Annotated in this window: 57 protein-coding genes and 2 pseudogenes (1 of these 59 cut by a window edge); 23 read left to right on the plus strand and 36 right to left on the minus strand. The window is 61.6% G+C overall.

The genetic code is table 11. The features are described 5' to 3' along the window. Positions 1–222: 222 nt before the first annotated feature. The 4 genes from RhoBH5_RS16345 to RhoBH5_RS16360 form a co-directional block, all read right to left on the minus strand. Positions 223–651, minus strand: coding sequence for a hypothetical protein (locus tag RhoBH5_RS16345; RefSeq protein ID WP_225320164.1), 429 nt, complete (start codon positions 649–651; stop codon positions 223–225). Between the two features lie 21 nt (positions 652–672). Beyond that, positions 673–1341: a FadR/GntR family transcriptional regulator gene (locus RhoBH5_RS16350; protein ID WP_270008534.1), complete on the minus strand. Its 669-nt coding sequence runs from the start codon at positions 1339–1341 to the stop codon at positions 673–675. A gap of 102 nt (positions 1342–1443) precedes the next feature. Further along, a complete protein-coding gene (locus RhoBH5_RS16355) occupies positions 1444–2649 on the minus strand; it encodes an MFS transporter (RefSeq protein WP_042447245.1) in 1206 nt (401 codons plus the stop codon). A gap of 122 nt (positions 2650–2771) precedes the next feature. Beyond that, complete coding sequence (locus RhoBH5_RS16360; RefSeq protein WP_214927656.1) at positions 2772–3743, minus strand: helix-turn-helix transcriptional regulator; 972 nt, start codon at positions 3741–3743, stop codon at positions 2772–2774. Positions 3744–3845: 102 nt separating this feature from the next. Between RhoBH5_RS16360 and RhoBH5_RS16365 the strand changes: the two genes are divergently transcribed. Continuing rightward, positions 3846–4313: a VOC family protein gene (locus tag RhoBH5_RS16365; RefSeq protein WP_007729793.1), complete on the plus strand. Its 468-nt coding sequence runs from the start codon at positions 3846–3848 to the stop codon at positions 4311–4313. 383 nt (positions 4314–4696) lie between these two features. On the opposite strand, the gene aztD is transcribed toward RhoBH5_RS16365, so the two are convergent. The 10 genes and pseudogenes from aztD to RhoBH5_RS16415 all read right to left on the minus strand — a co-directional run bounded on the left by aztD (position 4697) and on the right by RhoBH5_RS16415 (position 16056). Further along, complete coding sequence (gene aztD, locus RhoBH5_RS16370; protein WP_007729787.1) at positions 4697–5944, minus strand: zinc metallochaperone AztD; 1248 nt, start codon at positions 5942–5944, stop codon at positions 4697–4699. Positions 5945–6006: 62 nt separating this feature from the next. Further along, positions 6007–7251: a benzoate/H(+) symporter BenE family transporter gene (locus RhoBH5_RS16375; RefSeq protein WP_054188474.1), complete on the minus strand. Its 1245-nt coding sequence runs from the start codon at positions 7249–7251 to the stop codon at positions 6007–6009. Between the two features lie 4 nt (positions 7252–7255). Beyond that, positions 7256–8341: pseudogene (locus RhoBH5_RS16380) on the minus strand (response regulator transcription factor); the annotation flags it as partial. Continuing rightward, a pseudogene (locus RhoBH5_RS16385) lies at positions 8301–9259 on the minus strand (MFS transporter); the annotation flags it as partial. The pseudogenes RhoBH5_RS16380 and RhoBH5_RS16385, both read right to left, overlap by 41 nt. Before the next feature lie 44 nt (positions 9260–9303). Then, positions 9304–10086 (minus strand): 1,6-dihydroxycyclohexa-2,4-diene-1-carboxylate dehydrogenase, encoded by a 783-nt coding sequence (locus RhoBH5_RS16390; RefSeq protein ID WP_007729779.1) that lies wholly within the window; start codon positions 10084–10086, stop codon positions 9304–9306. Beyond that, complete coding sequence (benC, locus tag RhoBH5_RS16395; protein ID WP_261255255.1) at positions 10083–11636, minus strand: benzoate 1,2-dioxygenase electron transfer component BenC; 1554 nt, start codon at positions 11634–11636, stop codon at positions 10083–10085. The genes RhoBH5_RS16390 and benC overlap by 4 nt, the downstream gene beginning before the upstream one ends. A gap of 31 nt (positions 11637–11667) precedes the next feature. Continuing rightward, positions 11668–12177: a benzoate 1,2-dioxygenase small subunit gene (gene benB / locus RhoBH5_RS16400; RefSeq protein ID WP_003939939.1), complete on the minus strand. Its 510-nt coding sequence runs from the start codon at positions 12175–12177 to the stop codon at positions 11668–11670. Between the two features lie 11 nt (positions 12178–12188). Continuing rightward, positions 12189–13586, minus strand: coding sequence for a benzoate 1,2-dioxygenase large subunit (gene benA / locus RhoBH5_RS16405; protein WP_042447174.1), 1398 nt, complete (start codon positions 13584–13586; stop codon positions 12189–12191). Between the two features lie 260 nt (positions 13587–13846). Further along, entirely contained in the window at positions 13847–15475 is a 1629-nt protein-coding gene (locus RhoBH5_RS16410; RefSeq protein ID WP_125052177.1) for a 4-hydroxyphenylacetate 3-hydroxylase family protein, read from the minus strand. Positions 15476–15486: 11 nt separating this feature from the next. Next, on the minus strand, positions 15487–16056 hold the full coding sequence (locus tag RhoBH5_RS16415; protein WP_007729773.1) for a flavin reductase family protein: 570 nt from the start codon (positions 16054–16056) through the stop codon (positions 15487–15489). Between the two features lie 273 nt (positions 16057–16329). Here RhoBH5_RS16415 and RhoBH5_RS16420 point away from each other — a divergent pair, with 273 nt between their 5' ends. Further along, on the plus strand, positions 16330–17268 hold the full coding sequence (locus tag RhoBH5_RS16420; RefSeq protein ID WP_007729772.1) for an AraC family transcriptional regulator: 939 nt from the start codon (positions 16330–16332) through the stop codon (positions 17266–17268). Here RhoBH5_RS16420 and RhoBH5_RS16425 read toward each other — a convergent pair. Continuing rightward, positions 17265–18035, minus strand: coding sequence for an IclR family transcriptional regulator (locus RhoBH5_RS16425; RefSeq protein WP_003939932.1), 771 nt, complete (start codon positions 18033–18035; stop codon positions 17265–17267). The genes RhoBH5_RS16420 and RhoBH5_RS16425 overlap by 4 nt on opposite strands. A 199-nt stretch (positions 18036–18234) precedes the next feature. On the opposite strand from RhoBH5_RS16425, the gene catA reads away from it, so the two are divergent. The 6 genes from catA to RhoBH5_RS16455 all read left to right on the plus strand — a co-directional run bounded on the left by catA (position 18235) and on the right by RhoBH5_RS16455 (position 23474). Next, complete coding sequence (catA, locus tag RhoBH5_RS16430) at positions 18235–19074, plus strand: catechol 1,2-dioxygenase (protein WP_003940427.1); 840 nt, start codon at positions 18235–18237, stop codon at positions 19072–19074. A 29-nt stretch (positions 19075–19103) separates the two neighbouring features. Next, complete coding sequence (locus RhoBH5_RS16435; RefSeq protein ID WP_003940572.1) at positions 19104–20225, plus strand: muconate/chloromuconate family cycloisomerase; 1122 nt, start codon at positions 19104–19106, stop codon at positions 20223–20225. Positions 20226–20238: 13 nt separating this feature from the next. Further along, positions 20239–20520, plus strand: a complete 282-nt coding sequence (catC, locus tag RhoBH5_RS16440; RefSeq protein ID WP_003940264.1) for a muconolactone Delta-isomerase — start codon at positions 20239–20241, stop codon at positions 20518–20520. A gap of 6 nt (positions 20521–20526) precedes the next feature. Then, positions 20527–21474, plus strand: a complete 948-nt coding sequence (locus tag RhoBH5_RS16445; RefSeq protein WP_125052175.1) for a helix-turn-helix domain-containing protein — start codon at positions 20527–20529, stop codon at positions 21472–21474. A gap of 153 nt (positions 21475–21627) precedes the next feature. Then, positions 21628–23091, plus strand: coding sequence for a benzaldehyde dehydrogenase (locus RhoBH5_RS16450; protein WP_125052173.1), 1464 nt, complete (start codon positions 21628–21630; stop codon positions 23089–23091). A gap of 17 nt (positions 23092–23108) precedes the next feature. Then, a complete protein-coding gene (locus RhoBH5_RS16455; protein WP_065351503.1) occupies positions 23109–23474 on the plus strand; it encodes a hypothetical protein in 366 nt (121 codons plus the stop codon). A gap of 21 nt (positions 23475–23495) precedes the next feature. Here RhoBH5_RS16455 and RhoBH5_RS16460 read toward each other — a convergent pair whose 3' ends face one another. After that, complete coding sequence (locus RhoBH5_RS16460) at positions 23496–24125, minus strand: response regulator (RefSeq protein ID WP_125052171.1); 630 nt, start codon at positions 24123–24125, stop codon at positions 23496–23498. Continuing rightward, positions 24122–25291 (minus strand): sensor histidine kinase, encoded by a 1170-nt coding sequence (locus RhoBH5_RS16465; RefSeq protein ID WP_030536467.1) that lies wholly within the window; start codon positions 25289–25291, stop codon positions 24122–24124. The genes RhoBH5_RS16460 and RhoBH5_RS16465 overlap by 4 nt, the downstream gene beginning before the upstream one ends. Before the next feature lie 184 nt (positions 25292–25475). Here RhoBH5_RS16465 and RhoBH5_RS16470 point away from each other — a divergent pair, with 184 nt between their 5' ends. Together RhoBH5_RS16470 and RhoBH5_RS16475 are read left to right on the plus strand one after the other, a co-directional pair. Continuing rightward, positions 25476–26066, plus strand: a complete 591-nt coding sequence (locus RhoBH5_RS16470) for a GlcG/HbpS family heme-binding protein (protein WP_003940245.1) — start codon at positions 25476–25478, stop codon at positions 26064–26066. A 173-nt stretch (positions 26067–26239) separates the two neighbouring features. Then, the gene (locus tag RhoBH5_RS16475) at positions 26240–27262 is read left to right on the plus strand and encodes an alpha/beta hydrolase (protein ID WP_442972463.1); all 1023 of its coding nucleotides are present in this window, start codon (positions 26240–26242) and stop codon (positions 27260–27262) included. Between the two features lie 58 nt (positions 27263–27320). Here RhoBH5_RS16475 and RhoBH5_RS16480 read toward each other — a convergent pair whose 3' ends face one another. The 3 genes from RhoBH5_RS16480 to RhoBH5_RS16490 all read right to left on the minus strand — a co-directional run bounded on the left by RhoBH5_RS16480 (position 27321) and on the right by RhoBH5_RS16490 (position 31730). Beyond that, a complete protein-coding gene (locus RhoBH5_RS16480) occupies positions 27321–28436 on the minus strand; it encodes an NDMA-dependent alcohol dehydrogenase (RefSeq protein ID WP_042447159.1) in 1116 nt (371 codons plus the stop codon). Positions 28437–28515: 79 nt separating this feature from the next. Further along, positions 28516–30243, minus strand: a complete 1728-nt coding sequence (locus tag RhoBH5_RS16485; RefSeq protein WP_230793260.1) for a PucR family transcriptional regulator — start codon at positions 30241–30243, stop codon at positions 28516–28518. Between the two features lie 77 nt (positions 30244–30320). Continuing rightward, positions 30321–31730, minus strand: a complete 1410-nt coding sequence (locus RhoBH5_RS16490) for an ABC1 kinase family protein (RefSeq protein ID WP_030536471.1) — start codon at positions 31728–31730, stop codon at positions 30321–30323. A gap of 132 nt (positions 31731–31862) precedes the next feature. On the opposite strand from RhoBH5_RS16490, the gene RhoBH5_RS16495 reads away from it, so the two are divergent. From RhoBH5_RS16495 to RhoBH5_RS16515, 5 genes are read left to right on the plus strand one after another with little or no spacing between them, the layout of a single operon-like run. Next, positions 31863–32282, plus strand: coding sequence for a MerR family transcriptional regulator (locus RhoBH5_RS16495; RefSeq protein ID WP_125052169.1), 420 nt, complete (start codon positions 31863–31865; stop codon positions 32280–32282). Positions 32283–32328: 46 nt separating this feature from the next. After that, complete coding sequence (locus tag RhoBH5_RS16500) at positions 32329–33705, plus strand: MFS transporter (RefSeq protein ID WP_270008535.1); 1377 nt, start codon at positions 32329–32331, stop codon at positions 33703–33705. After that, positions 33702–34721 (plus strand): ABC transporter substrate-binding protein, encoded by a 1020-nt coding sequence (locus tag RhoBH5_RS16505; RefSeq protein ID WP_030536473.1) that lies wholly within the window; start codon positions 33702–33704, stop codon positions 34719–34721. The genes RhoBH5_RS16500 and RhoBH5_RS16505 overlap by 4 nt, the downstream gene beginning before the upstream one ends. 21 nt (positions 34722–34742) lie before the next feature. Further along, on the plus strand, positions 34743–35462 hold the full coding sequence (locus RhoBH5_RS16510) for a 2OG-Fe(II) oxygenase (protein WP_030536474.1): 720 nt from the start codon (positions 34743–34745) through the stop codon (positions 35460–35462). Beyond that, a complete protein-coding gene (locus RhoBH5_RS16515; RefSeq protein ID WP_007729748.1) occupies positions 35452–35745 on the plus strand; it encodes an Ada metal-binding domain-containing protein in 294 nt (97 codons plus the stop codon). The genes RhoBH5_RS16510 and RhoBH5_RS16515 overlap by 11 nt, the downstream gene beginning before the upstream one ends. Here RhoBH5_RS16515 and RhoBH5_RS16520 read toward each other — a convergent pair. The 3 genes from RhoBH5_RS16520 to RhoBH5_RS16530 are packed head-to-tail and all read right to left on the minus strand — an operon-like array spanning position 35708 to position 37006. Then, the gene (locus tag RhoBH5_RS16520; RefSeq protein WP_007729747.1) at positions 35708–36136 is read right to left on the minus strand and encodes a VOC family protein; all 429 of its coding nucleotides are present in this window, start codon (positions 36134–36136) and stop codon (positions 35708–35710) included. The two genes, RhoBH5_RS16515 and RhoBH5_RS16520, sit on opposite strands and share 38 nt — an antisense overlap. A gap of 40 nt (positions 36137–36176) precedes the next feature. Further along, entirely contained in the window at positions 36177–36659 is a 483-nt protein-coding gene (locus RhoBH5_RS16525; protein WP_270008536.1) for an SRPBCC family protein, read from the minus strand. Positions 36660–36661: 2 nt separating this feature from the next. Continuing rightward, positions 36662–37006, minus strand: a complete 345-nt coding sequence (locus RhoBH5_RS16530) for an ArsR/SmtB family transcription factor (protein ID WP_003939956.1) — start codon at positions 37004–37006, stop codon at positions 36662–36664. Between the two features lie 94 nt (positions 37007–37100). Between RhoBH5_RS16530 and RhoBH5_RS16535 the strand changes: the two genes are divergently transcribed. Beyond that, entirely contained in the window at positions 37101–37757 is a 657-nt protein-coding gene (locus RhoBH5_RS16535) for an alpha-ketoglutarate-dependent dioxygenase AlkB family protein (protein ID WP_030536476.1), read from the plus strand. Positions 37758–37974: 217 nt separating this feature from the next. Beyond that, the gene (locus RhoBH5_RS16540; protein WP_003940400.1) at positions 37975–38481 is read left to right on the plus strand and encodes a hypothetical protein; all 507 of its coding nucleotides are present in this window, start codon (positions 37975–37977) and stop codon (positions 38479–38481) included. 216 nt (positions 38482–38697) lie between these two features. On the opposite strand, the gene RhoBH5_RS16545 is transcribed toward RhoBH5_RS16540, so the two are convergent. Beyond that, a complete protein-coding gene (locus RhoBH5_RS16545; protein ID WP_030536480.1) occupies positions 38698–39540 on the minus strand; it encodes an NAD-dependent epimerase/dehydratase family protein in 843 nt (280 codons plus the stop codon). 86 nt (positions 39541–39626) lie between these two features. On the opposite strand from RhoBH5_RS16545, the gene RhoBH5_RS16550 reads away from it, so the two are divergent. Next, positions 39627–40271 (plus strand): ScbR family autoregulator-binding transcription factor, encoded by a 645-nt coding sequence (locus tag RhoBH5_RS16550; protein ID WP_003940238.1) that lies wholly within the window; start codon positions 39627–39629, stop codon positions 40269–40271. A gap of 38 nt (positions 40272–40309) precedes the next feature. Here the strand turns inward: RhoBH5_RS16550 and RhoBH5_RS16555 are convergent, their stop codons facing one another. Then, complete coding sequence (locus RhoBH5_RS16555; RefSeq protein ID WP_099697097.1) at positions 40310–41197, minus strand: ScbA/BarX family gamma-butyrolactone biosynthesis protein; 888 nt, start codon at positions 41195–41197, stop codon at positions 40310–40312. A 168-nt stretch (positions 41198–41365) separates the two neighbouring features. Beyond that, positions 41366–42025, minus strand: coding sequence for a LuxR C-terminal-related transcriptional regulator (locus tag RhoBH5_RS16560; protein WP_003939969.1), 660 nt, complete (start codon positions 42023–42025; stop codon positions 41366–41368). A gap of 517 nt (positions 42026–42542) precedes the next feature. On the opposite strand from RhoBH5_RS16560, the gene RhoBH5_RS16565 reads away from it, so the two are divergent. Then, positions 42543–44042 carry a flavin-containing monooxygenase gene (locus RhoBH5_RS16565; RefSeq protein WP_003940522.1) on the plus strand — a complete coding sequence of 500 codons (1500 nt, stop codon included), beginning with the start codon at positions 42543–42545 and terminating at the stop codon, positions 44040–44042. An 82-nt stretch (positions 44043–44124) separates the two neighbouring features. Here the strand turns inward: RhoBH5_RS16565 and RhoBH5_RS16570 are convergent, their stop codons facing one another. Next, positions 44125–44595 carry a hypothetical protein gene (locus RhoBH5_RS16570; protein WP_054781331.1) on the minus strand — a complete coding sequence of 157 codons (471 nt, stop codon included), beginning with the start codon at positions 44593–44595 and terminating at the stop codon, positions 44125–44127. A gap of 77 nt (positions 44596–44672) precedes the next feature. Between RhoBH5_RS16570 and lexA the strand changes: the two genes are divergently transcribed. Beyond that, on the plus strand, positions 44673–45362 hold the full coding sequence (lexA, locus tag RhoBH5_RS16575; RefSeq protein ID WP_228402303.1) for a transcriptional repressor LexA: 690 nt from the start codon (positions 44673–44675) through the stop codon (positions 45360–45362). A gap of 13 nt (positions 45363–45375) precedes the next feature. On the opposite strand, the gene RhoBH5_RS16580 is transcribed toward lexA, so the two are convergent. The 4 genes from RhoBH5_RS16580 to RhoBH5_RS16595 are packed head-to-tail and all read right to left on the minus strand — an operon-like array spanning position 45376 to position 48732. Next, the gene (locus RhoBH5_RS16580) at positions 45376–45789 is read right to left on the minus strand and encodes a (R)-mandelonitrile lyase (protein WP_007729736.1); all 414 of its coding nucleotides are present in this window, start codon (positions 45787–45789) and stop codon (positions 45376–45378) included. Between the two features lie 29 nt (positions 45790–45818). Then, positions 45819–46205, minus strand: a complete 387-nt coding sequence (locus RhoBH5_RS16585) for a DUF2255 family protein (protein WP_007729735.1) — start codon at positions 46203–46205, stop codon at positions 45819–45821. Further along, positions 46180–47652, minus strand: a complete 1473-nt coding sequence (locus RhoBH5_RS16590; RefSeq protein ID WP_042447232.1) for an MFS transporter — start codon at positions 47650–47652, stop codon at positions 46180–46182. The genes RhoBH5_RS16585 and RhoBH5_RS16590 overlap by 26 nt, the downstream gene beginning before the upstream one ends. A 42-nt stretch (positions 47653–47694) precedes the next feature. Next, positions 47695–48732 (minus strand): zinc-dependent alcohol dehydrogenase family protein, encoded by a 1038-nt coding sequence (locus RhoBH5_RS16595; protein WP_030536486.1) that lies wholly within the window; start codon positions 48730–48732, stop codon positions 47695–47697. A 167-nt stretch (positions 48733–48899) separates the two neighbouring features. Between RhoBH5_RS16595 and RhoBH5_RS16600 the strand changes: the two genes are divergently transcribed. Then, positions 48900–49784, plus strand: coding sequence for a helix-turn-helix transcriptional regulator (locus RhoBH5_RS16600; protein WP_228401403.1), 885 nt, complete (start codon positions 48900–48902; stop codon positions 49782–49784). Between the two features lie 27 nt (positions 49785–49811). Here RhoBH5_RS16600 and RhoBH5_RS16605 read toward each other — a convergent pair whose 3' ends face one another. The 5 genes from RhoBH5_RS16605 to RhoBH5_RS16625 form a co-directional block, all read right to left on the minus strand. Next, the gene (locus tag RhoBH5_RS16605; protein ID WP_007729732.1) at positions 49812–50954 is read right to left on the minus strand and encodes a GGDEF domain-containing protein; all 1143 of its coding nucleotides are present in this window, start codon (positions 50952–50954) and stop codon (positions 49812–49814) included. Between the two features lie 118 nt (positions 50955–51072). Further along, entirely contained in the window at positions 51073–51537 is a 465-nt protein-coding gene (locus RhoBH5_RS16610) for an RrF2 family transcriptional regulator (protein ID WP_039973110.1), read from the minus strand. A 62-nt stretch (positions 51538–51599) separates the two neighbouring features. Beyond that, positions 51600–52349, minus strand: coding sequence for an SDR family oxidoreductase (locus RhoBH5_RS16615; RefSeq protein ID WP_270008537.1), 750 nt, complete (start codon positions 52347–52349; stop codon positions 51600–51602). A 75-nt stretch (positions 52350–52424) separates the two neighbouring features. Continuing rightward, complete coding sequence (locus tag RhoBH5_RS16620; RefSeq protein WP_270008538.1) at positions 52425–53273, minus strand: LLM class F420-dependent oxidoreductase; 849 nt, start codon at positions 53271–53273, stop codon at positions 52425–52427. Between the two features lie 44 nt (positions 53274–53317). After that, the gene (locus RhoBH5_RS16625) at positions 53318–53638 is read right to left on the minus strand and encodes a GYD domain-containing protein (protein WP_007729728.1); all 321 of its coding nucleotides are present in this window, start codon (positions 53636–53638) and stop codon (positions 53318–53320) included. An 81-nt stretch (positions 53639–53719) separates the two neighbouring features. On the opposite strand from RhoBH5_RS16625, the gene RhoBH5_RS16630 reads away from it, so the two are divergent. Continuing rightward, positions 53720–53902, plus strand: coding sequence for a hypothetical protein (locus RhoBH5_RS16630; RefSeq protein ID WP_007729726.1), 183 nt, complete (start codon positions 53720–53722; stop codon positions 53900–53902). A gap of 44 nt (positions 53903–53946) precedes the next feature. Continuing rightward, a protein-coding gene (locus tag RhoBH5_RS16635; RefSeq protein WP_058226655.1) for a DUF72 domain-containing protein crosses the window boundary here: on the plus strand, positions 53947–53986 show its 5' portion. The gene runs 776 nt beyond the window's last position; only the first 40 of its 816 coding nucleotides appear in the window; the start codon lies at positions 53947–53949; its stop codon lies beyond the right edge, outside the window.

Below are 53986 nucleotides of genomic sequence, written 5' to 3' on the forward strand. Positions count from 1 at the left end.
CGCGGACGTCGCTGGGGTGAAGCCGCCACAATCGTCCGCGCACACCCACAGCGGAGTTGTTGACCACGTCGGTGACGGCATCGTCGGTGATGTTGATCGTCATGAGAACCCCCCGTTCCACCTCCCATCATACTCGAACATACTTTCGAGTCAAGGGCTTTTTCGAGAAGGTGAGGTGGGCCCGGCCGTCGTGATTCTATTGTTCGAGAACAGGTTCCGTCGCTACTCGACTCGTTGGAGGAAGGGGCGAGGCCAGGCGCCGAGTGCGAGAACGGCGAGGATCGTCTGGACTAGTCCGGTGGTGAAGAAGATGCCCTGCAGCGGCGACCAGGCGAGAACGATGGCGATCTCGACGAAGATCCAGATCATCATGGTCAGGCCGGCGGCCGCGTGCAGGCCCCACGTCAGACGGAACCTGTTGTGCTGAGCGAAGAGCGCGGCGGCCTGGATGCCTCCGACGACAACGCCGAGGAGGATTCCGGGCCAGAAATATGAAGGGAAGACGGTTCCCTCGATCCACTCAGGAGGCAGGCCCATCCCGCCGCCGATCGTCAGGCCCGCCATTCCTACGAGCGCAGAGAGCAGGTTTAGCCACGCGATGGCGGACAGACCGATCCGGAGACCCCGTGGAGGGAGCGATGTGGACGTCATGCCTGACAACGATAGAGAGGGTCAGTCGAGCCCGTCCATGTTCCTGCGCGTTGCCGCACTGGCAGCGTCGGCATCACCCGCGACGATTGCTTCCACCAGATCTCGGTGGGCAGCGGCTTCGTCGTCGATGGATTGGGGGTTTCGTGCCGTGACGTCGGTGATCACGTCCAGGGCCGAGTTGCGGAGCGTTTCGATGAATGAATCGAACACCATCGACAACACGCTGTTGTGCGCAGCATTCACCACGGCGCGATGTAGTTCCATGTCAGCGTCGACAAATTCTGTTGGTGTCGAAGCATTTTCACGGGCTGCGAGTGCTGCCCGTAACAGGTCGACGTCGGCAGAGGTCCGACGCATGGCAGCCAGGCGGCCCGCTTCCACTTCCAGAAGTCGGCGTACTTCGTAGACTTCGCGGCGGTCCGAGCGTTTGAGTTCTCGCTCGAGTTCTGTGACCGGAGTCGAGGACATGACGTAGGTGCCGGACCCTTGATGCGAGTAGAGCGGGCCCGACGCAATCAGTGCGCGAACTGCCTCTCTGCCGGTCGAACGCCCGACTCCGAGGAGTGTGCTCAGATCCTGCTCGTTCGGGATTTTGGTCCCGACCGGCCACTCGCCGTCGCCGATGAGGCGCGCAAGTTCGTCCGCGGCTTTCTGTACCAGCGACTGCTGCTTGATCTGGCGCACTGCCATGTGACTGCTCCTGACTGACTCGGTGAACCGCAATGGAGCGGCTCACCGAGTAATACTTCATGTCCTCCGATGAATCTTCAGACTACGGGGCCGTCTTTCGGTTTATCGAAGGGCGATGACGTCCAGTTCGCGCTCCGTCTCGTCTTCCGGGTCGAGTCGTCGATCGCGCAAGGTGAATGCGATGACGGCGCCGACGAACAGCACTGCAGTTGTCGCCCCGATCGCCATGCGCGGTCCGAAGTGATCTGCCAGGTAGCCGAACAGCGGAGATGCGATGCCCCCCACGGACATCGCGAGTCCGAGCGTCACCCCACTTGCTGTGCCGGGGCGATTCGGTAGGTAGTCCTGCGCCAATGTCACCTGTGGCGCGAAGGGCAGGAACATAGCAAATCCGAGACAGACGATTCCCAATTCGGCAACTGCGACGTGCGGGGCGGCAGCGAGCAGTGCCAGTGAAGGTACCGCAAGCAGGTAGCCGAGTCGGATGGATGCGCGTCGACCACGACGGTCCGCGAGGACTCCTCCCAGTAGCGTTCCGGCCGCTCCTGCCAATGTGAAGGAGGACAACACGATTGCAGCGCTCGAGGACGATCCGTTCAGTGCGTTGAGCACGAACGGTGAGACCAACGACAGTGTGGTCACGTACGGAATTGACCAACAGACCGTTACCAGCACGAGTCGTGTGAACGAGCGCCAATCGTCTGACACGGGACCGTTCGCTGCCAGTTGCGCACTCAACGACTGGGCTGATTCGGCCGCACCCGTGTTGGCCGATCGCGACTGGGCGACCATCCACCAAATAGCCGCCACCACTGCAGGAACTGCGAGCAGATAGCCGCCGGACAAACCGAGTGAGCCAACCACGAGCGTGACAAACGGTGGCGCCAGCGAGGCGCCCAACGTACCGCCCACGGAGAACACGCTCATGGCTTTCTGTGAATGACCTCCAGCCGCGCGTGCCAAATTTGTGGCGGGAGGATGGTATGCGGCGATGCCGATGCCGGCCACGGCAATTGCCAGCCAAGTGACGATGTAGGTGGTGCTCATCGCTGCCACGACAATGCCTGCTGCGGCCGTCACAAAACCTGTGGGTACCAGCCAGTTTCGGCTCTTTCGATCGACCAGCATGCCGAATGCAGGTTGCACGACACTGGATAGTCCGGTCGCGGCGAGCGTGATTCCGGCGACCGCGGAATAGGAATATCCGCGTTCGAGCATCATGAACGGCAACAGTGCAGGCACAGCCCCCTGGTACAGATCGTTCACGACGTGTGTGCCGGTGAGAAATGCAACTTGCCCCTTCTTCATCTCCTTGGGCATCCCTTCGTTCAGGTCTTCAAGTCCTCAGGTCCTCTGAGGACTTGAAAGCTATCACGAACCCGCGGGCGCACGGTTGCGTTGGAGACCTGGATCTCATTCGAGACGACTGACTAACTCTCAGCAGTCGCGGCGTTGCGGGCGGCGAGTTGCGCGAAAGCGTGGGTAAGTTCTGCCGGGCCGACGACATCGATGTCGGTGTCGAATCGGTTGAAGGAGGCTGCCAGCGCCGTCCAAGACCATGATCCGGCTTCGAGAATGCACTGCTCGGGGCCAAGATCTTCGACGATGCCGTCCCCGACAAAGGGAAGAACATAACTGGCTGGTCGATGGAGAACGACCTTGCCGTGACACGGCCAATTGTTGATATGTTCCGATCCTTTGAAGCGCGCGGACACGTATTCGCTGACGTCGCCGCCGGGGATTTCCTTCGGCGTGAACCGGGGACCGTTCGGGGTGCGTGGGGTGATGCGATCGGCGCGGAAGATTCGCCAGTCGTCTCGCGCGAGATCCCACGCGACGAGATACCAGCGACGCTTGGAGGTCACCAGATGATGCGGCTCCACTCGGCGCGGGGGTGTTATTTCGCTGTTGTTTGAGTGGTCGTTCGAGTAATCGAAGCGGAACACCTCGCGACCGCGGACTGCAGCGGAAATCGCTACGAGCACCTCAGGGGACGCGGAGTCTGCGTCGCCGGAACCGGCCGAAATCGTGGTGAACGTGAGCGCGTCGAGGCGATGGCGCAGACGCGACGGCATCACTTGCCGCACAGTGGTCAACGCTCGAACCGCATCCTCTTCGATACCGACGCCGGTCAGCGTCGCCGCCTGCAGCGCAACTGCCAGTGCGATGACCTGATCGTCGTCGAACAGCAGGGGTGGCAGCTCGCTGCCGGCGTCGAGTCGGTATCCGCCGTCCGGGCCCATGGTCGCCGCAATGCGGTAACCCATCTCCCTGAGCCGGTCGATATCGCGGCGGACCGTGCGATGGCTGATGTCGAGCCGCTCGGCGAGTAGAGCGCCCGGCCAGTCGCGTCTCGTCTGCAAGAGGGACAGCAGATTCAAGAGTCGAGTGGTGGTCGCCATGCGGTGAGACTACGACGAGTCTAGGACGAAAACAGTCCTATACGGCTGTGAGAGTCGACGTTGTCAGGGAAAACCCGAGCGACGTTCGTACCAGGAGCAGACATGAGCATCAAGACAACGACCCACCTCAACTTCCGCGGAGACGCCCGCGCGGCTCTGGAGTTCTACCAGTCCGTCTTCGGTGGCCAGGTCACGATCGCAACCTACGGCGACTTCGGGATGCCCAAGGAGGTGCCCGGCGCTGAGAACGTCGTGTTCGGCCAGGTGGAGACAGAGGACGGCTTCTGTGTGATGGCATACGACATCCCTGGGCAGTCGGGCGGCTCGGCCGGCAACGCAGGCTCGACACACCGCGAGAACGGCACCACGATCACCGACCAACCGTTCTTCGTCTCGGTTCGCGGTGAAACCCTCGAAGAGGTGCAGAACTACTGGGCCAAACTCTCTGCTGGTGCATCGATCATCGAGGGTCTTGCCGCCGCGGCGTGGAGCCCCGGTTTCGGCATGCTCACCGATGCGTTCGGGGTGACGTGGATCCTCGACGTCGCTGCCGGCGAAAACCCAGCCTGATCATTCAGACGACAAAGCCGCTGGCACCGAAAGGTGTCCAGCGGCTCCAGCGCGTCGGTGCCCGTCTTGCGCCTCTCGGCAAGTGGCCACTCGAAGTGGCAATTCTGGGGTGGTACCCGGGGCAAAGAATCGAACACCGACACCATCTCCAACGAACCTCCACACGGAGTTATTCCATGCTGACTTGTGCCGCGGTCAATCGTGGTCCTGCTCATCGCTCAGCTCCAGCAGAGCTGGCGACAACGGCTTCGATTCTCTGAGATGCGCGTCGTAGCACCTCGAGGATTGCCTGGGTATGAGATTCCCTGGTCAGTAGGCGAAGCACGAGAACGGCTCAGGCCCTCATCTCGGTGTGAGATGGGGGCCTGAGGTGAGGATCTGAATCAGCCGGTGACACCGGTCAATTCGTTGGGGGCGTGATCGAGAGTGGTCTCGGTCAGGATGCTGCCGTCCTCGAGGTCGACTGCGATCAGCTTCTTCGACGCTGGGTCGGTGACGTAAGCGGTGTGATCTTCTACGAAGAGCGCGGGCCTGGGCTCTTGCCATTTGGTGGGCTCGGTCCATGCGTCTATGACGGCGATCTTCTTGGTGACGACGCCGGTGTTCGGGTCGATGACGTGGATGGCGCCGTCGGTGCCGAGCACCAGTGCCTCTCCGTGTGGTCCGCGGCCGAGTGAGCGGAAGGTGTAGCTGGTGCCGAGGTCGACGAGCTTAAGTTCGGACGTCGTCGTGTTGGTCAGCGAGACCCGTTGCGGACGTTCGAGTTCGGCGTCCTTGTCGGTCTTGTAATCACCCAGCACGATGTCCGACTCCTCCGAGCCTGCCTGATTTCCGATGCGGCCGTATGCATCCGGACTCTGGACCTTGGTGATCGCTCCGTTCTTGTACACGAGCAACCCGTCCTGGCAGCCCAGCACGATGGCTTCGCCGGCAGCGACTGCTTCGCCGTGGACACCGGGGCACTGTTCGTTGCGCAGGATTTCCTTGCGGTCGGCATCGAGGATGGCAATGCCGTTGCGGGACTCCGAATTTCCGATGGTCGTCAACAGGCTGCCGTCGGCAAGTGCGACCGCAACGCCGTGATGGGGTTCTGGCGTGGTGTACGTCTCGACGCGGGGTTGGCGTTTTGCCAACTGCGCCGGATCGAAGATCTCGACGAGTCCCGAGCCGTCGTTGAAGAGAACGGTTTTTCCGGCATGGCGTACAACGTGTCCGGGTTCGTTGGCTGCGAACTCGACCTCGGACATCGCGGGATCGGCTGTGTAGTAATGAGAATGATCACCGTGAGCCGAAGACCACGTGCCGGTGTCGAGCACCTTGAATGCTTCGCCGGCAGAGATCATGACGTGGCGACCGTCGCCGGCCGGGTTGAGTCGGGTGAAGCCGTCGATCTCGGTCTCGCCGACCACGTCGAGGGAAGTTGCATCCAGCACCAGGACGCCGCCGTCGTACGACACGGCGAGACGTGGTGTTGCCGAGGCCTGTTCGGTTGGTGCGGCCGACGTCGTGGTCGTGGTTTCGGACTGGGCGGAGTCCTTGTTGTCGGACGAGCAACCCGTAACGAGGGCGAGTGAGAGGCCCACTGATGTGGCAAGGGTGAGGCGCCGCGACATGCGGGTGTTGAGGTGCATGGGTATAGATCTACTGCTTAATGTAAATGATTGTCAAAGTCGAGTATGCGAATATTCGCATGTCAGGTGTAGTCGGCTCGTTCGAGCATGCGCGAGGCGATGACCCCGAAGACGAGTCCCCAGAAAGCGGCTCCGATATTGAGTAGTTCGATGTCGGAGATCGTCACGAGGAACGCGATCAAAGCGCCGAAGGTGAATTTCCCGCCGAATGCGGTCACGAAGGCTCCCTGTAAGGCCTTGAGCATGGCCAGACCACCCAGAGTGACGATGAATGCCGTCGGAGTTCCCAACATCATCGCGACGAAAGTCGGGGCGAACAGTCCGAAGACGACGGCGAGTAAGCCGCAGAAGATTCCGGCGGTGTATTGGCGTGTCCGCTCTCCCGACGCCGTGAGCAATGCGTTCGTCGGCCCGGTAAGGCACGTCGAGACACAACCCACCGCCGCGTTCACGAGAGAGAACACACCGCAGGCAACCGTTGCTGCCCCGATCGGCGGTTGATGACCCGCTGCGCGGAGGACTGCGATTCCTTGGCCGTTCTGCACGACGACGACTGTGATCGCCAGCGGTACAACCAGTTCGATCATCGCCTGCCAAGACCAGGTTGGCGTGGTCAGCATCGGATGCGCCAGCCACTCGTGCGCGTCGCCGGCGGAGTTGAATCTTCCGGCCGCGAGTATCACGACCACGCCGACGATCAACGCGCCGAGAACCGGCGGAACGAATCTTCCCAGCTTGGCGAACACGCTCAGAGCGACAAAGGTGGCGATCATCGGCAGAGCGATCACCGCGTCGTGGGCAGGCGCTTCGACCAAATCCGTTCCGAAATGAAGGAAAACGCCTGCCACCATTGCCATTACGATGGGCAAGGGTAATGCGGCCATGATCGGTGTGACCCACCCTGTCAATCCCAACAGCAAGATCAGGGCGCCGGTCGCGAAGAACGCTCCGAGCACTTGCTCCCACGGCAGATGCTCCAACGACGCTCCGACGACAACGGTTCCGGGAATCGTCCAGAAGAAGGCCAGCGGCTGCCGGTACAGCCAGGAAGCCGTGATGGTGAGAATTCCGTTGACGAAGAAGGCACCGAAAAGCCAAGAGGCCAATTGAGCTTGACTCAGTCCACCCGCCAACCCCGCAGCGAGAATGACCGCCACCGGCCCGGTGGCCGAGAAGACGATGCCGATGATTCCGTTGGCAATGGACGTTCCGCCGAAGTCGCGCAAGACCCGCTTCGGGCCGTAGAGCGGTTGGGGGAGTGGCTCGGTGACGACGCGAACGGGCGCGGTCGTCGTAGTGTCCGGCATGTTCTCAGTTCTCCTGATGCGGATCCGAAAGCCCTCGGTCGCGGAACAAAGCCGCGAGTTCGCTCCGTGATCGCAGTCCGAGTTTCGCGTACGCGCGCGTGAGGTGATATTGAATGGTCTTGACGGAGAGGAACAATTCGCCGGCAGCTTCCTTGTTGGACTTGCCCGCTGCGACAAGGTCGGCGACGGCTCGTTCTTGCGGGGTCAGGTCGGTGATTCCCTTCTCCGTCCGCGAGAGGTTCAACCCGCCCGCGCGGAGTTCGCGCTCGCAGCGCTCGACGTAAGTAGCGGCGCCCAACGAGTGATACAGCTCGCGGGCGGCGCGGAGGACGACGTCGGCCTCCGCGCGTTTCCCGGCCCGGCGGAGAGTTTGGCCGTAGGCAAAATTGATTCGGGCTCGGTCGTAGGGGAGCGGCAGCGTCTCGATGCCGAGTAGTGCAGCATCGAAACTTTCTCTTGCCGAGTCGAGTTCGCCCCGTGCGCCGTGGATCCGGCCGCGAACGTAGCCGAGACGTGCCGCAGCTGAGCGGTGCTCCCGACGTCGTGCGGTCTGCTCGTGTGGTTGCAGAAAGGCGTCGGCATCATCAGCTCGCCCGACCATGACCAATGCATTGGCGTAGAGATCGACCCACGGCCAGAAGCCCGGCTCGTCGAGCCATTGTTGCGCCTTGCTCGAGGTGAGCGGAGCCAGCGCCACCAGAACTTCGGCGTAGTCGGCGGCGGCCTCGGCGACCTGGGCCCTGGCGAGAAGTGCAGGAACATACATGATTTCGTAGGCGTGAATGCCGGCGTACGCACGTCGCACATGGTCACGGGCCAGTTCCCAGTTGCCGCGCAGAGCGTGAATCTGTGCTCCCGACCAGTGGACCAACGGCCGGATGATCTCGATCTCGAACCGATCCACCTCGGCACCGGCGCCCTCGACGGTCGAGAGCGCTTCGTCCCAGGCGCCGAGAGCGAATTGAGTGCGGGCGAGCCAGGCCTGTGCCCACAGTGAGATTCTTGCCGAACCACTGGAAAACTCTGTGGACACCGCGCTTTCGAGGTCGCGTCTGGCGGACTCCGGGTGGTCCAACGCAAGCTCGAGCCAGAAGTCCACCGATGATGGCACCGCCGTTGAGTACCAACAGGAACGAGAGCGAACCCTTCGCGTTGTATCCCGCGTTTTCCATGATCTTGGGCAGCCAGGTGTTCAGTCCGTAGGTCAGGAGGAGGCCGGCGAAGCTCATCAGGCCGAGAAGCGCGGTGCCCCAGACATATTGTCTGCTCGCCAACGCTCGGAAGCCGACCTTCTCGGCTACGGCGTCGTTGGGTCGATCTGTACCGACAGGCAATGGAATTCCGGTTTTCGAGGAAATGGCGCGAGCTTCCTCGACGCGTCCGCGAGCAATCAGCCACGCGGGAGACTCGGGCAGTTTGAACCAGGCGAGTGGGAACAGAACACCAATGGCAGGGCGCCGATGAGGAACAGTCCGCGCCATCCGATGGAATCACGGAGAACGATCGCCAGGACGGAAGCCATGACGCCACCGGCCGGGACACCGCTGTAGACGATGGCGTTGAACAGATTGCGGCGTCCCGGCGGCGCGAACTCGGCAATCATGGCTCCGGCGGTGGCGACAAGCCCACCGACACCGATGCCGGTGAAGAACCGCAGCAGACCGAAAGTGGTGATGCTGGTGGCGAACGCTGCCAGTGCCATTCCGACCGAGAACCAGATGATGTTGACCAGCATCATCTTTCGGCGACCGAAGTGATCGCCGATCGCTCCACACGTCAGTGCGCCGACCATCACTCCGACGAGTGCATACGAACCCAACGCGCCGGCCTGAGATGCGGTCAAGGTGCCGATATGGCTGGAGTCGTCCATGAGTACGGGCAGGATCGTGCCGTACACGACCAGGTCGTATCCATCGAACAGAATGGCAATGGCGGCGATGGTGACCACCCACAACACTGACGAGCGATGGCGGGCACTGGCCCAGGAACCACGTTCGATCGAGGACATGGCGAATCTCCGTTCGAGAGATCAGGAATCGGGGGAGGCTGGATTCAGCCGAGGTCGCCACCGGCAACGGGAAGAACCGTTCCGGTGACATACGAAGCCTCTTCGGAGGCAAGGAAAGTGATAGCAGCAGCCTGTTCGTCCAGGGTGCCGTAACGCTTGAGTAGCGACGAGTCGACGGTCTGGTCGACGATCTGCTGGTACCAGGCCTTCTCCTCGTCGGTCTCGGCACCCGGTCCGCGTGCCACGACGCGTGGTGGCGCCTCGGTTCCGCCGGGAGCGGTTGCCACGACGCGTATTCCGTACTGCGCGACTTCCATCGCCAGTGCAGCGGTGATCGCGCTGACCCCGCCCTTGGCCGCCGCGTAAGGAACACGGTTGACACCGCGGGTGGCGACCGAGGAGACGTTGACGATGGTGCCGCTCGCCTGCTCGATCAGATGGGGCAGTACGGCGCGACACGTCCAGAGCGTGGGGAACAGTGATCGTGTGACCTCGGCTTGTATCTGCTGCGGCGTGTAGTGCTCGTAGGGTTTGGCCCAGATGGTCCCACCGACGTTGTTGATCAGGACGTCGATGCGTCCGAAGCGCTCCAATGCGGAATCTATTGCATTCTGGGCACCTTCGAACGTCTCGAGGTCCGCGGTCACCGAATGGGAACGCTCCAGCGGTGTCGCGATGTCGTGAACCAGTTCAGCTCGATCCACAAGCGCGACGGAACCACCTTCTGCGGAAACTCTTTCGGCAACGCTGCGCCCGATCCCCTGAGCCGCTCCGGTGACGACCACGACCCGGTCGTCGAACCGGCCGGCGAAGAATCTCGTGCTCACGACGCCACACTTTCCCGAGCGTCAGTGATGGCGCGGTGCATCGTCGACTTGGCGTGTTCGCTGTGCTGGACGATCAGATCACGGGCCGCGGCGCGATCATTCTGCTCGAATGCACTCACGATACGTGAGTGATCCTCCGCGACATGTTCGTCCACCCAATCGGCGGTGCGGAGCACTCGGTTCATCAGTTGTGTGACCTCGAGACGGTGGTATGCCTGCAGCAGCACTTCGTTTCCGGTGCAGCGGAAGAGGAAGTCGTGGAACAGGGCATTGGTTTCGGTGAATGCCGCTGCGTCCGTGAAGTGATCGCGGTCGATGGAAGCAGCCGAGTTCTCCGCCAGAATGCGGTACTCCGTCAACTGTGCCGGAGTGAGGCGGCCGATCGTGAGTTCCATTGCTCCGAGTTCGAGGGCCATCCGAGCGTCGAACTGTGCGTCCGACTCCGTGACCGGCAGATGTTCTTCACCGATCTCGTACGTGCCGGTAGCTGATTCTTCGGCCGAGGCTGCCGGTGAATCAGCCGGTGCTGCCGCATTGTTGAACTTTTCGAAGTAGAAGTTCGTGGGTGTGATCGATACGTCCTTGAAGTGCAGACGTACGGCTTCGACCATCGGCGGCGGGCCGCACAGGTAGACGTCTACGTTGCCGTCGTCGAGGTGATCGGGCTCGATCAAGCCCGTGACATAGCCCTTGTTCGGTGCTGTGCTGTCGGGATCGGATACGCAGTAGTCGAAGGTGAACTGGGGTAGAGACTCCGCGTAGTCGTGCAGTTTGTCGAGTTCGACGAGATCGGTGTCGGAGCTGACGCCGTAGACCAGATGGACGGGCCGAGTGGAGCTTTCGGTACGCATCTTCTCCAGTATGGAGAGCAGCGGGGCCAAGCCGGTTCCACCGGCAAGCAGTAGGGCTCTCCGTTGACCTGACCGGAGGAAGAAGCTACCCATCGGTCCGGTCAATTCGAGAGTGTCGCCTACCTGCGCACGCTGACTGAGATACTCGGACATCAGACCACCCGGGGTGATCTTGACCAGGAACGACGCCGACGCGACCTCAGGGCCGGAGCTGAACGAGTACGACCGCGTCGCTTCGGTTCCGGGAACGAGGATGTTCACGTACTGACCGGGGAGGAAGACCAGATCTGCGCGGTTGTCGACTGCGACGGTGAAACCCACCGTGGAATCCGAATGGCGAATGATCTCGGTGATGGTGGACGTGTACGAACCGGCAGTGGTCTTGGCGACCGCCGACGTGGTGGGAATCTGCAGCACGAGATCAGATTCCGGCACCATCTGGCACGGAAGGCAGTATCCCTGCTCGGCCTCGTCGTCCGTCAGGGCCTCCTCGATGTAGTCGCCGGCGTCGAAAGTACCTGACTCACAGAGTGATTTGCAGGTGCCACATGCTCCGTCGCGGCAGTCGAGCGGAATGTTGATTCGTGCGCGGTACGACGCGTCCGCGACGGTCTCGTCGGTGTTGCATTCGACGAAGCGGGTGATGCCGTCTTCGAAACTCAGGGCTACTTGAAAGGTCGGCGCAGCTTGAATGCTCATGGGAAACAGCTCGATTCGAAGGGAAGTCGTGTCAGAAGTGGTAGATGTCGACCACGTGATGGATGTAGTCGTTCTTGAGGACTACCTTCTTCTTCATGATCAACGGCTGCTCGCCCGAGAAGTCGATCGTGTAGTGCGAGGTGCCGAAGTAGGTGTCGACTGTGTTGTAGCGGAAGTACAGCGTGAACCAATTGAAGCGGACGTCGACGACGAAGCCGCGTTCTTCGATCACTTCCACGTTGGTGATGTTGTGACCGGTGCGGGGCTCGGGAAGGCTTGTCGCGCTGGAACGGTCAGTCCTGATTCGGAACACGCGGTCCTCGATACCGCCGCGATTCGGGTAGTAGATCAGGGAGATCTCTGCGGCCGGGTCCGTGGTCAGCTCGCCGTCGTCCGCCCATGCGGGCATCCAGTACTCGGAATCGGGGTGGTAGCACTCGATCCACTTCTCGAACTCGCGATCGTCCAGATAGCGAGCCTCACGGTAGAGAAACTGCTGCACTGTTTCGAGGGCGACGGCATTGGTGGTGGTGACAGTCATGGTGATCGTCCTCAGATGGTCCGGTTGGAAGCGGCTTGCTCGGCATCTACGGCCGCAAGCATGGCGTCGCGCCAGTACCCGTGCTGAATGGGATACAAGCCTTCGTCCTCGGTCTTGGCTCCGCTCGAGAGCACACGATTCATGCCGAGATCCTTCGCGACGTCGTTCGGACCGGGAATCTGGTGTGTGACGCCACGGCTGAGGTCGTTCCACGGGGCGCCGGCTGCCTGGTAGGTCTTCTGGCAGGAACGGAACTCTTCGAGATCGTCCGGGGTGGCCATACCGCTGGCATTGAAGAAGTCCTCGTACTGACGGATGCGGTTGCTGCGCGCTTCGGCGCTCTCTCCCTTGGGCGCGATGCAGTAGATGGTGACTTCGGTCTGGTCCACGGAGATCGGACGGAAGTGCCGGATCTGGCTGCTGAACTGATCCATGAGGTAGACGTTCGGATACAGGCAGAGGTTTCTCGACGCACCGACCATGAATTCGGCCTTCTTGGAACCGAACTGAGCCTCCAGTTCTGCTTTGCGTTCGAACAGGGGTCGGTCCTCGGGATTGCCCCACCACATCCAGAGCAGGAGGTGGCCGTAGTCGTAGGAGAAGTATCCACCGCCCTGCTTCCCCCAGGTGCCGGCGTCCATGGCTTTGGTCTCGTTGGACGATTCACCGGCGGTGCGGCGAGCGGTGGTAGCGGCGTAGTTCCAGTGCGTCGAAGACACGTGGTAGCCGTCGGCACCGTTCTCGGTCTGCAACTTCCAGTTGCCGTCGTAGGTGTAGGTGGATGCACCGCGCAGAACTTCGAGTCCGTCAGGTGACTGATCGACGATCATGTCGATGACCTTCGTGGTGTCACCGAGGTGCTCTTCGAGTGGCAGCACGTCGGGGTTGAGGCTGCCGAAGAGGAAGCCGCGATAGTTCTCGAACCGCGCCACCCTGGTCAGGTCGTGTGAGCCGTCTTTGTTGAACTGCTCCGGATAGCCACCGGTGCGAGCGTCCTTGGCCTTGAGGAGTTTTCCGCTGTTGTTGAAGGTCCAGCCGTGGAACGGGCAGGTGAAGGTGGTTCGGTTGTCGGTCTTACGGCGACAGAGCATCGCACCGCGGTGGCTGCATGCGTTGATCAGCGCACCCAATTCGCCGTCCTTGTTGCGGGTGATCACGATGGGCTGACGGCCCATGTAGGTGGTGAAGTAGTCGCCGACGTTCGGGATCTGGCTCTCGTGCGCGAGGTAGATCCAATTGCCTTCGAAGATGTGCGTCATCTCGAGTTCGAACAGTTGCTCGTCCGTGAAGACGCTGCGCCGCACCTGGTAGCGGCCGGTCTCCGGGTCCTCGACGAGCGCGTCGTCGAGGGCGGCGCGGATGTTCGCGAACTGGTCGGTGCCGCGGGCAGCATCCAACATATCCGTCATGGGTGTCCTCCAGATAAGAGTGGGCGCCTACCGAGAAAGCCGAGGGCTGTCGGACCAAATCGGTGGGACCCGCTTTCCGGACGGGGCTGCGTCCGGTACTGAATTCACCTTGACATCGTGTGTCTCGGGTCACACTAGGCAATTGCCTAGTCCTGACCAAGGGTGCAGTGTTCGTCGAATTCTGCTGATGGGCCATGCCTGCTGAAGACGACGAGCAGGGCGGACTCGACATCGCGAGTCCGCCCTACCTGCCGAGGGGATTACCGGTTCTTGAAGAACGAGACGTCGTCGTTGCCGATGAGGTCAGGGACCGTCCAGCCGTCGAGGTCGTATTCACTCAAGCACTGCTCGGCCAGTCCCTTCATGGAACTTGCGTGTCCACGATTCTGGGCTGCGAACAGCAGTTCGGCTTTGACGTTCTCGTGATTGCCGGAGTAGTTGCGCTCGTAGAGTTCGTGTCGGCCGCCGAACTCGGTCCCGATCGAATCCCACAGCGCCTTCATGACTTTCACGCGGTCGACGGCGGTGATGCCGTCGGAACCGCGAACGTACTTGTCGAGGTACGGACGCACGTCCGGGCTCTTGAAGTCGAGTGAACTCGAAGGCAGGTAGATCAAGCCCGACGCGACGTCCTGTTCGATGATCTCCTTGATCCGCGGGTACCCCTGGATCATGAACATTCGATAGGTGAGGCCGTACTCGAGCTTCGGGATCACCGAATCGCCGACCCACTGTTCGGGATCGCGTGCCATCGATTCGGTCAACGACCAGAAGAGGTTTCGCCACCCGATCACCTCACCGACACGGGTCTGGACTCCGCGGAAGCCGCCGGCGCCGGTGGCTTCGAGTGCCTTCATCAACAGTCCGGCGATGAAGTCGAGCTTGACGGCCAGGCGAGTGCAGCCCTGAAAGGTGAAGCGCGGCAGGAAGCCCGATTGAGGGAAGAATGCGTTGATCCGGTCGACGTCGCCGTACATGAAGACGTTTTCCCACGGAACCAACACCTTGTCGAAGACGAAGATGGTGTCGTTCTCGTCCATGCGACTCGACAGCGGATAATCGAACGGACTGCCCATCACCGCAGCATGTTCGGTGTACGAGGTGCGGCAGATCAGCTTCACACCCGGCGCGTCCATCGGTACCGTGCAGATCAGGGCGAACTGCTTCTTCTTGATCGGCAGACCGTAGTGAGCGATGAAGTTGTAGTTCGTGATCGCCGATCCGGTGGCGACCACTTTGGCGCCGCTGACGATCAAACCTGCGTCGGTTTCCTTCTCCACCTTCATGAAGACGTCACCGACCTCGTCCGGTGGAAGTTGGCGATCCACCGGGGGATTGATGATCGCGTGGTTCCAGTACAGAACTTTCTCCTGCGATTCGCGGTACCAGCGTTCGGCGTTGTCCTGGAACGGTGCGTACAACTCCTTGTTGGCGTGGAGGGTGCCCAGGAAACTCGCCTTGTAGTCGGGGGAACGGCCCATCCAGCCGTAGGTCATACGAGCCCACGTCGCTATGGCATCGCGTTCCTTGAGCAGATCGGCCGAGGACGTCGGAGTGCGGAAGAACGGCATGGTGAAACCGCCGTTGCCCGTGTCCGTCGGAACGGTCAAGGCGTCCACGTGCTCGCCCGTATGCAGAGCGTCGTACAGCCTCGCGGTCATGCGGATCGGATTCCGGAACGCGGGGTGTGTCGTGACGTCCTTGACGCGATCACCGTGAAGCCAGATCTCGCGACCGTCCTGCAGGCTCGAGATGTACTCGTCACCGGTCATCGGTCGGGTGGCGAAGTTCTTCGTGCGGTTGGCTTCGCAATCGGCGGCCGGATTGACCTGTGGCGCTCCGGAATCTGCGGGATCGACGCCGGTGGGAGGAATTTCGGTGGTCGTCATGGCAAAGCCTTTCAGATCGTTTGGGGTGCGGGCTGAAGATGAATCGGGGTGAACGAAGTGGTGGCGTCGAACCAGCCGCTGTGGGGGTCGTCCTGACTTCCGTTCCAGACTGTGGTCGACGAGGTAGCGCCTAGATCGTGAAAAGTGCTTCGGTAGAACAGAAGCGGATCCTTGCCACTCGACTGAGCGTCGACGATCTCGCCGATGAAGATGATGTGGTCACCGCCGTCGTACTCCCTCCACGGGACGCACGAGATGGTTGCTGCGGCGCCGTCGAGCAGGGGAGCGGTCGGTCCGTCGATCCACCTCGGTTCGGTGCGCTGCGGTCGGCCGGCAAAATGCATGGCCGTGTCCACTTGGTCGGAGGCAAGGATGTTGACCGCAAACGGCGCGTTGCCGAGGTAGCCGCACGCCTTGGACTTGCGAGTCATCGTGATCTGGCACAGCCGTGGTTCCAGGGAAATGGCCGTGAATGCGGTGACCGTGGCTCCGTGTGGTTGACCGTCGGCATTGGTACAGGTGATGACGGTGACGCCGCTCGCGAATTGACCGAAGATTCCTCGAAGCTGATTTTGTTCCATGACCGGACCTCCTTGTCGGATGGCGGTTGAGTGAGAGTGCCGCGAAGTGCGGGAGGGAAGTAGTGGGCGACTCGCGCCGGGAGTGAAGACGAACGTACGGCGGGCGCAGGCTTCGGTCGATCCGTACAGCGCGGTGGCTATCCGGATTGCGCACCCGATCGCGGCCCGTACCCGTTTTCTCTTGGAAGTGACCGGGGACACAGTGTTCAATGATGTTCAGCGCCCTTGCTCGGCAATGTGGCTGGTCACGGGTTTGGAAGGTGAAGAAGGACGATGGTCGACTCCATGATCGGTACTGCTCCCCGCGACTGGGACGAGGCGTGTCATGCGGTTTCGGACGCCTATTTTCCGCACACGCTGACGCCGTTGTCTCGGCATGCGGCCAGTGGAGTCGGGGTGTGCACCACCGAGTTGGGACCGCTGAGGATCGCTCATATTCGGTGGGGAGCTGACGTCGCCGTCGAATCCGATCATCCCGGTGCCTATGGGGTGAACATCCCGCTCTCGGGCGAGCTCGAGTCGGTGTTCGCGGGCTCGCACGTGCTCTCGACGCAGGGTGTTGCGACGGTATGTCCACCCGACATCACGACAAGAATTACGCGGTGGAGTGCGGACTGCGAGATCGTCGGAGTCCGGATGGACCGTCAGTACCTCGACCGTGAGATGGAAAAGGTTCTCGGTCGACCCGGAATGCACTTGCCTGATCAGGTGGATCTTCGGGGCGACGACGGAGCCAGATGGCTGAAATTTGTTCGCTCACTGTCGGATCAGATACTCGGCCCGGTCGGCGTGCTGCACAACGAACTGGTGGCAGGTCAGCTCTCCGGCGCCGTGGTCACGGCATTCGTCCTTGCCGCAATGCCCGAAAGCGAGGACGCGGTGCGACACGCCAGGCCACGCATCGTCAAGCGGGTGCTCGACGAGATGCACGACGACCCGGCCCGCGTGTGGACCGCAGCCGAGATGGCGGAGGTGGCGGGCGTCAGCGTACGGAGATTGCAGGAGGGATTTCGGCAGTACGTGGGCCGGAGTCCGTCGGAATGCCTGCTCGACATCCGTCTCGAGCGGGTCCATGCAGATCTGGTGGATGCCGACGACTCGACGACGGTCACCGATGTCGCTGTGAGATGGGGTTTCACGCACACCGGACGGTTCGCGTCGTCGTTTCGGCGTAAGTACGGATTGCTGCCTTCCGAGGTGTTGAGGCGCTAGCTTCGGTACCCCATGTCCGCGCTGAGTTGGTTCGCCTTTTCGACGAGGAAAGGCGCGACGTCGGCGCGGAAAGCTTCCGGGGATGTTCGTCCGGCCGAGGTCGAACACGCTGTCACTCCGACGACGCTTCCACCGGCGTCGCGGACGGGAGCAGCGAGGGAAATCAGGCCGTCTTCCAGTTCCTCCGATGTGAGCGCGTATCCCTGTTCGCGCACCACCCGGAGGGCGGTATGGAATGCGCCTTCGTCGGTGATCGTGGTGGGTGTGAGGGCGTCGAACGTGGAGTTCGCGATGACGTTGTCGACGATTTCGGTTGGCGCCCAAGCTAGCAGGGCTCGACCCATGGAGGTGGCATATGCAGGCACTCGGGTGCCGACGCTGACGTTGATGCTCATGATCCGCCGGACGGGTACACGCGCGGCGTAGACCACGTCGACACCGTCGAGCACCCCGAGCGACGCCGACTCGTGGGTGTGTTCTGCGATCTCCAACAGACGAGGGAGCGCCGCCTCCGTCAAGGCATGTGATGCCGAGAAGTGCTGCCCGATGCTCAGAACGCGTGGGGTGAGCGACCACCGACTGTTGTTGCCGGTGACGTATCCGAGCTTCTGCAGCGTGAGGAGGATGCGCCGGACCGCTGGGCGGGAGAGACCTGTTTCGGCGGCAAGATCGGCGAGCGACGGGTTGGGGTTCTTCTCGTCGAAGGCCGTCAGCACAGCAAATCCACGCTCGATGCTCTGGATGTAATCGCGATCGTTCTCGCTCACGGAATGGCCTTTCATCTGCGGGTATGCCCGATCGGCGCCTTCGAAGGTTGACAAACCTTGTGACTGGGCGCACAGTACAAGCGTACGCACAGCGTAACAGATGTACGCAGAGCGTACAATCCAAACTTGGGGAGCCGACGCAGCCCAGCAGTACGGCACCCACCCGGTAACAGCCACATACGGCCCCGAGGAGGACCACATGACCACTTCCGAGAGCCCCACCGCAGTAGGTTCGGGTACTGCCGCCACCGACAAGTTCCTCCAGGAACGAGTCAGCGCGGACACCCCGCCCGAACGCGTCTCGGCCATCGCCAAGGACGTGCTCGAGGCACTCGCAGGCGTCATCGACAAGCACGGCATCACCTACCCCGAGTACCGCGTCCTCAAGCAGTGGCTCATCGACATCGGCCAGTTCGGCGAGTGGCCCCTGTGGCTGGACGTCTTCCTCGAGCATAACGTCGAGGAGGTCGCGTACCGCGGCCAGCACGGCACCAAGGGAAGCATCGAGGGCCCGTACTACGTTGCCGATGCCAAGACGTTGCCTGCCAAGTGTGAACTTCCGATGCGTGACAACGAGGTTGGATCGAAGCTGGTCTTCGAGGGCCAGGTTCGCGATCTCGACGGCAAGGGGTTGGGCGGTGCAACCGTCGAACTCTGGCACGCGGACGACGAGGGCTACTACTCCCATTTCGCGCCGCACATCCCCGACGGCAACCTCCGCGGAACGATCGTCGCCGACGACGAGGGACGCTTCGAGATCACCACGATTCAGCCTGCGCCGTACCAGATCCCGACCGACGGCCCCACCGGCTGGTTCATCGAGAAGGCCGGCTGGCACCCGTGGCGTCCGGCTCACCTGCACCTCATGGTGAAGGCTCCCGGTAAGCGCACCATCACCACCCAGCTCTATTTCAAGGATGGAGAGTGGATCGAGAACGACGTGGCAACGGCGACGAAGCCCGAACTGATTCTCGATCCGAAGCCAGGTGCCGACGGAACCAACCGGGTCACATACGACTTCGTGCTCGATCCGGCCTGATCCACAACTGCTCTGAAGAAAGTGATTTGATGACAGACCTGTCGATCGTCTCCATCGAGACGACCATCCTCGACGTTCCGCTGGTTCGCCCCCACAAGTTCGCCACCACGTCGATGACGGCGCAGCCGTTGTTGCTGGTCGCGATTCGCACCTCCGACGGAGTGATCGGATACGGCGAAGGTGTCGTTCCGGGCGGGCCGTGGTGGGGCGGCGAATCGGTGGAGACGATGCAGGTCATCATCGAGAAGTACATCGCTCCCGTGGTGGTCGGCAGGCGCGTGGATCACATCACCGCGATCATGGCCGACATCGAAAAAGTTGTTGCCAATGCACGATTCGCGAAGGCCGCCGTCGACGTGGCGTTGCACGACGCCTGGGCGCGTAGCCTGGGAGTCCCCGTGCACACGCTCCTCGGCGGGGCTTTCCGCGAGAGTGTCGACGTCACGTGGGCACTGGGTGCTGCGCCGGCGGACGAGATCATCGAGGAAGCTCACGAAAAGCTCGAATCCCGGCTCAATTTCAGCTTCAAACTCAAGATGGGAGCACTCGATCCAGCAGTCGACGTCGCGCGCATCGTCAACATCGCGCAGGCGCTGGACGGCCACGCCGGAGTCCGTGTCGACGTCAACGCACGGTGGGATCGCTTCACTGCCCTGCGGTACTTGCCGCAACTCGCCGAGGGTGGAGTCGAACTGATCGAACAACCCACTCCGGCAGACCAAATCGAGGTCCTCGCCGAACTCAGTAGGCTTCTACCGATTCCGATCATGGCCGACGAGAGTGTGCAGACCCCACACGACGCTCTGGAAATCGCCCGCCGGAGCGCCGCCGATGTCATCGCCCTCAAGACCACCAAATGTGGTGGCCTCCAGCGCAGCCGCGACATCGTCGCGATTGCCAAGGCCGCCGGTATCGCGTGCCACGGTGCGACGTCCATCGAAGGCCCGATCGGCACCGCCGCTTCGTTGCACTTCGCGTGCGCCGAGCCCGGAATCAACTTCGGAACAGAGCTTTTCGGCCCACTGCTCTTCAGTGAAGAGTTGCTTCAGGAACCCCTGAAGTATTCCGAGGGTCAGTTGCACCTCCCCGCCGGACCTGGCCTGGGAGTCGAACTGAACATGGACGCCGTCAAGACCTGGACCAGGAACTAGAGGATAGAAGAACATGGCACTCTTTCACGTTCGGATGGACGTCGATATTCCGCGCGACCTGGATCCGGAAGTACGCGCCGATACCGTCGCAACGGAGAAGGCGTACTCGCAAGACCTTCAGCGACAGGGAAAGTGGGTGCATCTGTGGCGAATTGTGGGACAGTTCAGCAACATCAGCATCTTCGATGTCGAGTCGGCTGACGAACTCCATGAGATTCTCTGGAACCTGCCCCTGTTCCCGTACATGACCATCGAGGTCATGCCGTTGACGCAGCACGGATCTTCGATCAAGTAGCCCGCCATGTCTGCCGTGTCTGCCACGCCTGCGAGCCTGCCGGAATCTGTGCAGCAGTGGCACTGCGAGATGTCGGAGACCTTCGGTGGCCTGTGCCCCGAGAGTTCCGTCGATGCCGCGCCTGTCGGTACGGTCAGCGGCGTAAGTCTCGGGGACGTAGGCGCTTTCGACATCTCCGGTTCACCGCAGATACTGCGGCGGAGCGCACGCGCAGCAAAGCGACACGGTAGTGATCTGCTCAAGATCTGCACGGTCCGAACCGGGAGCGCGATACTGCGCCAATCGGACCGCGAGTTGACGGCCCCGCCCGGCGCGATGATTCTCTACGACGTCGAGCATTCGTACGCGCTGCGTTTCGACGGTCACTGGTCGTGCACTGTCATGACCCTACCGCGCAGTGCGGTGAGTCTGACCGAGCGAGAACTGAATTGCGCGCTCGAGCGCACCCACGACGGTCGGCGTGGGTCCGGTGCATTGCTGGAAAATTTCATCTCGGGCGCTGTTGCATCACAGGTCGACGGCAGCGCAGCCGGGCTTCTCGGAGATGCTGGAGTCAATCTCGCTTCGGCAGTTCTGATGCAAGGATCTGCGCCCGCGACACCCGGACGTTCGACGCGAGAGGAGATCTTGCGATATGCGCTTCGGAATCTCGACTCACCAGACCTCTCGGTCGCGTCGATCGCCGGTGCGTTGCACCTGTCGCCGCGAACCGTTCAGCGTCACTTCGGTGACGGGGATCTGACCCTCAGTGCGCTGATTCGCCGCGAACGGTTGATCCGCGTACGCCGCGATCTCACCGACGTCTCACTGCGGGGTCATTCGATCTCAATCCTGGCCGCACGATGGTGTTTCCATGACGCACCAGCGTTTTCGCGTGCATTCAAAGCGGAATTCGGTGCGGCGCCGTCGGAAGTACGTAACTCGCCTGATCCGAACGTCCGCGAACGTCACTGATCTGTCGCATCCGAACAACAAACGTGTCCGATCACGACAACTGGGAGCCCGAATACCGGGGCAGAGTGTGTTCCAGATCGCTTTTCAGGCTCGCGAAGAGCTCAGGTCCACGAACAGCGAGGACCGCAGCGAAAGCTACGAATCGAGGAACGCATGACGAATCTGCTCGCTCATCAGCAATGGCACGGAAAGATTTTCGACGGCCAATGGATCGACGGAGGCGGTGACACCGTCGAGTCGCTCGAACCGGCTACCGGCGAGGTGCTCGGTGTGATCGGCACGGCGACTGCTGCGGATATCGATCGAGCGGCACACATCGCGTCGGCCGCGCAGCCGGCGTGGGCGGCGACGATCGGGCAGGCTCGCGCTTCGGTGATCCGTAAGGCAGCGCAGATTTTGGAAGCCGAGCGAGCCGAGGTGGAGCGCTGGTTGATCCGTGAAGGTGGTTCCGTACCAGGGAAAGCCGCATTCGAAGTTGATCTTGTCATCGCCGAACTGTGGGAAGCCTCGGCGCTGCCGACACAGCCGTTCGGGCACCTTCTGCCCGCCAGCCAAGAGGGGCGCACGAGCATCGGTCGCCGGGTGCCCCTGGGTGTGGTCGGCGTGATCAGCCCGTGGAATTTCCCGCTTCTCCTCGCCATGCGCGCTGTCGCCCCCGCCTTGGCGCTCGGAAATGGCGTCGTTCTCAAGCCGGATGTTCAAACCGCGATCAGCGGGGGTGCGGTCATCGCGGAATTGTTCACGTCCGCAGGTCTTCCCGAAGGCCTCCTGCATGTGCTCGCCGGTGACGCGGCACCTGGTCAGGCATTGTGCGAGAGCCCGAGCATCGCGATGGTGTCCTTCACGGGTTCGACCGCCGTCGGCCGTCAGGTCGGGGCAACTGCCGGTCGCACGCTCAAGCGTGTCTCGCTGGAACTGGGTGGGAACAATGCGCTGATCGTCCTCGACGACGCAGACCTGGATGCCGCGAGCTCGGCGGGTGCGTGGGGTTCGTTCCTGCATCAGGGGCAGGTCTGCATGACCGCAGGCCGCCACATCGTGTTGGAATCGGTCGCCGATCAGTACCTGGACCTGCTGGCCAAGCGCGCAGCGGTCCTGCCGGTCGGGGATCCCAATACAGGCGACGTCGCTCTCGGACCGCTCATCAACGCGCGGCAGATTGCGAACGTCGATCGAATCGTCCAGGGCACCAAGGCGGCCGGCGCCGAAATCCGCGCCGGTGGAACATACGAAGGGCTCTTCTATCAGCCGACCGTCCTGGCCGGAGTCACCTCGGACATGCCCGCGTTCCGTGAAGAAATCTTCGGGCCCGTGGCGCCCGTCGTGATCGTCAAGGACGAAGACGAGGCAGTCAGGTCGGCCAATGACAGCGAATACGGTCTGGTTGCTGCCATTCAAACAGGATCGGTTGAACGCGGCGAGCGGATCGCGGACCGACTGCGTACCGGCATCGTGCACATCAACGATCAGACTTTGAACAACGATGCCTATGCACCATTCGGTGGCACGGGTGCCTCCGGAAACGGCGCGAGATTCGGAACTCAAAGCAGTTGGGACGAATTCACCGCCTGGCAGTGGCGAACCAGCCGGCCAGCGGCGCAGACCTTCCCCTTCTGAAGTCGAAAGGTACTCCTATGCGCACCATCTCGGCTCACGATCTTCCCATCGTGTTGCAGGACGGCGAATTCGAATTGCGGATGCGAGAAGAAGGCGACATGATCGTCAACTTCGTCAAAATTCCTGCTGGTGCAGACTTCGCCGAACCGTTCGCACAATTGGAAGGCGGGCGCTGTCAATGTCCGCACTACGGATACGTCTTGAAAGGAAGGATCTACACAGATTCCGAAGCAGGTCGGCAAACCTACGATGCCGGCGACGTGTTCTACTGGGCACCCGGTCACGTTCCCGGAGCGATCGACGACTCGGAGTATGTCGACTTTGCTCCCAAGGCTGAATTCCTCGAACTGATCGACGGAGTGCGTAAGGCGATGGGCGGCTGAGCTGTTCGGCTGCCACCGAGGTCAGCGTATTCCGTCGCGACGTAGTGCGACGGACACTGCGGCAGAGCGGTTATCGACACCGAGTTTGGCGTAGATGTGCCCGAGGTGTGTTTTCACCGTCGCTTCGCTGATGAAGAGCGCTTTACCCAGCTCGCGGTTGGTCATCCCCTCGGCGAGCAGGCTGAGCAGTTCGGACTCACGGGCGGTGAGCGCTTCCTGCGGGCGCTGCATCTGCTGGACGAGACGAGAGGCCACGGCGGGGGAGAGGACGCTGCGCCCGGCGAGCGCGCCGCGCACCGCGCCGAAGATCTCGTCAGGAGTCGAGTCCTTGAGTAGGTAACCGATGGCACCGGCGTCCACGGCCCGCACGACGTCGGCGTCGGTGTCATACGTCGTGAAAACCAGTACGGGAACATCGACACCGTCGCTTCGCAGGCGTTTGATCGCTTCTGCACCGTGCATGCCGGTGCCCATGTCCAGATCCATCATCACCAGATCCGGTGAGGCCGACGGTATCGCCGTGGCCGCCTCCTCGCCGGACGATGCTTCGCCTACTACTTCGACGTCCGGCTGAGTGTTCAGCAGCGCTCTCAGCCCGGCTCGCACGACCAGATGATCGTCGACGAGGAACACGCGAATGGTGGTGGTCACCGGATCCTCCGTTCGAGAGGGAACTGGGCCGCGACGACGGTGCCGTCTCCCGGTGCACTTTCCACGGTGAACGATCCGCCGAGCTGTGCGACGCGGCTTCGCATCGCACGCAGGCCGTATCCACCGTACCGAGAATGGTCGGCGAGCTTTCCCGGATCGAAGCCGACGCCGTCGTCGAAGATGTCTACGGAGACGGAGTGGTCGAGATACGTGATCGTCACGCCCGCCGTTTCGGCGCGAGCGTGGCGGGCGATGTTGGAGGACGCGCTCGAGACCACTCGCACGACGGCATGAGCTACGTCCGAGGGCAAGATGACGGCTTCACCGACGGTGCGGATCCGAACGGCCGGGACGAACTGGCGGGCGGCGGCCACGACCAAGGCGTCGAAGTCGCCCGTACCGCCCTTGGTCGGCGCCAGATCGTGGACGAGGTCGCGACTCTGCATCAAGCTCGTTCGGATGTTCTCTGCTGCGGCATCGACATCGGCTCGAGACGGCGAACCCGTTGTATTCCACGTTTGTTCGGCTGCCTCGAGCCGTAGAAGGGCGCTCGCCAGTCCCTGGGTAACGGTGTCGTGGATTTCGCGCGCGAGGCGCTCTCGCTCAGCGGCAACGCCGGCAGCGCGTTCGGTATCTGCCAATGCAGATTGCGCTTCTGCTACCTGACGCAGAAGCCGAAGGCGTTCTCGGGCATCTCGTTCCATCTGCCCGTACGCGGCCGCGACCAGTGCCGCGGTGCACAGCGGCCCGAGAAGTGTCACCAATTCGGCACGACCGGTGACCCGGTAGAACGCGATACCGGCGAGGACGCCCAGGATCCCGACGAGGGGGTAGGCGATCTTGCTCGGATACAGACGAATGCAAAGGAAGAGAACGGGAAACGCACACCACGCGAAACTCGGGGCAAGCCAGACCAGCGCTGCCCATGCGCTCAGTACCGGCCACATCCACAGCCGTTGGCGAACCACATCTCGCGAGGACACCGTGGCCATGACGGCGTAGAGCAGGGCGAGGACCACGGCCAGGACGAGTACCACCCCGAACCGACCGCTGGTCCCGTGGACTGTGACGTACCGAACTCCCGATGTAGACAGCAGTACGAAGAACGACGCGTGGATCGCATACGCCAACGGGCCGCGTAGGCCGCGTTCGGCGTCGGCGTTCATGGCTCCGTTACTCATCCCTCGAATGTTACGGAGGGCACCAGGCCGTCGTATCAACCATTCGGATGATATCCGGGTAGCCGTAGGGGGCACGGTTCGTCACCCGAGCGCCCGATGTGCGCACCCGCCCCCGGACGCGACGCTGTAGTGGACGGTTTCGAACCATTCGATTGAAAGTGTGCCCGACATGAACCACCGCATTTACACACGACTTCCCCGTACGCTCGCTGTCGCCGTTCCGGTTGTCGCAATCCTTGCCAGCGCCGCATGCTCGACCACCGACACACCGGTGGCGAACGCATCGAGCACGACGTCGATTACTGCCACGCAGCAGCCTGCCGCGACCGGTGATTCGGCGATTGTCACTCAGAATCGACTCAGTGCCGACGCAGCAGTGAAGGCTGCTGGTGCGGCCCTGGCGAAATGCCGCGCCGACGGTCTCGGCTTCGTCACCGTCTCCGTCGTAGACCGCGCGGGAAATGTCATCGCCATGGTGCGCGGCGACAACGCAGCCCAGCACACGGTGGAAGCTTCACGCGAGAAGGCATACACCTCTGCAGCTTTCGGAGCCGACACCAGTGACCTCTCGCAGCGTACCAAAGGCGAAGGATCAACCATCGCCGACCTTCCCGGCACTCTCTTCCTTGCAGGTGGAGTCACATTGAAGGCTGGAGCCGGGTCGATCGCCGGTATCGGTGTCGGTGGCGCTCCAGACGGAATGCAGGACCAAGCGTGTGCTGCCGCAGGTCGTGATGCGATCGCTTCGTCACTCGGCTGAGTGAGCGCATTCAGCGTGCTTCGTGAATTGTGCTTTTCGCCACCTGGATTCGCTCGGCACGACAGTTGTCCGATTGTTGCGATGACCTCGACTTTGTAACACCGGAGCCCCCGGAAAGGGACAAACACGTCGACAGTGGAACCGACGATGCACTTACCGAAGCGAGTTTCTTGATGCGCAGTTTCGGGGAAGACACAACCTTGCAGAGAATCAGATTCACGTTGCCCGAACGCAATACACGGCGGGTGCGGGTGCTCGTAGCGGCGTTGTTGTCGATATTCCTGCTCGGCGGTATGTTCGGTCCGACCGCCGCGAGTGCTACTCCGGCGCGCTCGGCGCCATGGGGTGGGTACGACGAGTTGTGGGTCCCGTCTTCGATGGGAAACATCAAGGTTCAGGTGCAGTGGGCCGCGCGCGGTGGCAACGCCGCGTTGTACCTGCTCGACGGTCTTCGCGCGCAAAACGACAGAAATGCTTGGAGTTTCGAAACGAACGCACTCGATCAGTACCGCAATGACAACATCACGTTGGTGATGCCGGTCGGCGGTGAGTCGAGTTTCTACACGGATTGGTACGCGCCGTCCAATTTCAACGCTCAGCCGATAACGTACAGGTGGGAAACGTTCCTCACCCGCGAGCTTCCGGACTTCCTTGCAGGGTATGGCGTTTCACCAACCAACAATGCGATCATCGGGTTGTCGATGGGCGGCAGTGCCGCGTTGAACCTGGCGGGGCATCATCGGGATCAGTTCAAGTTCGCCGGCTCGCTGTCCGGCTACATCAATATCTCGGGTCCGGGTATGCGTGAAGCGATCCGCGTAGCCATGTTCGACGCCGGCCGGTACAACGTCGATTCGATGTGGGGCCCGCCGTGGTCATCCGGATGGCTTCGCAACGACCCGTTCGTCAACGCGGAATCGCTTCGCGGACTGTCGATGTACATTTCGTCGTCCAACGGCATCCCGGGACCGTACGATCATCCCTCTGCGCCGATCGATTACTTCCACACGGCGACGGGTATGGGGCTCGAGGCGCTCTCGTGGGTGCACGCGCGTGCATTCGAAATTCGCCTGAAATCCTTGGGAATCCCAGCGACGTACAGCTTTCCGCCCGCCGGAATTCACTCGTGGCCGTATTGGTCTGCTGAATTGTGGATGGCCAGAGGACAAATCCTCGACACCATGAACGCCTGGTGAAGCTGTAGTTAGGATCTCTCCGGACTTGCTCTCGATCGAAAGTCCGGAGAGAACTCGCTCAGAAGGCGATGATTCCACGGAGGTTGCGACCGGCATGCATGTCGGCGAAACCGTCGTTGATCTGGTCGAGGGTGTATCGGTTGGTGATCAGTCCGTCGAGTTCGAGCTTGCCGCTGGTGTAGAGATCGATCATCCAGGGAATGTCGGCGGTGGGATTGGATGCACCGAACAGGGATCCCTGAATTCTCTTCTGGTACAGCGTGAGTTCCATCAGGCTCACGGGAATTCCGACGTCCGTCATCTTCCCGAGGCCGGTGACGACGCAGGTTCCTGCCTTGCGGATCGACGAGAATGCCTGCGCGACATGTTCTCCGGTGGTGACACCGACGGTGACGATGGCCGAATCCGCGCCCTGGCCGTTGGTGAACGAGCGCGCTATGTCGGTGGCTTCCTCCATGGTGGCCACGGCATGGGTGGCGCCCAACTTCAATGCACTGTCGCGCTTGAACGCAACCGGGTCCACCGCGATCACGTGGGCGGCGCCGGCATGCGAGGCGCCCTGCACCGCGTTGATTCCGATTCCGCCGACGCCCATGACGATGACCGTCTGCCCGGGATACACCTGAGCGGAGTTGACCGCGGCGCCCCAACCGGTTCCGACGCCGCAGCCGAGCAGACACAAAGCGTCGAGTGGCAGGTGCTTGTCGACTTTCACAGCCGAGAGAGTGCTGACCGTGGTGTATTCACTGAAGGTGGACAGGCCGCAGGTTTGTGCGACGGGCTGACCGTCGAGAGACATTCTGTAACTTGAGGTTTCGCCGGGTCTGCTGCCGGTCATGATGGCGGCGCCGTTGTCGCAGAGGTTCTGGATTCCGCTTGCACACCAACGGCAACGGCCGCAGGCGGCGAGGAACGAGAACACGACATGATCGCCCTCGGACCATCCTTCCGTGTTCGGCCCGACCTCGACGACGATTCCGGCGCCTTCGTGTCCGCCGCAGATGGGGTAGCGGCCGACTCCGTGGTCGCCGCTGGCGATGTGATCGTCCGAGTGGCACAGGCCTGAGGCGACCATTTTGACAGTGAGTTCGCCGCTGCGGGGTGAATCGAGTTCGAGATCGACCACCTCGTATGTGCCTGGTGCTTGGCGAATGACGGCTCCACGAGTGCGCAAGGTATCTCCTGAGGTAAGAGTTGTTCTTCGACTTCCTCAGTTGTCTACTCGAGAGTTCAGGACGGGCTCGAGGCCTATCTCACTGATCGGACGTTTCGTATCTTTCAGACTCGTCCGGGGTGCGTCCCAAGATGGCGAGTTGCAGTTCGGTGAGCAGTCGCGTATCCGGCTCGTCCAACGAAATGCCCATGATCTGTTCAGCGCGCCGAATGCGGTAGCGCAGCGTGTTCGGATGTACTTTCAGAGACGAGGCGGCCTTCTTCACATCCCCGAAAGCTGTCAGGTAGGCCGTGAGCGTGAACTGCATGTCAGAGGCGTTCTTGTCGTCGTAGGAGACGAGTCTGTCGATACGAGGGTCCCGCAATCGCTCGTGATCAGCAACGAGGTCGAGTATCTCGCCCAGCAACACCGCGGTGCGTGACGCCGCGAGTGTGGTGACCTTCGAGGTTTCGTGATCATCGGTGGTATCGAGCACGCGGTCCACTTCTCGACGCGCCTCGGGTACGCCGTGCAATCGCGCGATCGGGACCGCGACGGCGGCGCGCACGCTGATGCCCGCACGGGCCTCGACTACTCCCACGGTGTCGTAAGCCCAGTCGCTGATCGCGACCTCGTGTTCGGCCTGAGGAAACAGCACGTAGATCCGGTTGTCGATGATCGTTGTGACCGCGTCGCTGCGGAATGCGCTGGCGCGCAGGCGCAAGGCGTTGGTGATTCGATCGAGATTCGATCCGGGCGCGAGTGATGTCGCAAATCCGATGACCGCAGACGGTCCGTCGGTGTTGATGCCGAAGGAGCCGGCCAGCGAGTGCATGTCGACTCCGCCGGAGCGAACGCCGAACAGCCTTTGCAATTGGGCATTCTCGCGGCTGGAGGCGTCCAAGGTTCGCATGAGAATGCGTGCGGCGACTGCCGCTGCACCCCGCAATACCGCTTGGGCGTCGTCGGAAAGAGGTTCAGAGGCGCGCTGCACCCAGATGCTGCCGAGATTGTGTTGGTGTGCAACAGAACCCGTCGGCGCTGACAGGTCCGGGCGGGTGATGCTCACAGCCAACCTGTGCGCGGCTCCGATGCTCGGCTCGGAGGGCAGACTGATGACCTCGTCCGATCGCCTGAGATGCTCGAACACGCCTCTGCGCTCTATCCATTCGGTGTATTCGATCGGCCACTCCCGGCCCAGTATGGAGAGCTGACGGAGTTCGTCTTCACCTTCGTGAGCAGCTGAATATGCGATGACATGGAGTGCCGTGTCGTCGATCGTCACGAGTCCGCCGGTCAATTCGGCGATCGTCTCCGAGAGCGCGAACAGATCCGAATCGCCACCGGCCACAGCTCCTGAGACGGCCCGCGAACGGTACATGCTCTGTGTCAGAAGTCGTTGTACGAGTGAATAGACGTGTCCGGAACTAGCCTGCGGATGTACCGCGGCCACTGCGATTCCGATGTTGCGTGCGGCGGTCAGAAGCGTCGTCGCCTCGCGCGCATTCTTGACGAGCAAGAGCTTCGGACGACGCCTCGCCGGCCTGCCTTCGAACTTTCGCAACCACTGCGTCAACGTCGATTCGGGAACCCCCACGGGGAGGTAGATGTCGGAGATCGCACCACGGCTGTCGGTGCCGTCGATATCGGAGGACTCGACGAGGGCGATCGAACGGATTTCGACATCGAGTCCGTCGGGGCTTTCCAGAAGCTCGATCACGGACTTGTCCGTGGAATGCATGAGGGCGCCGAGGGTGGTGCCGACACTCGGCCCGTTATTCCTCGGACCTGTCGACGCTTGCGGGAGGGCTACAGAAAGTGGCTGCACATTTGCTCCTCGGCCAGTGGGTCATTACAGGCTAACCCCGACAGACGAAATGCAGAATAAGGAAATAGGGGACAAATTTATTCGTCAGGCATGGTGATGCCGAGTTCCTGCACCTTTTCGGCGACTGCCTCTGGAAAAACGTTCTTGAACAGATAAAGGTCTTGTCCGATCACCCAACCAGGTGCCAACGCCGTCGCATATCGCTCGAAGTATCCGAGTTGTTTACCGAAAAGAACCAATTCCTCGGGACTCGCAACACCCCACTGCTTGCCCAACTGAATCAGTGCCATGATCAATTCACTGAGCTTGAGTTCACCGAGGTCACGGCCGAGAATTGGGGCCAGAGCCGTTGCGACCTGCATACCGAGCTGATCGTCGTCGACTTCGTAGTCGGTTGCATATCCCAAGGATCGAATTCCGCGGGCGACACGGGCGAAATCACCGTCGATGAGGGTGGCTCGGAACATGTCGGAAAGAATGGATCTCCAGGTCTCGGGAAGGACGCCGACGATGCCGAAGTCGAGCATCGCTATCCGGCCGTCGTCGAGGACCCACAAATTTCCCGCGTGTACATCTCCGTGGAACGGACCGTGAACGATGACTGATTCGAGCCAGACCTTCACTCCGCGTCGGATCAGCATGCGGGCTTCGTCGATGCCGTCCGGACCGGCGACGAACCGATCCAGTGGAACGCCGCGCATGCGTTCCATACAGATGACGCGGGGACCACAGTAGTCCCAGTACACCTCCGGTGTCGTGACTCCTTTGTTGTCACCGAATGCGCTGATGTTGTTCCGGAATGTGGTCTGCCGGTCGGCCTCGACCGCGCTGTTCAACTCCGTCATCGTTGCGTTGTGCAGATCGCGAATGATGGCGGTGGCATTGGCAATTCGAAGGAACTCGACAAACTTCTCGAGGATGTTCGCGCCCCAGTACGCCGCCCTCAGGTCGATCAGCATCCGCGCATAGATGTCCGGACGCTGGATCTTGATGACGGCCTCGCGGCCATCGTGCAGAACGCACGCGTGTACCTGCGCTACCGACGCGGCCGCGAGAGGTACGTCGTCGAATTTCGCGAACAGGTCGTCTACGGAGTATCCGAGGTCTTCGTGCACGACGCTTCTGGCCTGCTCGGCAGGAAATGACGGAACGTCGTCGAGGCAACGTAGGCATGCATTGGCGACGGGGGCGGGGAACAGGCCTGACGACGACGCGACCAGTTGCCCGAGCTTGACGAAGGTGGGACCCAGCGCGATGAAGCCGTCGACCATCCCGTCGGAGGCGGCGTCAGCCCACGTGCGTCCACGCTTGCGGAAAGGCCACACGATCAGTGCCAGCATGATCGACGTCGACAACACGACGGCGATGATCGCGGAACGCCACAACTGGGCGAGGCCGAAGCGTTCGAGGTCCGGCATGCGGACTTCGAGGGCAGTGGCGGGCACTCCTGACGAGTACGGCCCGACAGGTCGCGTTGGATCCAGCACAGCTCTCCCTCGTTCAACGAGCGCATCCAGCATTTTGCCGTGAGATCACTTACGCGACCCCTTCCGTTAGTCAGTATGCCAAGTCACACATAACTGCCGGAACCGCCTACGCGTTCAGCCTACGATCGGTGAATGCGTGAGCACTTGATCCCGATCGGCGAGGTTGCAAAATCGTTCGGAATTGCGGCGTCGACCTTGCGTTATTACGAGGACGAAGGACTGCTGTCCGCGCGGTCGCGAACTGGCGGTAAACGCTGGTACGGGCAGCGTGAGCTGCGCCGGCTGGCATTGATCCGGATGTACACCGAGACGGGAATGTCCTTGGAACAGGTGCGGTCCTTCATCGAAACCGACACCACGTCCGACCAGTTCTCGACGGTTCTCGCAAATCAAGTGTCGACACTCGAGGCACAGATCGCCGCTGCTACGCGAGCGAAGCTGATCCTCGAGCATCACCTGACGTGTCGGCAAGAGCGTCCGATGCAGTGCCCGTGGTTGCTCGAGCAGCTCGACATTCGTGTCGAAGCGGCGCTTGACTTCAAGTTCACTTGAACCTTCATAGTTAGGGCGCACTTACCGCCCTACCCGGAGGTTGACCATGTCGGCACGACGATGGCTGCCGCTCATCGCCGCATGCATCGGAACTTTCCTGTTACTGACGTACGCCACGATCACAACGATCGCGGTGCCGGCCATCGCAGTCGGTTTGGACGGCAGTACGGGCGCGATGTCATGGGTCGTCGACGCCTACACGCTGGCTCTTGCCGCGCTTCTTGTGGGCATGGGCGCACTCGGCGATGCGTGGGGACGCAAACGCCTCTACATCTGCGGACTGGTCGTGTTCCTGGTTGCAACGGCCGTGTGCGCGATTGCTCCGGACGTCACGGTTCTGGTCGTTGCTCGCGGCGCGCAAGGAATTGCCGGTGCGGCGATGTTCGCGACACTCCTGCCTCTGCTCGGCGAGGCATATTCGGGCCGCGATCGGCACGTGGCTTTTGCCGCGTGGGGTGCCGTCGCTGGATTGGCGGCGGGAATCGGCAATGTTGCAGGAGGGCTGCTGACGCAGTTCTTCGACTGGCGTGCGGTCTTCTATTCCGGAATCCCCGTGGCCGCAGTGGCGCTCGCAATGGCTGTGTTCTGTTTCGCCGACAGTGAGCGCGGCGACGACAACATCGACTGGGCCGGAATCGTTTTGTTCACCCTCGCTGCCGTTGCCGCGGTTCTCGGCGTGACGTGGGGCGGCGACATCGGGTGGGCTTCGTCGTCGACAGCTCTTGCCTTCCTGATCGCAATCGGTGCGCTGACGGCGTTTGTGTTCTGGCAGCGTCGAGGCAGCAGTCCGATGCTCGATCCGGCATTGTTCCGATCCCTGAAATTCGACGGCGTCCTCGTCGCTGCTTTCGGGTACTACCTCGCGGCCTACGGCCCGCTCGTAGTCCTTTCACTGTGGCTGCAGAACGGGCTGGAACTGTCGGCATCGGCGGCCGCACTCGTGCTCTCGATTCAACCGCTCGCTTTTGTCTTCGTATCGGCCTTGTGTGGATCACGGCTTCAGCGAGTCGACCTTCGACTGTCGCTCGGATTCGGGACGATCCTTTGCGGAATCGGTTGCGTGGCCATGCTGTACGTTCTCACCGAGCCGGTCTGGCCCGCACTGATCGCCGGGCTGATTCTGACCGGTGTCGGTTCGGCGATGGTGTCGCCGGTGCTGCCGGGTGCCGCGATGTCGGACGCCCCGGCAGAGCGCGCCGCGACGGCTTCGGCAACGGCCAACTCGTCGCGTCAACTCGGGCTTGCCGTCGGAATTGCGTTGTGCGGCTCGCTCTTCGTCGGTCCGGACGAGTTCGCCTTGCTGTGGCCGTTGGTCTTCTGTGCCGGCGTCGGAATGCTCACGGGTTTGGTGTCGATCCTTCTCTTTTCTCGTTCGTCAACTCCTGCAACAGTTCAACCAATCGCCGAAAGGGCACACACATGACCACGCTGTTCACTCCACGACCGCACCGGCGTATCGAGATGGACTGGAATCGCCGCAGGTTCCTCGGCGCTGCAGCAGGATTGGCTGCTGCGCTGGCAGCGACCGGTTGCTCGCGTTCGGACGCAGACGCCGGGGGCGAAGGCGATGCAGGCTGGTCCTTCACCGATGATCGCGGCAATCTGATCGAATTGGATTCACCACCAAGGAGATTTGTCACCTACACCGGTATCGCGGGTGCTCTGTGGGATTATGGACTGGTGCCTGTCGGAGTTTTCGGGGCACTTACACGATCGCCGGGATCAACGGACACCAGCATCTCCGGCAATTTGGATTTCTCGAAGACCGAGATGGTCGGGCAGCTCTGGGGACAAGTGGAACTCGAGAAGATCGCTGCGCTGGAGCCGGACGTCGTCATAGTCCCTCAGCTGCGTGGTTCGGCACTACTCGACGAGGCGAACTTGGATGCGGTGAAAGGCTTGTCGACAGTACTGTTCGTGGAAACGGCAGCAGGAACCATCGACCGAGCCGTGCAAGAGATCGTGGAACTGGCCGTGGAACTCGGGGCGGACCAGGATATGGAGGCTCAGCGAAAAGACTACGACGCTGCGCGTGCACGGATCTCCGAAGTTGCTTCTTCGCTGAATAATTCACAGGTTTTGTTCGCGTCCGCAGATCCGGACACGATTCGTGTCAGTCGTTCGGGCTTCCCGATCCTTGCAGATCTGGCGGGATTGGGCCTTGCCGTCGTCGATCCGGCCGAGGGATCGTCGGTCTACGTCGAGAAACTGGCTTGGGAGATGGCGGACCACTATCCGGCCGACATGATCTTCCTCGACGATCGCCCGTCCAGTTTGCAACTGGATACGCTCGGCGCCAATCCTGCGTGGTCCAACTTGTCCGCGGTGAAGGGGGGGAAGATCGGCACCTGGAATCCGGAACCCGTGCTCAGTTATGCCGGGATCGCCCGTACGTACAACGATCTGGCTGACCAGCTGCTGGCATTCTCACATTCCTGACCGCCGCGTCGTCTACGACGTATGGACCTCTTCACCGATCTGTCTGCTCGAGTTGATTCCCTCGATTGGCCTGCGCTGATCGAGGGAATCGACTCCAGTGGGTGTGCCCAGACGACGCCGATACTCGACGAGTCGGAATGTCGCGAAATTGCTTCCTGGTACTCGGAGGTCGACCGGTTCCGGAGCACCGTCGACATGGCTCGATACCGCTTCGGTCAAGGGGAGTACCGGTACTTCGGTGATCCCGTACCGGAGCCGATCACGGCTATGCGATCCGCCTTCTACCGACACCTCCTGCCCGTGGCGCGGGAGTGGGCGTTCAAGCTGGGCGAGGGTGCACCGTGGCCGGATTCTTTCGAAGAATGGATCGATCAGTGTCACGACGCCGGTCAGAATCGCCCTACCCCGATCCTTCTGTCCTACGGACCTGGTGACTGGAATGCATTGCATCGGGACTTGTACGGAGAGTTGGTGTTTCCCTTGCAAGTCGTGATCGGGCTCGACAGACCTCGCATCGACCACGTCGGCGGCGAGTTCTTGCTCGTGGAACAGCGGCCGCGCGCCCAGTCGAAAGGGACGGTGACAGTTCTCGAGCAAGGTCACGCGTTGATCTTCACCACGCGGGATCGACCGGTGCAGAGTTCTCGCGGGTGGTCGAGAGCCCCTGTGCGACATGGTGTCAGCGTGGTGCACTCGGGTACGCGTCGAACATTGGGATTGGTGCTTCACGATGCCGAGTAAGACGTACATTCTCCGCGACGCTCGCAACAAACCCTACGAGAGTTCGACGCCCGGTGTGCTTGGCGGGCACCGGAAAACGAAGATCTACGGGCGACTCGACTGTCGAGGGGCCGCGCAGGCAATCGCGCGTGGCGGGTATGTCGCCAGTCGGGTGTTCTTCGCGGACGAGCCGACCGCGATTGCGGCCGGCTATCGCCCCTGTGCCGTCTGCATGCCCGAAGGTTACGCAGCCTGGAAGGCAGTTGCTACGCGCCGAAGCGGTCGCGGTACTCCTTCGGAATGAGCGGCTTGTCGCCGCGGACCTTCAGCTGCTGGACAGCCCAGGTATTGCCGTCCGGGTCGGCGAATCCGAAGAAGGTGCCCCCGTCACGCTCGTCGAAGACGGTGACCTCACTGGCATCGACGCCGCGGCCGATGAGCTCTTGGCGAGCCGCTGCAGCGTCGGCCACGACCAACTGCAATCCCTTCAACGAACCAGGGGTCATCTCGGTCTGCGACGGCAGGTTCCCGATGACGATCGAGCAGCCTGAACCACGCGGAGTGAGCTGGGCGACCGTCATGTGTTCGTTGACGGTGTGGTGGTCGAGATCGAAACCGACCTTGTCACGGTAGAACTCGATGGAGCGGTCGAGGTCACTGACGGGAACGATGACTACTTCGAGGGTCCAGTCCATGAAACTGCCTTTCGCTGACGAGGTTCGGGCAAACAGGTGGTCAGAGTTGTGCGACGATCTTGTCCAGGCGTTCGTAACCTTCGGTGACGCCGAGCTCCATATTGCTCTCGATCATTCCGTCTCGCGCTTCGAGGCTCGGATATACGGAATGGCCGGAGAGGCGGGTGCGTCCGTTGCCCAGATCCTCGAACGTGATCGATTCGATGCTGACGACGTCGGGAAATCCCTCGTATTCGAAGGTCTGGATGGCAAAGTCGTTCTCGCGAACGACGTGAAATACACCGTTGAACCGGAACTCTTCGCCCTCGGGGTTGCGATGGACGTACTTGTATCGACCGCCGCTCACGAACTCGTATTCGTCGATCTCCATCTCGTATCCGTTGGGGCCGAGCCACTGCTTGACCAGATCGGGATTCGAATGAGCTGCGAAGACGGCACTGACGGGTGCGTCGAATTCGCGGGTGATGTCGATGTACGGCACGCCCTCAGGAACCGTGATGGTGACGGGATTGGTGGTAGCCATGGCTAAGTCTCCTTCTGTGTGGTGCTGAGTAGGTGATCGAGCTTGCGGAACTGTTGTTCGTGGATCAGTCGATAGCGGTCGATCCAGGCGGTCAAAGCCTCGAGAGTTGCGGCGTTGAGATGTACCGGCCGCCTCTGGGCTTCGCGGCTGCGAGTGACCAAACCCGCGGCTTCGAGTACCTGAATATGTTTGGAGATGGCCTGTTTCGTGATCTCGAACGGCTCGGCCAACTCGTTGACCGTTTGGGGGCCGGTGCTCAGGCGGGCGATGATCCGCCGTCGTACCGGGTCGGCAAGCGCCATGAACGCTTTGTCGAGACGCTCGTCTGCCCCTGGATCCACGATCACTTGTCAACCATCTCCTTTATCAACCAACCTGTTGATTATGGTACGAGCCCATGCCGAGGGTGTCAATGCTTCGAAACCGATTAGCGTGGAAACCATGAACGCTCTGATTCCTCGGCCACGATTGGAAGTGGCGCCGGGGGCGATCCTCGTTCCGGATTGGCTCAGCGTCGAACAGCAACGCTTCTTGGTGGCCGAGTGCCGACGGTGGGCGACCGCACCCGTACCGATGCGCTCCGCTGTTGTCCCTGGTGGGCACAAGATGTCGGTGCAAACAGTCTGTCTCGGTTGGCATTGGCAGCCGTACAAGTACACGCGCATCGCCGACGACGTGAACGGTGCGCCTGTCGCAGCGGTGCCTGACTGGCTCGTCGATCTCGGCCGGGCCGCAGTTGCCGCTGCCTATGATGATCCGACTGCGGGGGAGCGGTACACGCCGGACACCGCGCTGATCAATTTCTACGACGAGGGCGCTCGGATGGGAATGCACCAGGACAAGGACGAGCGCTGCGACGCTCCCGTCGTCTCACTGAGTGTCGGGCAGAGTTGTGTCTTTCGATTCGGGAATTCCGAGAACCGGAACAAGCCGTACACCGATGTCGAACTCCATTCGGGTGATCTCTTCGTCTTCGGTGGAGAGTCTCGGTTCGCATATCACGGAGTGCCGAAAGTTATTGCGGGAAGTGCAAGTCCCGACATAGGTCTGCCGTCCGGACGGTTGAACATCACGCTGCGCGATACCGGGATGTCCTGAGTTTCAGGTTGATTTCGGCCTCGCGAATGGGAGGATCGGTGGGCAGCGCTCGGAGAAGAAACGGGCATTCATTTTATCGACATCCCAGGTCATTCTGAAATAGTCACCAACTGTGGTCATTAGTTAAGGCATCAACCTTCGTTGAATCCGTCCAATTGGTCTCGTTTCATGTCAAGATCAACCGACGACGTTTCAGGCTGAACGAGATGGAGATTCGATGCATTCGATCACACGAGCGGCCCTTATCGGTGCTGCAGCTCTTCCGTTGGCAATGGCTGCTCCCTCGCTGGCCTCAGCTTCCACAGCTGCCGACGTCACCTTCGCTTACAGTGCTTCCGGCTCGACCGTGAGCAACACCATCACCAACAATTCGGGTGGAGCTCTGCAATGCAGCACCTCGCTCGCGAACGCGCCCGGCGGAGTGCTGCCACCGATCGAAGTGACGATCGGTCCGGGACAGACGATCTACGAGAGCGGCGTGATCCCCACCGGCACAACAGTTCAGACGATAAACGATATCCCGGACGGCTCCTACGTCGTCCTGGCATCCTGCGGCAGCGTCGATGAACCGACGAGTATGTGGGTATCGGACTATCCAGGACTCGAGCCCTACCTGGCGATGTTCCCGTACACCACATACGCGGTGCAACAGGCATCCTGGGTGGTCTCACTGCCCAGCGCTGGTGCGCCCACATCAACCCCTGGCATGAACTTCGGGAGCTGACACCGGTAGTGGAACTGTGGATCGCCATCTGCCCGAGAGAATCGGTGTCGGGCGCGATCACTGCCGTCTTTGTGTAGCTGTGGTTTTCGTCGATCAGAGCTCTCTGTTTGCCTGTAGTGACTGCGAAATAGGTCGTATTGATTGCTGAGGCTGAACAATAGAGAGGGCTGAAAAAGTTGGGAGACAGGTGTTTTGGCAGGAGTGATCCGTGTGCCATCAGTACAGTCTCGACCGGAACCAGTGATCGAGGCTGATCATGTCGATCTGGTGCATGTCGAGACTCAGCTGGGCAGCAGCTTTCACCGCGTCGGCGCGGGGGATAGAGTTCTGGGGCAGAGTCCAGTTGGTCTCCCGTGCATGTTGCTCGAGAAGGTCGATGACTGTCCGCGGGACAGGCTCGTTGACGTGAAGTGTTGAGCCGTAGCGAAATTGCTGTTCTATCGACAACTCGTAGATGGATCGGGCGAGTAGGTCTACGTCGACTACCGACAGGACAGCGCTACCGCCGTCGATGATCGAGTCGAGGCGAGAGACAATTCGCGTCAGTGTCGGAAGAAACCATCTGTCGCCGGGTCCGTACACGAGATGCGGCCGGACGACCAGGCCTCCGGCGTCGCGCACGAACTTCTCGGCGAGAGCGCGCGTGCGACTGGCAGGTGAGAAGGGGCTGAGAGGTGCGCCGTTGACCGGCAAGTCTCGAAACGGTCCCGGCCCGTACACGGCCGCGGTACTGACGTAGAGCAAGCGTTCGACGCCGACGTCGGCGGCCATCGACGCAACGTTCTGTACGCCGTGTTGGTTGACGTGAACGCACTGTTGTTCGTCGTCGCCCACGTACGACACGCAACAGATGACGGTCGACGCCTGACTCATTGCAAGTCGTAGAGAAGCACTTTCGTTGATGTCGCCGATCACGGTGGCGATTCCTTCACGGCCGAACTGTTTGGCTGCGGTGGCCGTGCGAACGAAACCGATTGCAGCGTTTCCGTCGCGGGAAACCAGCTGTTTCATCACTGCGGAGCCGATGAAACCAGTGGCCCCGAGTACCAGAGTCGTCACGGTGTGTCCGTGTCGAGAGCGTTGCTGCGGGCTCTTTCGACGTATCGTTGAGATTCATTCCGTCGGCAACGAGAGCTGGGTAGATCATGCAGGAGCGTGCTGTCCTGACGCGCCAGGCCGTCATTTTGGGTGCTGCGAAGAGCTTCGAGAAGTTCGGGTACTCCGCCAGTTTGGGCACGATCTTGCAGCACGGGGGTGTGTCGAAGGGGGCGATGTATTTTCATTTCGCGTCCAAGGAGGAGCTTGCGCACGCGGTCATCGCAGCGCAGCACGGTATGGCGATGGAGGGTACCCGGCGGGTTGCTGCGCACTCCGACATCGCGGTCGAAACCCTGGTGCTCGTTTCGCAGGAGATGGCTCGGCAGCTTGTGACCGAGCCCATCGCGCGAGGTGGCATGCGGTTGACGATGGAGATCGGCAGTATTCAAGGCCCCATCGAACAGCCGTACCTCGATTGGATCGAGGCTATCAAGCAGGTGGCAACCCAAGCGGCCGAAGCCGGCGATATCGTCCCGGGCACCGATATCGACGCGTTGGCTCGATTTGTGGTGGGGTCGTTCACCGGAGTGCAGATTCTCTCGGAAATGCTGACGGGCAGAACCGATCTGTACGAGCGGTTGAGTCAGATGTGGAACCTGGTGCTGCCAACGATCGTCCGCGAGGACAAGTTGGCGCACGTCATGCAACTGGCGGCGCTTGCACCGAGAGAGTGGGAAGCACCGAGCGCTTGACGTGGAAGACGCGACGAGAAGAACGTGTTCGTTCCCTCTCATGATTGGTCCGCAACTGTAATTTCGAGTTCCGCGGTGGTTTCCAGTTCTTGAGTGAACCGAACTCGGTGCACATGGCCCGACGCGTCAAGGGGGATCATTGACACCTCGCACGGCGTTTCCCATTCAGTGAACCTCGGAAAGACCGCCGAGAGTGAGGCGATCTTTGTTGCTGGGTTGCCGATGTGAAATCGGAGCGCTTGTCGGGCGGCCTCGAAAAGAATCATTCCTGGGATGTGGTCGACGGGGTGATCGAAAAGGGAGTGGTTGCGCGGATCGGGAGCGCAGAACATCGCGTGCCGAGCAGGATCAGTGCTGATGAGCACATCTCCATCGGTTAGGCGTCCGACTCGCTCCGATCCGACCACCGCGGCTCCGGAAGGAAGGATGCGTCGGCTCGGGCGGTGGTCTTCTCGTCCTTGCCGAATTCGACGGTATCCCTCGGGGCTGACTCCTCGCGCAACAGCGTTGCATCTGGCGACGTGCCGGTTGCCCTCGCTGAGGATCCCCGATACTTCGACCCCCGAAACCGCTCCGTCGCGATGAGTGAGGTTGTCCACTGTCATCGAGAAACTCAACGGCTCCGCGACTGATTGCACGTCGAGCGCGTCCAGCATCTCGAAGCTGAACGTTTCCATGAGGAACTTGTAGTGCAGTGGAATCTCGTATCGGGTGTGGCACAGAAGCACCACTGCCTGTCGAAATGCTTCTGCCACCCCGAGCGGATCGTGTTGCTCGCTCGATACGTCGAATATCCGGTGCGAGACCGGGAGTTGCACAGCAACCTGGTACGCCGAGTCCGATTCGATCCGGTAGTCCGTCAAGAAAACCTCGGCAACAGCATGTCTGTGGACGAGATGCCGCGGCACTGTGCGTGTGTATTCCATTGATTGAATGCACCTTTCGATGTTCACTCGTGTCTTCGGTGTCGTGTAGGACCTAATATTCGACGTCCGGGCGCGTCATCGAATCGTCAAAATTGACGATCTTTTCGAAGGTCGAGTTCGATCAGGGGCGGCACCCCATCTCGGCGAGTGTGTCTGGGGCACTTCCTGCTAGAAGCGTCCGATCCGAAGTTCCAGTGGGTGTCTGCGTGCGTCGTGACCAGAGCGGCGGAGCATCGCGCATGCCTCCAGCTGGGAATGCACCCCCAGTTTTTGCAGGATGCTTCGGATGTGGGCGCGAACCGTGGTCGGTGCGATGTGGGCGGTTCGAGCAATCGAGTCGACATTCGAGCCTCCGTAGAGAAGGCCCACGATCTCGAACTCGCGATCGGTGAGACTGCTGATTCGTGCGAATTCTTCGGTGCGCAACCGGATGCGTTGTACGAGCGAGGACTTGTCGTGTGCAGACCGAGCGGAGTTGGGGTTGATCGCGGCCTGCAGCTCATCGAGCAGGGATGCGAATGGCAGTTGAGAGTTGAGCACGGCGTGGGCGCCCGCTGCGAGCCCCCGAATCATGGAGTTGCCGCTACTGAGATCGCCGACCAGGACCGATCCCTCGAGCGCGGAGAGCTCCTTCACCTGCCAATCGACGCCCCCGAGTGGTAGGAGAACGAGCGCTCTACCGTGATCGCTGGTGTGATGCCTTAACAGGCTCATGTCTGCGGTTTGTGGCTCGGAATAAGCCCTGGCGCTGATTCCGGCAGCGATTGCATTGGCGAACTCTCGATCGCTATGAGTGGTGTACAGGGTGACTGTGCTGGAGAGTGTCATAGCGACTACATCTCCGGTGGAGGTCCACTCCGCCCGCTCTCTTCGCTGCGGAACCAAAACCGTTGCTTTCAGCGTGGTTTCGTCAGCAGGTTAGCTATCGCAGTGACCTTTCCGCTGATGCGCACGAAGGTTACGGCGATATCGCAGTTGCCCGTCCTCCCATGGAAACTCGCGCGTTCGACACCTGATCGTGGACCTTCGAATTATGCTAGGGCGCTGAATATTTGGGCGATGAGTATCCCGCGTAGACGAGCCATTAGGCGTTCCGTCGACGACGTGAACGACTCCCCAATGGCTCGAGGCATTCAGGCGTCTCGATCGAGTTTCCGCGAGGCCGGTGCGTCGCGCCTCAATGTTCCGTACGCGGCCGGGTCGAGATATTGACTGTTACCGTCAGTTGCACATACCCTGTTCATTGGCGCTGACCTTAGGGAACCCGGCCTGAACCGGCCGATCGTTCTCGGTCACTGCCGACGCCAGAAGTAGCTTCGCGACGACCGACGAAACGAGTTTCCTCATGACACAGCATGTCGACGTACTGATCATCGGCGCTGGCTTGTCCGGAATCGGCGCGGCTTGCCACCTCATTCGTGAGCAGACCGGAAGTACTTACGCGATCCTCGAACGCCGCGAGAACATCGGTGGCACCTGGGACCTGTTCAAGTATCCCGGCATCCGATCGGATTCCGACATGCTCACCTTCGGATTCGGTTTCCGTCCGTGGATCGGAACCAAAGTGCTCGCAGACGGCGCCAGTATCCGTGACTATGTCGAGGAAACCGCCAAGGAATACGGCGTCACCGACCACATCAACTTCGGCCGCAAGGTCGTGGCAATGGACTTCGATCGCGCGACTGCTCAGTGGTCCGTGACCGTCCTGGTCGAGGCGACGGGGGAGACCGAGACGTGGACCGCGAACGTCCTCGTCGGCGCCTGTGGTTACTACAACTACGACAAGGGATACCGCCCCGCCTTCCCCGGTGAGGACGACTTCCGTGGTCAGATCGTGCACCCGCAGCACTGGCCGGAGGATCTCGATTACACCGGAAAGAAGGTAGTGGTCATCGGTTCCGGTGCCACCGCGATCACCCTGATCCCGTCGATGGCCCCCACCGCCGGTCACGTCACCATGCTGCAGCGCTCGCCCACGTGGATCCAGGCGCTGCCGTCCGAGGACCCTGTTGCCAAGGGTCTCAAGCTTGCGCGCGTTCCCGACCAGATCGCTTACAAGATCGGTCGAGCCCGCAATATCGCACTGCAACGCGCCAGCTTTCAGCTCTCACGCACCAATCCGAAGCTGGCGAAGAAGCTGTTCCTCACCCAGATCCGCTTGCAACTCGGCAAGAACGTGGACCTGCGTCACTTCACCCCCAACTACAACCCGTGGGATCAGCGCCTGTGCGTGGTTCCCAACGGGGACCTGTTCAAGGTGCTCAAGAGCGGCAAGGCCGACATCGTCACCGACCGTATCGCCACGTTCACCGAGAAGGGCATCGTGACCGAGTCGGGCCGCGAAATCGAGGCCGACGTCATCGTCACGGCGACCGGCTTGAACGTACAGATCCTGGGCGGGGCGACCATGAGCATCGACGGCGAGCCCGTCAAGCTCAACGAGACGGTCGCCTACAAGAGCGTGCTCTACTCCGACATTCCGAACTTCCTGATGATCCTCGGCTACACCAACGCATCCTGGACGCTCAAGGCCGACCTGGCCGCGTCCTATCTGTGTCGCGTACTCAAGATCATGCGTAAGCGCGACTACACGACTTTCGAGGTTCACGCCGAACCTGAGGACTTCGCGGAAGAATCTCTCATGGGCGGAGCCCTGACCTCGGGCTACATCCAGCGCGGCGACGGAGAAATGCCGCGTCAGGGTGCCCGCGGCGCGTGGAAAGTGGTCAACAATTACTACCGCGACCGCAAGCTGATGCACGACGCCGAGATCGAAGACGGTGTGCTGCAGTTCAGCAAGGTCGATATTGCTGTCGTGCCTGATAGCAAGGTCGCCAGCGCATAGTCGGCTCCACCGGGGGATGGACCGGTCGTACCAGTGGGGACGTCGGAGAATGTGCTGGAGATGTTGCGTCGACGTACCCGCGTCACGGGGTTTGCGATCGGTGAGTTCGCTTCCGTAATCGTCGGTTGTGCACCACCACGGGAAGAACATAGGTAGCGACCATGATCACGGCGAGCAGTCCGAGATAGAGATATGGCCAGGTCCATCCCGCTGCTCGTATGGCCAGCAACGATCCGCCCATGATCAAGGGCATCCCGGCCCCGGCGAGCAGGTCGACGTCACGGGGCGAGACGGGTGGGGTTCCGAGCAGAGGTACGCGGCTGCACGAGTTTTCTCTGATCGTGCGCATCACTGACATGCAGTAGAGGGCGGCGCCGGCGATCGCGATCGCCGCGCCAAGTGCAACTTCGACGACGCCGGTTCTCGCGGACATCAATGCGTAGGCAAACACACCCACCGTTCCCAAAGTGACCGGTGCCGACTTCCAGATCGGCGTCGACTTATGGGTGTCGGCGGGAACACTGACCGGGCGCATCGGTTCGAGAGGCTCCATCAGCTCAGCGTGCCATGCGCCGCTCGGGAAACAAACTGCCTGTGCCGTTTCTGGCAGACTCCGACTGCCTGGCCTGGATGTCGGGACCCCTCACTACGATTCTCATCGTGACCGATTACGACGATCTCGACATGTTCGGTGGCCTCGACGCCTCCTCCCTGCCGCTCCGCCAGCAGCAGATTCTGATGACCATCCGGGATCTCGTGGCTGCCAACGGGTGCACGCCGAGCACACGGCAGATCGGAGACGCGGTTGGTCTGCGCTCGACGTCGACGGTGTCCAAGCACCTCAAGAGTCTCGAAGATAAGGGCTTCCTCCGTAGGGGAGCGGCCATGGCTCGGCAGTTGGACGTGCGGCCGTTCCTCGTAGGCGCGAAGGAACAGTCGTCGTCGAATACGGTGACGGTTCCGGTCGTCGGTGACATCGCGGCCGGCGCGCCGATCCTCGCGGAGGAGCACGCCGACGAGGTGCTTGCGCTTCCTCGCGAGCTCGTCGGCTCCGGCACGGTGTTCGGACTTCGGGTGCGTGGTGAGTCGATGGTCGACGCAGCGATCTGTGACGGTGACGTCGTCGTGGTGCGCCGCCAGGACGAAGCTCATTCCGGTGAGATCGTCGCCGCGATGATCGACGGCGAGGCCACGGTGAAGGTGCTCCGGCGTCGCGACGGTCACGTGTACCTCGAGCCTCGCAATCCCGCATACAGCGTCATCGACGGCGATCGCGCGGTCATCCTGGGCAAAGTTGTTTCCGTGATGCGCCGTATCTGAGAGGTGTCCGGTCTCAACGACGTTTGGCGCGGGGACCGCCGTATTCCTCATCGGTGACTTTGTCGCCCCATGTAGTTTCGGTGCCTCCGTCGCCGGGTCCTTCCCACAGTGCGAGGTGGCTCATGAAACGGTCGGGTGCCGCACCGTGCCAGTGTTCCTCTCCCGCTGGGGTGTAGACGGTCTCACCCGGGTGGACTTCGACGATCTCGCCGCCGCGAGCTTGAACCAGCGCGGTACCGGAGACGATGTGGAGGGTCTGTCCGACTGCATGGGAGTGCCAGTCGGTTCGCGCGCACGGTGCAAAGCGAACCATGTTGGCGCGCATCCTCGACGGCTCCTGGCCGGCGTAGATGACGTCCCACCAGACGTCGCCGGTGAACCAGTCGCTGGGTGCTTTGCTGGTGGGCTGGGGCTTCAAGATTTCCATGAGGTCTCCTCGGAATCGAAAGGGGCGGTTCAGTTCTGCGTCAGCGGAACAAGTCGAATGGTGTTGGGTGCGGCGGCGCGGCCGGTGACGGAGCCGACGATCTGCGGGCCGTAGCGGTCGTACTTGGTGTGATAGGCGGAGTCGATCGACGAGTGGGCATCCGGTGCGGCGGACTCGAACGCCACGTCCCGCTCGATTCCTCCTGCTCGGATTCGGCCCGTTCCACTTGCCGTTGCTCGGACGAACCACGGGTTGTCGGTTCCGTAGGCCGAGCGAACGTACAGTTGGTTGTCGGTACGGACAACCCAAATCGTGACGTACGGCCTTGCGGTTCCGTCTCGGCGGTACGAGGAGACCTGCAACTCCTCGGCGTCGCCGATCTTGGTCAGTTCAGCCTCGGTCCACGAGTGCGACATCTCGGCTTCCTTTCTCCTGGTCGAATTGCTTTGCGGTACTTCGCGTTCTCGTAGCCGGGACGATCAGTGCGAGGACGATGACGAGACAAGCGGCGAGCAGGGCGGTGCCTGCGGTGAGAGCCGTTGATACGTGATCGGTGAGTGCCGTTGTAGCGTCGTCGGCAGAGGATCCGGCGCCCGCGGAGACTGCGACGAGGATGCCGAGTCCGAGAGCACTGCCCAGTTGATGTGCAGTGTTGACCAATCCTGATGCGGCACCGGCATCTTCGGCCTGTACCCCGGAGATGCCGGCAGAAGTCAGTGGGGCGAAAGCCAACCCCTGTCCGGCGCCGATCAAGATCATCGGAAGTGCTATCGCAGTGAGGTACGTGCTGCCGGGATGGACCAGACTGAGCCACGCCATCCCGGCTAGGGTGACGGCAATGCCAACCGACAGAATTGCGGAATTTCCGAATCGCGGTGTCAGTCGCGGAATAAGCATCGCCACAGCAAAATTGACGATCGTCATCGGGAAGAAGGCGATGCCTGCTTGGAACGCGCTGAAGCCCATGACGCCTTGGAGTAGCTGAGTCGTGAAGTAGAAGAATCCGATCATGGCACCCAGATAGAGCATTCGGGCGGCGTACGCCCCGGATCGCTCCCGGCTACGGAACAACCTCAGTGGCATGATCGGCTGCTCCGCTCTCGCTTCGTTGAGGAAGAGCAAGGTCAGTAGTATCGCCCCGGCCGCCAGTGTCGCAACGGTGATCGGTGAGGTCCACCCCGCTTCGGCCGAGTTGACGGTGCCGAAGACGAGCGCGGTCATCCCGAGTGTGGCGAGAACAGCGCCGGCCACATCGAAACGTCCGGAGTTGGGCTCGGTTTCCGGAATGAACCGGGGAGCGAGAGCGATCATCGCGATACCGATCGGAACGTTGATGAAAAAGCCTGCGCGCCAAGACACCCAGTCGGCAAGGGCGCCGCCGATCACGAGTCCGAGGCTGGCGCCTATTCCCGCAGCAGCGCCGTACCAGGCAACAGCGCGCGTTCGCTCCGGGCCGGGCGGGAAACTGGCGGTCAGCAGTGACAGCGACGCCGGGGCGACCACTGCTGCTCCGACGCCTTGGAGAGCGCGCGCTGCGATGAGCCACCAACCGTTCGGCGCGACCCCGACGAGAAACGACGCAATCGCGAAAATCGCGAGACCGGCCACGAATACGCGACGACGGCCGAAGATGTCCCCGAGACGAGCACCCAGCAGGAGAAGCCCGCCGAACACCAGGGTGTAGGCGTCCTGGACCCAGGACAGCCCGGTTGCCGAGTAACCCATGCTGCTTTGGATGCTGGGTAGCCCGGTGAAGATGATCGAATTGTCGAGCAGGATCATGAAATAGCTGATCAGAATGATCGCCAGGATCGCGGTGGGATTGATGCGACCGGCAACAGGACGGGTGGCAATGTGGGTCACGCGCATCTTCTTCGCAAGTGGTGGACTTTCGCAAGTGGTGGACTACGGGCGGACGAGGACCTTCAACGATTCACGGGAGTCCATGGCTCGGTAGCCTTCCGCTACGTCGTCGAGTCCGACGGTGTGGTCGAAGACCTTGCCCGGCTCGATCTTTCCATCGAGCACATCCGGCATCAGCTCTTCGATGTACGCGCGCACCGGGGCCGGTCCACCGGTGAGTGTGATGTTGGGTCCGAAGAGTGTCCCGAATCCGATTGGAGCTTCTTCGTATTGGGGTACCCCGACTCGGCTGATGACGCCGCCCGGTCGGACAACTCCGAGCGACTGCTCGTAGGCAGGCATGTGACCTACCGCTTCGAGGACGACATGAGTGCCGTCGCCTCCGGTCAGTTCGCGGACTTTCTCGATGCCCTCATCTCCACGTTCGGCAACCACGTCGGTGGCTCCGAACTCGAGACCGAGATCCGTGCGGGTCTTGTGGCGCCCCATGAGGATGATGCGCTCGGCGCCGAGGCGTTTGGCGGAGAGCACTGCCATCAGCCCCACGGCTCCATCGCCGATGACCGTGACCGTCGTGCGTTGGTTGACGCCACCCTTGACCGCCGCGTGATAGCCGGTGCCGAAGACGTCGGAGAGTGTGAGCAGTGACGGTAGGAGTTCGGAATCCTCACCGACCGGCGCCTTGACCAGGGTGCCGTCTGCCAACGGCACTCGGATGGCCTCTGCCTGACCGCCTCCGATCCCGTTTCCGGCCCAGAATCCACCGTGTCGGCAAGACGTCTGCAAGCCTTCGCGGCAGAAGTCGCACGTCCCGTCGGACCAGGCGAAGGGGGCGATGACGAAGTCGCCCTTCTTCAACGTGGACACCTCGCGACCGGTCTCTTCGACCACTCCGACAAATTCGTGGCCCATCGGGGAACCACCGGGCGTGGCCGGCATGTTGTGGTAAGGGTGCAGGTCAGAGCCGCAAACGCACGCCCTGACGACCCGCACGATCGCGTCCGTCGGCTGCTGCAGTGCCGGATCGGGCACGGTCTCGACTCGAACGTCTCCGGCGCCGTACATGATGGTTGCTCGCATGGTGTCCCCTCTTGCTTCTGGTGTCGCGTGCTTCGAAGTCGACGTTTCGGCGTGGACCGGTCGACTGCAATCAGTCAACGCCGCGCCTCGCGGGCGCGGGAGTGTCTGTTGTTCCAGGTAACGGCAGTACCTCCCTCGGTCTTCTCCGCTCGAGTAACGTGAACTGCATGGACAACCGAGCCGAGATCCGCGAATTCCTCAGCTCCCGTCGTGCTCGCATCACACCCGAGCAGGCAGGGCTGCCGGCCTACGGCGGGAACCGTCGCGTCAAGGGGTTGCGCCGTGAGGAAGTCGCTCTGCTCGCCGGTGTGAGCATCGACTACTACGTGCGCATGGAACGCGGAAATCTGGCGGGAGCGTCGGACTCGGTGCTCGAAAGCCTTTCCCGAGCACTGCAACTCGACGAAGCCGAAACTGCCCATTTGTATGACCTTGCGAAGGCCGCCAGTGCAGGCGCACCGAGTAGAAAGCGGCCCGCCCCCAAGGGCATGAGCCCGGCGATTCAGCAGATACTCGACGCCATCACCGACGCGCCGGCGTGGGTACGTAATGCCAGGCACGACATGCTGGCGGCCAATCGTATGGCGCGCGCGTTGTATTCGCCGGTGTTGGCCGATCCACGTAGGCCGGCGAACAACGCCCGGTTCGTGTACCTGGACCCGGCATCGCAGGACTTCTTCGTGGATTGGGAGCGCGCGGCAGACGACATCGCCGCGATGCTCCGCTCGGAAGCGGGGCGCAATCCCCACGACAGGGCGCTGACCGAGCTCATCGGTGAACTTGCCACTCGCAGTGAGGTATTCCGCACCCGGTGGGCGAAACACAATGTGCGCTTTCATCGGACGGGATTCAAGAAGGTTCGTCACCCCGTCGTCGGCGACCTGGAGCTGAACTTCGAGGCGATGGAACTGCCGTCCAATCCCGGGCTGACACTGCTGGTCTACACCGCGGCGCCGGGGACGCCCACGGCTGACGCACTCAAACTCTTGGCGAGTTGGGCGGCAACCCAGGATCAGCTGGATCCGGCGAACGACAGCGAAGCGGCGCTCTGAATTCGATCGACAGGTAATCGTGTCGATTCAGCTCAGATGCGTTACTGCCCAAGCTACCTGGTCTCCACCTCGTCGTTTCGCCCGATACATCGCGTTGTCGGCATCGGCAAGAATCCGATCGATGGTTCCCGAAGCGTCCGGGATTGTCGAGGACAGCCACACGCTGGCTCCGACGCTCACGGAAATCGACTGCCGGCCGGCGGGCCGCGATATCGAATTGTGAATGTCCACCACGGTTTGTTCGATGCGACGTGGCTCCACGGGCATGAGAATCACGAACTCGTCGCCGCCAGTCCGCGCCACCAGCCCGACCTCTCCGACCACCGAGTTCAGGCGCCGGCCGACTGTCACCAGCATCCGATCGCCTTCCGCGTGACCCAGTTTGTCGTTGACGCTCTTGAACGAATCGACATCGATCACCACCGCAAGGACTACGTGTCCTTGGAGTTCGCCGACACCGAACAACTGTTGCCAGACATTGTGCAGCCCACGTCGATTCAGGGCAGCGGTGAGTGGATCACGCCAAGAGTGTCGTGCGTCGTCGGTCAAATACAGGACGAGGAAATGCACGGTCATCGAAGCTGAAGCGATAACACACCCGATGACGAATCCAGTGGACACCGACAGCGAAGAGTCGGTATCCGGATCGGTTACAGCTCGAATTGTCAGTAGCGCAACGACGAACAGCGCGCCGGTGATCTGTGCGGTGACTATTCGAGGGCTGTGGAATACCGACGAATAGTTCGCGACGACCACGAATAGGACGGTGCCGGTCAATGCCAGGAAGCTCGAATGGATTCCGGCGAGAAGTATCAAGGACAAGCAGATATTGGTGAGCGAAACGAAACGAACGGATTGATGGTGACTCGGCCAAGACCGTCCGAGTGACCAGCGAATCATGCAGTAGAGCGCGATCATGCATGCTGCGCCCGCCGCGAGCCGTTCAGGGAGCTCGGTTGCGCCACCCTTCACGAATTGAGCCAGTACGGCGAGTGCCACGAACACAGCACACCAAAAGGTGACGACCACCCTGGCTGTCCCCAACATCGATCGAGCAGCCAGGAACCTCGGGAACCATTCGCCGTCGTATGCAAGAGACCACCAGCGACTCAACAGTCCAGTTGTTTGACGAATGTTCTGCCCCAACCCCGCAGCGCCACTGACTCCCATGAAACCCCCTCCGAGATCTTGCGAAAATTCCCGGAAGATTCTTCGTCAAGATTTGATCCCCGAACAAGGTACCCGATAGTTGAACGATGGATTGCCGTCTCGTGGGGTGTGGGCTGCTCTAGGGTGTGATCGGTGTGGTCAGGATCTTTCTGAGTGCCGGAAGGTCCAGGGTTGCAGCAAGATCTGCAATAGTGACCCCCGACAGTGATGCGCGCCAGGCTTTTTCGGCGTCGGCCATGACCTTGGCGATTCCGCAGGCGGAACGGCACTGTTCCGGTGGGGCGGCGAGGATTCCTTGCTGTCGAATCTCCGTGCACCGGAACGCAGGTTCGGTGCCGTCAACGGCCTGTACGACGTCGAGAACGGTGATCTTCTCGGGAGCCCGGGTGAGAACGTACCCGCCGTCTCGGCCCTCGGTCGGATTGACCAGACCGGCGTGCGCGAGCGCTCGCAGATGCTTCGCCAGGTATGTCTTCGACACCCCGTGAAGTTCGGCGAGTCTGGCTGTGGGTACCGGCCCCTCGGACTGGCTCAGAACCACGCAGCAGTGGAGTGACCACTCCACGCCTCCGGAAAGCTTCATGATTGGACTCTATCGACGCCGCGGAAAGCGGTGCAGGCCGGACGTCGCTCGAGTTGTCGACGTCAGGCCTTCACGGCAAGCCACGCGTCGTATGTTGTCGGCGCGATCCATGCATCTGCACCGGGCGTCGGGGTCAGTGCCGAGTTGTCGAGTTTCGCGCCGAAGTAGCCGGCTTCGGGATCGGAGATAACCGAACGCTTGTCGCCGGTGACGAGGAACAAGCGCCGGACCAGTTCGTCGATGCCCAGCGGTTCGGGTCCGGCAATCTCGACCGTGCCGTTTTGCGGCGCGCCGGTCACTACCTCGGCGACGTGGGACACGACGTCTCGAGACGCGATGGGTTGCAGATGTCCCGGCGTTGCGTGGACGGCGCCGTCGGTGGTTCCCGCGTCGGCGATTCCGGCGACGAACTCGAAGAATTGGGTCGATCGGACGATCGTGTAGGGGGTCGGGCCCGCTTTGACCAGGTCTTCCTGGGCGACCTTGGCTCGCATGTACCCGGAATCGGGCAGTCGATCGGCACCCACGATGGACAGTATGACGTGGTGCCCGACGCCTGCCTTCTCTTCCGCGGCGAGGATGTGGCCGGTTCCGTCGCGGAAGAAGGCCAAGACGTCGTCGTCCGACCACGAAGGGGAATTGGTCAGATCCACGACGACGTCGGCACCCTCGACTGCCTCGGCGATACCTGCGCCGGTGGTGATGTCGATCCCGTCGCCGCGACCGAGCGCCTTCACGTCGCGCCCGGCGTCAGCGAGCTTGGCGGCGACCTGGCTTCCGATGAGTCCGCTTCCGAAAATGACGATCTTCATGTTTTTCTCCTTTACTCGGATAAGTAGTGTCCAAGTATACTCGGACACTACTTATCCAAGTCAAGGGTTGCCCGGTCAGTCGAAGAGTTCGGCGGCCAGTGCTTCGTAGGTCGCGATCGGATCACCTTCGGCGGGAAGTGCTTGGATCGCAACGTGATCGGCACCCGCCGCGACATGCTCCCGAAGTCGATCCGCGATGGACTTCGCGGTACCCCGCGCAACCAGGGCGTCGATGACGCGATCGTTCCCCTCGTTGGCCAACTCTTCGGGCGCAAAACCGAGGCGCTCGAGATTGCTCGTGTAGTTGCGCAGATACAGATACGGGTTGGCGACGGCGGGGCGACCGATTGCTCTGGCCTTCTCCGGATCGGTTTCCAGGACAACCTTGTGCTCGGGGGCCAGGACCTTCGAAGGGCCGAGGATTTCGCGAGCTTCGGCCGTGTGTTCGGGGGTGGTCAGGTACGGATGCGCGCCGGCGGCGCGAGCGGCGGACAGTTTCAACACCTTCGGCCCCAGTGCGGCGAGGACGCGCCGCGATTCCGGGACCTGGGCCGCGTCGAGTTCGTCGAGATACGACACGAGTGAGGCGTACGGCTTGGTGTAGTCGCCGGTCGCCTCCGGATGTCCGACGCCTACGCCGAGCAGGAATCGACCCGGGTGCGCGGCTTCGAGTCGGTGATAGGACTCCGCCACCTCAGCCGCAGGTGAGGACCAGATGTTGACGATTCCGGTTGCCACGGTGATGTGCTCGGTCGCGTCGAGAAGTTTCTCGGCGATCCGTAGATCGGCGCGTGGGGAGCCGCCGATCCAGATGGTGCCGAAACCGAGTTTCTCGATCGCAGTTCCCAGCTCGGGCGGCAAACCAGCCGCTCCTCGCCAGATTCCGTAGGTGCCCAGGTCAGGTGTTTTCGTAGTCTCCGTCACAGCGGGTGCAACTCGGCTGCTGCCGGGATCTATTCCTTCCGTCGTCATTTGCCCGGCGCGCGGTAGTCGGTCGGTCGCTTGACTGCCTCGTCGATCTGCTCCGGCGTGAGCAGTGTGATCGACTCCGAGCGTGCTGCACCTGCCGCAGCCGTGCGAATGCTCAATGCGGCTGCCGCGACGTCGTCCGGCAGGTTGCCGATCACGAACATGTCGTGACCGCCCAGTGCGAAGTGGCAGGATTCGACAGTGCCACCGATGCTTTCGACCATTCGCGTTATCGCGTCGCGCCGCGCAGTGCCTCCCTCCTGCTGTAGACCGGCGGCGCCGGAGGGTGAGTACGTCACTTGCCAGAGGTATTTCGGCATTTCCACTCCTAGCTCGGGATGGGTACTTCGATCGTGTACCCGTAGGGCGCTCGGTGGCAATGGGTAGGGGACAATCACGGCATGGTTGGAACTCCGGTGATCGTGACTATCGTGTCCGTGTGTGTAGGTTTTGTGATCTTCATGCTCGCTGCCAGTGGTGCACGCGGAAAGTGGGACCGTCGCCTCGTGATCGCGTTGTTCGTCGGTGCGGTGGTGTGCCTGACCGTCGTACCGGTATCCGTCGCGCTCAGCGCCGGAGTTTGAAACACGGAGTGCCAAAACGCTCGAGTGCCGCTTAGTCTGAATCGATGGCAGATATTCGGGTAGGTATCTCCGGGTGGACGTATC

Origin of the sequence: Rhodococcus sp. BH5 (assembly GCF_027583855.1) — a bacterium.
Taxonomy (GTDB): domain Bacteria; phylum Actinomycetota; class Actinomycetes; order Mycobacteriales; family Mycobacteriaceae; genus Rhodococcus_F; species Rhodococcus_F qingshengii.

Excerpts from the sequence above, each read along its gene's own strand:
- RhoBH5_RS16345 (WP_225320164.1), bottom strand. The coding sequence starts at position 651 with ATGACGTCCACATCGCTCCCTCCACGGGGTCTCCGGATCGGTCTGTCC.
- RhoBH5_RS16350 (WP_270008534.1), bottom strand. The coding sequence starts at position 1,341 with ATGGCAGTGCGCCAGATCAAGCAGCAGTCGCTGGTACAGAAAGCCGCG.
- RhoBH5_RS16355 (WP_042447245.1), bottom strand. The coding sequence starts at position 2,649 with ATGAAGAAGGGGCAAGTTGCATTTCTCACCGGCACACACGTCGTGAAC.
- RhoBH5_RS16360 (WP_214927656.1), bottom strand. The coding sequence starts at position 3,743 with ATGGCGACCACCACTCGACTCTTGAATCTGCTGTCCCTCTTGCAGACG.
- RhoBH5_RS16365 (WP_007729793.1), top strand. The coding sequence starts at position 3,846 with ATGAGCATCAAGACAACGACCCACCTCAACTTCCGCGGAGACGCCCGC.
- aztD (WP_007729787.1), bottom strand. The coding sequence starts at position 5,944 with ATGCACCTCAACACCCGCATGTCGCGGCGCCTCACCCTTGCCACATCA.
- RhoBH5_RS16375 (WP_054188474.1), bottom strand. The coding sequence starts at position 7,251 with ATGCCGGACACTACGACGACCGCGCCCGTTCGCGTCGTCACCGAGCCA.
- benC (WP_261255255.1), bottom strand. The coding sequence starts at position 11,636 with ATGAGCATTCAAGCTGCGCCGACCTTTCAAGTAGCCCTGAGTTTCGAA.
- benB (WP_003939939.1), bottom strand. The coding sequence starts at position 12,177 with ATGACTGTCACCACCACCAATGCCGTCGCCCTCGAAACAGTGCAGCAG.
- benA (WP_042447174.1), bottom strand. The coding sequence starts at position 13,586 with ATGACGGATATGTTGGATGCTGCCCGCGGCACCGACCAGTTCGCGAAC.
- RhoBH5_RS16410 (WP_125052177.1), bottom strand. The coding sequence starts at position 15,475 with ATGACGACCACCGAAATTCCTCCCACCGGCGTCGATCCCGCAGATTCC.
- RhoBH5_RS16415 (WP_007729773.1), bottom strand. The coding sequence starts at position 16,056 with ATGGAACAAAATCAGCTTCGAGGAATCTTCGGTCAATTCGCGAGCGGC.
- RhoBH5_RS16420 (WP_007729772.1), top strand. The coding sequence starts at position 16,330 with ATGGTCGACTCCATGATCGGTACTGCTCCCCGCGACTGGGACGAGGCG.
- catA (WP_003940427.1), top strand. The coding sequence starts at position 18,235 with ATGACCACTTCCGAGAGCCCCACCGCAGTAGGTTCGGGTACTGCCGCC.
- RhoBH5_RS16435 (WP_003940572.1), top strand. The coding sequence starts at position 19,104 with ATGACAGACCTGTCGATCGTCTCCATCGAGACGACCATCCTCGACGTT.
- catC (WP_003940264.1), top strand. The coding sequence starts at position 20,239 with ATGGCACTCTTTCACGTTCGGATGGACGTCGATATTCCGCGCGACCTG.
- RhoBH5_RS16445 (WP_125052175.1), top strand. The coding sequence starts at position 20,527 with ATGTCTGCCGTGTCTGCCACGCCTGCGAGCCTGCCGGAATCTGTGCAG.
- RhoBH5_RS16450 (WP_125052173.1), top strand. The coding sequence starts at position 21,628 with ATGACGAATCTGCTCGCTCATCAGCAATGGCACGGAAAGATTTTCGAC.
- RhoBH5_RS16455 (WP_065351503.1), top strand. The coding sequence starts at position 23,109 with ATGCGCACCATCTCGGCTCACGATCTTCCCATCGTGTTGCAGGACGGC.
- RhoBH5_RS16465 (WP_030536467.1), bottom strand. The coding sequence starts at position 25,291 with ATGAACGCCGACGCCGAACGCGGCCTACGCGGCCCGTTGGCGTATGCG.
- RhoBH5_RS16470 (WP_003940245.1), top strand. The coding sequence starts at position 25,476 with ATGAACCACCGCATTTACACACGACTTCCCCGTACGCTCGCTGTCGCC.
- RhoBH5_RS16475 (WP_442972463.1), top strand. The coding sequence starts at position 26,240 with ATGCGCAGTTTCGGGGAAGACACAACCTTGCAGAGAATCAGATTCACG.
- RhoBH5_RS16495 (WP_125052169.1), top strand. The coding sequence starts at position 31,863 with ATGCGTGAGCACTTGATCCCGATCGGCGAGGTTGCAAAATCGTTCGGA.
- RhoBH5_RS16500 (WP_270008535.1), top strand. The coding sequence starts at position 32,329 with ATGTCGGCACGACGATGGCTGCCGCTCATCGCCGCATGCATCGGAACT.
- RhoBH5_RS16505 (WP_030536473.1), top strand. The coding sequence starts at position 33,702 with ATGACCACGCTGTTCACTCCACGACCGCACCGGCGTATCGAGATGGAC.
- RhoBH5_RS16510 (WP_030536474.1), top strand. The coding sequence starts at position 34,743 with ATGGACCTCTTCACCGATCTGTCTGCTCGAGTTGATTCCCTCGATTGG.
- RhoBH5_RS16515 (WP_007729748.1), top strand. The coding sequence starts at position 35,452 with ATGCCGAGTAAGACGTACATTCTCCGCGACGCTCGCAACAAACCCTAC.
- RhoBH5_RS16520 (WP_007729747.1), bottom strand. The coding sequence starts at position 36,136 with ATGGACTGGACCCTCGAAGTAGTCATCGTTCCCGTCAGTGACCTCGAC.
- RhoBH5_RS16525 (WP_270008536.1), bottom strand. The coding sequence starts at position 36,659 with ATGGCTACCACCAATCCCGTCACCATCACGGTTCCTGAGGGCGTGCCG.
- RhoBH5_RS16535 (WP_030536476.1), top strand. The coding sequence starts at position 37,101 with ATGAACGCTCTGATTCCTCGGCCACGATTGGAAGTGGCGCCGGGGGCG.
- RhoBH5_RS16540 (WP_003940400.1), top strand. The coding sequence starts at position 37,975 with ATGCATTCGATCACACGAGCGGCCCTTATCGGTGCTGCAGCTCTTCCG.
- RhoBH5_RS16550 (WP_003940238.1), top strand. The coding sequence starts at position 39,627 with ATGCAGGAGCGTGCTGTCCTGACGCGCCAGGCCGTCATTTTGGGTGCT.
- RhoBH5_RS16555 (WP_099697097.1), bottom strand. The coding sequence starts at position 41,197 with ATGGAATACACACGCACAGTGCCGCGGCATCTCGTCCACAGACATGCT.
- RhoBH5_RS16560 (WP_003939969.1), bottom strand. The coding sequence starts at position 42,025 with ATGACACTCTCCAGCACAGTCACCCTGTACACCACTCATAGCGATCGA.
- RhoBH5_RS16565 (WP_003940522.1), top strand. The coding sequence starts at position 42,543 with ATGACACAGCATGTCGACGTACTGATCATCGGCGCTGGCTTGTCCGGA.
- RhoBH5_RS16570 (WP_054781331.1), bottom strand. The coding sequence starts at position 44,595 with ATGGAGCCTCTCGAACCGATGCGCCCGGTCAGTGTTCCCGCCGACACC.
- lexA (WP_228402303.1), top strand. The coding sequence starts at position 44,673 with ATGTCGGGACCCCTCACTACGATTCTCATCGTGACCGATTACGACGAT.
- RhoBH5_RS16580 (WP_007729736.1), bottom strand. The coding sequence starts at position 45,789 with ATGGAAATCTTGAAGCCCCAGCCCACCAGCAAAGCACCCAGCGACTGG.
- RhoBH5_RS16585 (WP_007729735.1), bottom strand. The coding sequence starts at position 46,205 with ATGTCGCACTCGTGGACCGAGGCTGAACTGACCAAGATCGGCGACGCC.
- RhoBH5_RS16595 (WP_030536486.1), bottom strand. The coding sequence starts at position 48,732 with ATGCGAGCAACCATCATGTACGGCGCCGGAGACGTTCGAGTCGAGACC.
- RhoBH5_RS16600 (WP_228401403.1), top strand. The coding sequence starts at position 48,900 with ATGGACAACCGAGCCGAGATCCGCGAATTCCTCAGCTCCCGTCGTGCT.
- RhoBH5_RS16605 (WP_007729732.1), bottom strand. The coding sequence starts at position 50,954 with ATGGGAGTCAGTGGCGCTGCGGGGTTGGGGCAGAACATTCGTCAAACA.
- RhoBH5_RS16610 (WP_039973110.1), bottom strand. The coding sequence starts at position 51,537 with ATGAAGCTTTCCGGAGGCGTGGAGTGGTCACTCCACTGCTGCGTGGTT.
- RhoBH5_RS16615 (WP_270008537.1), bottom strand. The coding sequence starts at position 52,349 with ATGAAGATCGTCATTTTCGGAAGCGGACTCATCGGAAGCCAGGTCGCC.
- RhoBH5_RS16625 (WP_007729728.1), bottom strand. The coding sequence starts at position 53,638 with ATGCCGAAATACCTCTGGCAAGTGACGTACTCACCCTCCGGCGCCGCC.
- RhoBH5_RS16630 (WP_007729726.1), top strand. The coding sequence starts at position 53,720 with ATGGTTGGAACTCCGGTGATCGTGACTATCGTGTCCGTGTGTGTAGGT.